48 protein-coding genes and 2 pseudogenes (1 of these 50 only partly in view) are annotated in these 56,812 nt (G+C 72.5%); 26 read left to right on the top strand and 24 right to left on the bottom strand.

What is annotated here, in order from left to right; genetic code table 11:
* The first annotated feature begins 142 nt into the window (after positions 1 to 142).
* Positions 143 to 2,086 carry an acyltransferase family protein gene (locus Aau02nite_RS16580; RefSeq protein WP_212989318.1) on the top strand — a complete coding sequence of 648 codons (1,944 nt, stop codon included), beginning with the start codon at positions 143 to 145 and terminating at the stop codon, positions 2,084 to 2,086.
* A 48-nt stretch (positions 2,087 to 2,134) separates the two neighbouring features.
* On the opposite strand, the gene Aau02nite_RS16575 is transcribed toward Aau02nite_RS16580, so the two are convergent.
* From Aau02nite_RS16575 to Aau02nite_RS16555, 5 genes are all read right to left on the bottom strand, one after another.
* Positions 2,135 to 3,055 (bottom strand): M64 family metallopeptidase, encoded by a 921-nt coding sequence (locus tag Aau02nite_RS16575; RefSeq protein ID WP_212989317.1) that lies wholly within the window; start codon positions 3,053 to 3,055, stop codon positions 2,135 to 2,137.
* 102 nt (positions 3,056 to 3,157) lie between these two features.
* Positions 3,158 to 3,826: a response regulator gene (locus Aau02nite_RS16570; RefSeq protein WP_212989316.1), complete on the bottom strand. Its 669-nt coding sequence runs from the start codon at positions 3,824 to 3,826 to the stop codon at positions 3,158 to 3,160.
* 49 nt (positions 3,827 to 3,875) lie between these two features.
* Entirely contained in the window at positions 3,876 to 5,252 is a 1,377-nt protein-coding gene (locus Aau02nite_RS16565) for a sensor histidine kinase (protein WP_212989315.1), read from the bottom strand.
* 20 nt (positions 5,253 to 5,272) lie between these two features.
* The gene (locus Aau02nite_RS16560; protein WP_212989314.1) at positions 5,273 to 7,732 is read right to left on the bottom strand and encodes an ABC transporter permease; all 2,460 of its coding nucleotides are present in this window, start codon (positions 7,730 to 7,732) and stop codon (positions 5,273 to 5,275) included.
* Between the two features lies 1 nt (position 7,733).
* The gene (locus tag Aau02nite_RS16555; RefSeq protein WP_212989313.1) at positions 7,734 to 8,465 is read right to left on the bottom strand and encodes an ABC transporter ATP-binding protein; all 732 of its coding nucleotides are present in this window, start codon (positions 8,463 to 8,465) and stop codon (positions 7,734 to 7,736) included.
* 271 nt (positions 8,466 to 8,736) lie between these two features.
* Between Aau02nite_RS16555 and Aau02nite_RS16550 the strand changes: the two genes are divergently transcribed.
* From Aau02nite_RS16550 to Aau02nite_RS16515, 7 genes are all read left to right on the top strand, one after another.
* A complete protein-coding gene (locus Aau02nite_RS16550; RefSeq protein WP_246595197.1) occupies positions 8,737 to 9,186 on the top strand; it encodes a chemotaxis protein CheW in 450 nt (149 codons plus the stop codon).
* Positions 9,183 to 10,580 (top strand): CheR family methyltransferase, encoded by a 1,398-nt coding sequence (locus Aau02nite_RS16545; protein WP_212989311.1) that lies wholly within the window; start codon positions 9,183 to 9,185, stop codon positions 10,578 to 10,580. Before Aau02nite_RS16550 ends, Aau02nite_RS16545 begins: the two co-directional genes overlap by 4 nt.
* Positions 10,577 to 11,116, top strand: coding sequence for a chemotaxis protein CheW (locus Aau02nite_RS16540; protein ID WP_212989310.1), 540 nt, complete (start codon positions 10,577 to 10,579; stop codon positions 11,114 to 11,116). Before Aau02nite_RS16545 ends, Aau02nite_RS16540 begins: the two co-directional genes overlap by 4 nt.
* A gap of 5 nt (positions 11,117 to 11,121) precedes the next feature.
* Positions 11,122 to 12,588: a HAMP domain-containing methyl-accepting chemotaxis protein gene (locus tag Aau02nite_RS16535; RefSeq protein WP_212989309.1), complete on the top strand. Its 1,467-nt coding sequence runs from the start codon at positions 11,122 to 11,124 to the stop codon at positions 12,586 to 12,588.
* Positions 12,588 to 15,113, top strand: coding sequence for a response regulator (locus tag Aau02nite_RS16525; RefSeq protein WP_246595196.1), 2,526 nt, complete (start codon positions 12,588 to 12,590; stop codon positions 15,111 to 15,113). Before Aau02nite_RS16535 ends, Aau02nite_RS16525 begins: the two co-directional genes overlap by 1 nt.
* A 73-nt stretch (positions 15,114 to 15,186) precedes the next feature.
* Positions 15,187 to 16,266, top strand: coding sequence for a chemotaxis-specific protein-glutamate methyltransferase CheB (gene cheB / locus Aau02nite_RS16520; protein ID WP_212989308.1), 1,080 nt, complete (start codon positions 15,187 to 15,189; stop codon positions 16,264 to 16,266).
* The gene (locus tag Aau02nite_RS16515) at positions 16,263 to 18,347 is read left to right on the top strand and encodes a response regulator (protein ID WP_246595195.1); all 2,085 of its coding nucleotides are present in this window, start codon (positions 16,263 to 16,265) and stop codon (positions 18,345 to 18,347) included. Before cheB ends, Aau02nite_RS16515 begins: the two co-directional genes overlap by 4 nt.
* A gap of 2 nt (positions 18,348 to 18,349) precedes the next feature.
* On the opposite strand, the gene Aau02nite_RS16510 is transcribed toward Aau02nite_RS16515, so the two are convergent.
* Complete coding sequence (locus Aau02nite_RS16510; protein WP_212989307.1) at positions 18,350 to 18,988, bottom strand: GNAT family N-acetyltransferase; 639 nt, start codon at positions 18,986 to 18,988, stop codon at positions 18,350 to 18,352.
* A gap of 80 nt (positions 18,989 to 19,068) precedes the next feature.
* Positions 19,069 to 19,560 carry a P-loop nucleotide/nucleoside kinase family protein gene (locus Aau02nite_RS16505; RefSeq protein WP_212989306.1) on the bottom strand — a complete coding sequence of 164 codons (492 nt, stop codon included), beginning with the start codon at positions 19,558 to 19,560 and terminating at the stop codon, positions 19,069 to 19,071.
* A gap of 56 nt (positions 19,561 to 19,616) precedes the next feature.
* Here Aau02nite_RS16505 and Aau02nite_RS16500 point away from each other — a divergent pair, with 56 nt between their 5' ends.
* Positions 19,617 to 20,171 carry a TetR/AcrR family transcriptional regulator gene (locus Aau02nite_RS16500; RefSeq protein WP_212989305.1) on the top strand — a complete coding sequence of 185 codons (555 nt, stop codon included), beginning with the start codon at positions 19,617 to 19,619 and terminating at the stop codon, positions 20,169 to 20,171.
* A gap of 72 nt (positions 20,172 to 20,243) precedes the next feature.
* Positions 20,244 to 20,369 (top strand): hypothetical protein, encoded by a 126-nt coding sequence (locus tag Aau02nite_RS47390; RefSeq protein WP_281420992.1) that lies wholly within the window; start codon positions 20,244 to 20,246, stop codon positions 20,367 to 20,369.
* On the opposite strand, the gene Aau02nite_RS16495 is transcribed toward Aau02nite_RS47390, so the two are convergent.
* From Aau02nite_RS16495 to Aau02nite_RS16485, 3 genes are all read right to left on the bottom strand, one after another.
* Positions 20,366 to 21,355, bottom strand: coding sequence for an alpha/beta hydrolase (locus Aau02nite_RS16495; RefSeq protein WP_246595194.1), 990 nt, complete (start codon positions 21,353 to 21,355; stop codon positions 20,366 to 20,368). The two genes, Aau02nite_RS47390 and Aau02nite_RS16495, sit on opposite strands and share 4 nt — an antisense overlap.
* A 71-nt stretch (positions 21,356 to 21,426) precedes the next feature.
* Positions 21,427 to 23,988, bottom strand: a complete 2,562-nt coding sequence (locus Aau02nite_RS16490; protein ID WP_212989304.1) for an ABC transporter permease — start codon at positions 23,986 to 23,988, stop codon at positions 21,427 to 21,429.
* On the bottom strand, positions 23,985 to 24,773 hold the full coding sequence (locus tag Aau02nite_RS16485; protein ID WP_212989303.1) for an ABC transporter ATP-binding protein: 789 nt from the start codon (positions 24,771 to 24,773) through the stop codon (positions 23,985 to 23,987). Before Aau02nite_RS16485 ends, Aau02nite_RS16490 begins: the two co-directional genes overlap by 4 nt.
* Positions 24,774 to 24,959: 186 nt before the next feature.
* Between Aau02nite_RS16485 and Aau02nite_RS16480 the strand changes: the two genes are divergently transcribed.
* Together Aau02nite_RS16480 and Aau02nite_RS16475 are read left to right on the top strand one after the other, a co-directional pair.
* Positions 24,960 to 26,135 carry a sensor histidine kinase gene (locus tag Aau02nite_RS16480; RefSeq protein WP_212989302.1) on the top strand — a complete coding sequence of 392 codons (1,176 nt, stop codon included), beginning with the start codon at positions 24,960 to 24,962 and terminating at the stop codon, positions 26,133 to 26,135.
* Positions 26,132 to 26,770: a response regulator gene (locus Aau02nite_RS16475; protein ID WP_212989301.1), complete on the top strand. Its 639-nt coding sequence runs from the start codon at positions 26,132 to 26,134 to the stop codon at positions 26,768 to 26,770. Before Aau02nite_RS16480 ends, Aau02nite_RS16475 begins: the two co-directional genes overlap by 4 nt.
* 6 nt (positions 26,771 to 26,776) lie before the next feature.
* On the opposite strand, the gene Aau02nite_RS47670 is transcribed toward Aau02nite_RS16475, so the two are convergent.
* Entirely contained in the window at positions 26,777 to 27,082 is a 306-nt protein-coding gene (locus Aau02nite_RS47670) for a TetR-like C-terminal domain-containing protein (protein WP_307857902.1), read from the bottom strand.
* A 121-nt stretch (positions 27,083 to 27,203) separates the two neighbouring features.
* Positions 27,204 to 27,260: pseudogene (locus Aau02nite_RS47665) on the bottom strand (hypothetical protein); the annotation flags it as partial.
* Between Aau02nite_RS47665 and Aau02nite_RS16465 the strand changes: the two are divergent.
* A complete protein-coding gene (locus Aau02nite_RS16465) occupies positions 27,259 to 27,903 on the top strand; it encodes an O-methyltransferase (RefSeq protein ID WP_212989299.1) in 645 nt (214 codons plus the stop codon). The pseudogene Aau02nite_RS47665 and the gene Aau02nite_RS16465 overlap by 2 nt on opposite strands.
* On the opposite strand, the gene Aau02nite_RS16460 is transcribed toward Aau02nite_RS16465, so the two are convergent.
* The 4 genes from Aau02nite_RS16460 to Aau02nite_RS16445 all read right to left on the bottom strand — a co-directional run bounded on the left by Aau02nite_RS16460 (position 27,884) and on the right by Aau02nite_RS16445 (position 30,333).
* On the bottom strand, positions 27,884 to 28,417 hold the full coding sequence (locus Aau02nite_RS16460; RefSeq protein WP_212989298.1) for a GNAT family N-acetyltransferase: 534 nt from the start codon (positions 28,415 to 28,417) through the stop codon (positions 27,884 to 27,886). The two genes, Aau02nite_RS16465 and Aau02nite_RS16460, sit on opposite strands and share 20 nt — an antisense overlap.
* 25 nt (positions 28,418 to 28,442) lie before the next feature.
* Positions 28,443 to 28,931 carry a MarR family winged helix-turn-helix transcriptional regulator gene (locus Aau02nite_RS16455; RefSeq protein ID WP_212989297.1) on the bottom strand — a complete coding sequence of 163 codons (489 nt, stop codon included), beginning with the start codon at positions 28,929 to 28,931 and terminating at the stop codon, positions 28,443 to 28,445.
* Between the two features lie 47 nt (positions 28,932 to 28,978).
* Entirely contained in the window at positions 28,979 to 29,521 is a 543-nt protein-coding gene (locus Aau02nite_RS16450; protein WP_246595193.1) for a DUF305 domain-containing protein, read from the bottom strand.
* A 71-nt stretch (positions 29,522 to 29,592) separates the two neighbouring features.
* A complete protein-coding gene (locus Aau02nite_RS16445) occupies positions 29,593 to 30,333 on the bottom strand; it encodes a lytic polysaccharide monooxygenase (RefSeq protein ID WP_212989296.1) in 741 nt (246 codons plus the stop codon).
* Positions 30,334 to 30,618: 285 nt separating this feature from the next.
* Between Aau02nite_RS16445 and Aau02nite_RS16440 the strand changes: the two genes are divergently transcribed.
* From Aau02nite_RS16440 to Aau02nite_RS16425, 4 genes are all read left to right on the top strand, one after another.
* A complete protein-coding gene (locus tag Aau02nite_RS16440) occupies positions 30,619 to 31,878 on the top strand; it encodes a sensor domain-containing phosphodiesterase (protein WP_212989295.1) in 1,260 nt (419 codons plus the stop codon).
* 83 nt (positions 31,879 to 31,961) lie between these two features.
* Positions 31,962 to 32,801 (top strand): polysaccharide deacetylase family protein, encoded by an 840-nt coding sequence (locus Aau02nite_RS16435; RefSeq protein ID WP_212989294.1) that lies wholly within the window; start codon positions 31,962 to 31,964, stop codon positions 32,799 to 32,801.
* A 76-nt stretch (positions 32,802 to 32,877) separates the two neighbouring features.
* Positions 32,878 to 33,063 carry a hypothetical protein gene (locus Aau02nite_RS16430; protein WP_212989293.1) on the top strand — a complete coding sequence of 62 codons (186 nt, stop codon included), beginning with the start codon at positions 32,878 to 32,880 and terminating at the stop codon, positions 33,061 to 33,063.
* The gene (locus Aau02nite_RS16425; RefSeq protein ID WP_212989292.1) at positions 33,060 to 33,671 is read left to right on the top strand and encodes a hypothetical protein; all 612 of its coding nucleotides are present in this window, start codon (positions 33,060 to 33,062) and stop codon (positions 33,669 to 33,671) included. The genes Aau02nite_RS16430 and Aau02nite_RS16425 overlap by 4 nt, the downstream gene beginning before the upstream one ends.
* Before the next feature lie 116 nt (positions 33,672 to 33,787).
* Here Aau02nite_RS16425 and Aau02nite_RS16420 read toward each other — a convergent pair.
* Both Aau02nite_RS16420 and Aau02nite_RS16415 read right to left on the bottom strand, forming a co-directional pair.
* Positions 33,788 to 33,955: pseudogene (locus Aau02nite_RS16420) on the bottom strand (hypothetical protein); the annotation flags it as partial.
* Between the two features lie 117 nt (positions 33,956 to 34,072).
* Positions 34,073 to 35,512 (bottom strand): XRE family transcriptional regulator, encoded by a 1,440-nt coding sequence (locus Aau02nite_RS16415; protein WP_212989290.1) that lies wholly within the window; start codon positions 35,510 to 35,512, stop codon positions 34,073 to 34,075.
* A 111-nt stretch (positions 35,513 to 35,623) separates the two neighbouring features.
* Here Aau02nite_RS16415 and aceA point away from each other — a divergent pair, with 111 nt between their 5' ends.
* From aceA to Aau02nite_RS16400, 3 genes are all read left to right on the top strand, one after another.
* The gene (aceA, locus tag Aau02nite_RS16410) at positions 35,624 to 36,913 is read left to right on the top strand and encodes an isocitrate lyase (RefSeq protein ID WP_212989289.1); all 1,290 of its coding nucleotides are present in this window, start codon (positions 35,624 to 35,626) and stop codon (positions 36,911 to 36,913) included.
* Positions 36,913 to 38,514 carry a malate synthase A gene (gene aceB, locus Aau02nite_RS16405; protein WP_212989288.1) on the top strand — a complete coding sequence of 534 codons (1,602 nt, stop codon included), beginning with the start codon at positions 36,913 to 36,915 and terminating at the stop codon, positions 38,512 to 38,514. The genes aceA and aceB overlap by 1 nt, the downstream gene beginning before the upstream one ends.
* A gap of 181 nt (positions 38,515 to 38,695) precedes the next feature.
* Positions 38,696 to 40,174 carry a mannitol dehydrogenase family protein gene (locus Aau02nite_RS16400; RefSeq protein ID WP_212989287.1) on the top strand — a complete coding sequence of 493 codons (1,479 nt, stop codon included), beginning with the start codon at positions 38,696 to 38,698 and terminating at the stop codon, positions 40,172 to 40,174.
* Here the strand turns inward: Aau02nite_RS16400 and Aau02nite_RS16395 are convergent.
* Positions 40,128 to 41,312, bottom strand: a complete 1,185-nt coding sequence (locus tag Aau02nite_RS16395; RefSeq protein ID WP_212989286.1) for an MFS transporter — start codon at positions 41,310 to 41,312, stop codon at positions 40,128 to 40,130. The genes Aau02nite_RS16400 and Aau02nite_RS16395 overlap by 47 nt on opposite strands.
* Positions 41,313 to 41,395: 83 nt before the next feature.
* On the opposite strand from Aau02nite_RS16395, the gene Aau02nite_RS16390 reads away from it, so the two are divergent.
* The gene (locus tag Aau02nite_RS16390; protein WP_212989285.1) at positions 41,396 to 42,211 is read left to right on the top strand and encodes a pectate lyase; all 816 of its coding nucleotides are present in this window, start codon (positions 41,396 to 41,398) and stop codon (positions 42,209 to 42,211) included.
* A 313-nt stretch (positions 42,212 to 42,524) separates the two neighbouring features.
* A complete protein-coding gene (locus Aau02nite_RS16385) occupies positions 42,525 to 44,834 on the top strand; it encodes a non-reducing end alpha-L-arabinofuranosidase family hydrolase (RefSeq protein ID WP_212989284.1) in 2,310 nt (769 codons plus the stop codon).
* Positions 44,835 to 45,075: 241 nt separating this feature from the next.
* On the opposite strand, the gene Aau02nite_RS16380 is transcribed toward Aau02nite_RS16385, so the two are convergent.
* Together Aau02nite_RS16380 and Aau02nite_RS16375 are read right to left on the bottom strand one after the other, a co-directional pair.
* Positions 45,076 to 45,636 (bottom strand): HAD domain-containing protein, encoded by a 561-nt coding sequence (locus tag Aau02nite_RS16380; protein WP_212989283.1) that lies wholly within the window; start codon positions 45,634 to 45,636, stop codon positions 45,076 to 45,078.
* A gap of 20 nt (positions 45,637 to 45,656) precedes the next feature.
* Entirely contained in the window at positions 45,657 to 47,903 is a 2,247-nt protein-coding gene (locus Aau02nite_RS16375; RefSeq protein ID WP_212989282.1) for a glycoside hydrolase family 9 protein, read from the bottom strand.
* A 106-nt stretch (positions 47,904 to 48,009) separates the two neighbouring features.
* Between Aau02nite_RS16375 and Aau02nite_RS16370 the strand changes: the two genes are divergently transcribed.
* Both Aau02nite_RS16370 and Aau02nite_RS16365 read left to right on the top strand, forming a co-directional pair.
* Positions 48,010 to 48,462: a GNAT family N-acetyltransferase gene (locus Aau02nite_RS16370; protein WP_438841140.1), complete on the top strand. Its 453-nt coding sequence runs from the start codon at positions 48,010 to 48,012 to the stop codon at positions 48,460 to 48,462.
* Between the two features lie 106 nt (positions 48,463 to 48,568).
* Positions 48,569 to 51,379, top strand: a complete 2,811-nt coding sequence (locus Aau02nite_RS16365; protein WP_212989280.1) for an Hsp70 family protein — start codon at positions 48,569 to 48,571, stop codon at positions 51,377 to 51,379.
* Here Aau02nite_RS16365 and Aau02nite_RS16360 read toward each other — a convergent pair.
* Positions 51,361 to 51,933, bottom strand: a complete 573-nt coding sequence (locus tag Aau02nite_RS16360) for a GNAT family N-acetyltransferase (RefSeq protein ID WP_212989279.1) — start codon at positions 51,931 to 51,933, stop codon at positions 51,361 to 51,363. The two genes, Aau02nite_RS16365 and Aau02nite_RS16360, sit on opposite strands and share 19 nt — an antisense overlap.
* A gap of 349 nt (positions 51,934 to 52,282) precedes the next feature.
* Between Aau02nite_RS16360 and Aau02nite_RS16355 the strand changes: the two genes are divergently transcribed.
* Positions 52,283 to 52,564: a hypothetical protein gene (locus tag Aau02nite_RS16355; protein WP_212989278.1), complete on the top strand. Its 282-nt coding sequence runs from the start codon at positions 52,283 to 52,285 to the stop codon at positions 52,562 to 52,564.
* Positions 52,565 to 52,573: 9 nt separating this feature from the next.
* Here the strand turns inward: Aau02nite_RS16355 and Aau02nite_RS16350 are convergent, their stop codons facing one another.
* The gene (locus tag Aau02nite_RS16350; protein WP_246595192.1) at positions 52,574 to 52,966 is read right to left on the bottom strand and encodes a YccF domain-containing protein; all 393 of its coding nucleotides are present in this window, start codon (positions 52,964 to 52,966) and stop codon (positions 52,574 to 52,576) included.
* A 211-nt stretch (positions 52,967 to 53,177) separates the two neighbouring features.
* On the opposite strand from Aau02nite_RS16350, the gene Aau02nite_RS16345 reads away from it, so the two are divergent.
* Positions 53,178 to 55,937, top strand: a complete 2,760-nt coding sequence (locus Aau02nite_RS16345; protein WP_212989276.1) for an AfsR/SARP family transcriptional regulator — start codon at positions 53,178 to 53,180, stop codon at positions 55,935 to 55,937.
* 10 nt (positions 55,938 to 55,947) lie between these two features.
* Here the strand turns inward: Aau02nite_RS16345 and Aau02nite_RS16340 are convergent, their stop codons facing one another.
* Positions 55,948 to 56,812: the 3' portion of a dynamin family protein gene (locus Aau02nite_RS16340; protein ID WP_212989275.1), read on the bottom strand. Its footprint extends 560 nt past the window's final position; only the last 865 of its 1,425 coding nucleotides appear in the window; the start codon falls outside the window, past its right edge — the gene reads right to left on this strand; its stop codon occupies positions 55,948 to 55,950.

The raw sequence follows: 56,812 nt of genomic DNA, 5'->3' as shown, positions 1-56,812 counted from the left end.
TCCGGCTCGGGAGGGATCACCGACAACACACAATCGCACTGACAATCCGGACACTTCATCCCTTAGGGGTAACCCGCCCGGGCGTACTTGTGGACCGCTCCGGAGGTGCTGGCCGGGGTCCGGACGCCGCTAGCGTGCTCCGGTGCGCAACCGCTATCTGGACCTGCTCCGCGCCGCCGCCATCGTCCGGGTGATCGTCTACCACCTGTTCGGCTGGCCGTGGCTGTCGATCCTGCTGCCCGCGATGGGCATCATGTTCGCTCTGGCCGGTTCGCTGACCGCGGCCTCGCTGGACCGCCGGCCGGCCGGCTCGGTGATCACGTCCCGGCTGCGCCGACTGCTGCCCCCGCTGTGGCTGCTGGGGGCGATCGCGGTACCCGCGATGCTGTACCTGGGCTGGACCGAGCAGGACGGCGGCGACGAACCGCTGAGCTGGAAACTGGGCCTGTGGCTGCTGCCGATCGGGGACCCGCCGGGCAGCGAACGGGGTATCGAGGTCTGGGAGCCGCTCTGGTACGTCCGGGCGTACCTGTGGTTCGTGGTGCTGTCGCCACTGCTGTACCTGGCGTACAAGAAGATCGGGTGGGCCGCGGTGGCCGCGCCGATCGTGCTGATCGCGGTCCTCGACAAGACCGGCCTCGCGTTGCCGTTCGGCCGGGCGGACGCGGCGATGTGGGACTTCGCCACGTACGGCGCGTGCTGGATCGCGGGCTTCGCGCACCACGACGGCCGCCTGGCCCGAATCCGCCCCGGCCTGGTGGTGGCAGTCTCGGCGGTCCTGGGCCTGGCCGCGCTGTACTGGCTGAAGGGGCACGCGGCGGAGTCGGGCTGGGACCTCAACGAGGTCCCGGAGTCACAGGCGCTGTGGTCGCTGGCGTTCGTGCTGCTGGCGCTGCGCTGGCAGCCGGACATGGCGTGGCTGGAACGCAAGCCCCGCCTGGACGGCGCGGTGAACCTGCTGAACGCGCGCGCGGTGACGATCTATCTGTGGCACAACATCGCGATCGCGGCGATCTGGCCGGTGCTGACCGTGCTGGCGCTGGACGATCTGGGTTTTCTGGACGGGCCGATCGATCTGGTGGCCTCGCTGGCGCTGACCATGGCGGCGGTCGTGGCGTTCGGATGGGTGGAGGACCTGGCGGCACGGCGGAAGCCGCGGTTCTGGCCTACGGAGGGTGGGCGGCGGGCCGCTACTGAGCCGATGGCCGGGGACCCGGGGGCCTCCTCGCGGCCTGGTGGTGACGCGTTGTCGTTGCGGCCCGCTGACGACCTGGTCTCGGCGCGGTCCGCTGGTGATCTGTCGGCGTCGCGGCCCACTGATGACCTGCTCTCATCGCGGTCCACTGGTGATCTGATGGCGTCGCGGCCCACTGATGACCTCATCTCGGCGCGGCCTGCTGGTGACTCTTCGCCTTCCGGCGGGCCGGATGGGTGGGGCGCTGCGGAGCCGTCGTCCGGATTTGTTCCGGCAGGGTCGGTGGTTGCCGGTTCGGGGGCTGGTGGTGGTGTGACGCGGCAGGGGCCGTGGGCTTCGGGTGCGGCTGCACCGGTTGTGCTGGGTGGCGGAAGGTCCGGGCCGCTGCGGCGCGATGCTGTGGCGCCGTTTCCTGAGGCTGCGGTGTCGTTCGGGTTGCCGGAGGTGGGTTCGGGGTTCCGCGATCCGGAGGAGAGTGTGGACGGGGCGCGGCCTGCTGCTGGGCCGTCGGCCGCGGCTGCCGCGGCGCCCATGCGCAGGTCTCCCGCGCCCGGATCGCCCGCGCCATCCCAGCCCGGACCTCCCGCCGCCGGGTCGTCCCCACCTAGATCTCCAGGAGCGGGATCACCCCTGCCCGGATCTCTTGGGGCCGGACCGCCCCTACCCGGACCCCTTGAGGTCGGACCGCCCCTACCCGGACCGCCGGCAGCGAGGCCGACCCTGCCGCAATCGCCCGCAGCGGGGTCATCGCTGCCGGGATCGCCCGCAGCGGGGCCTCACGTCCCGGGTCCGCACCCTGCGGGGCCGTCCGCGCCGTCGCCGGGGCATGGCGGCGAAGATCGGGCGGTGGCCGGCTCGTGGTTCGGCGAGGAGCACGACGAACCGAAGTGAGGCAGTGCGTGCGGGCGGGCCCGCTCTCCCCGGTCCGCCCGCGCCCGGTCAGCCGGTTCGGGCCTGGATCGCCGCGGTCAGCTGGTCGATGCCGATGAGGTTGAACTCGTTGCCCAGTGATCGCATCATCGAGTCCTCGCTCGGCCGGTACACGCCGAGGTCGTAGTAGGAGCCGCCCTCGAAGGTGCCGATCACACCGCCGTCCGGGGTGGGTCGGCCCAGGTAGCTGAACCATTTGAGCCGCTGCGCGCGCATGGTTGCCTCGTTCGCCATCGAGGTGTTGGGTTCGGCCGGTTCGCCGCCGGGGTAGGTGCCCGGGTCGCCGCCGTACTCGTCGGCCAGGCCGCCGATCGAGTGGCCCAGTTCGTGCACGACGATGTCGCCGGAGAGCGCGTTGCCGCCGCTGGACACGGACACGCGGCCGCCCGAGCCGCCGTAGGTGGCGCTGTTGACCAGGACGAGAGCCTGGTCGGCGCCCGGCGCCAGCGCGGCGTACTGCAGGGCCACCGTGTCGTCGACGCAGACCAGCCGGTCCAGGCCCCCGCAGAAGAACTCACCGTCGAGGGCGGTGTCCTTCTCGATACCGAGGGTGGGGTCGTTGTCCGATCCGGACTGCGCCGAGATCGCATTGACCTGCCAGACGTTGAAGCTGCTCTTGAGCGTCCGGAACGGCTCGATCGCACTGAGCTGGGCCCAGCGGGTGAGGACCTGGCTGTGGAACAAGGCCTGCTCCGCGGCGGTGTAGCCGTCACCGACGAAGACGAGGTCGTAGCGGCTGCCCGGCGCCCCGGTCTGCTGGATCGTCACTACCTCGGCCGCGACGTCGACGGACTTGGTGGTCCGCGGCAGGTCGGCCACCCGTACGGTCTCCTTCCGCACCGAGCCGTCCGGTGAGAACACCTCCCGCACCTGGGTCCGGGTGTCCGCGGACGCCGGCAGCTGGACGAGCCCGTAGACCACGGCGGTCATCGCGACAGCCGCCGCCGTCAAAGCCACCCTTCGGCTTCGCACTCGTATCACGGGCGCCTCCTGGATCTCGCAATGGAGGACCCAGGCTACATCTGCGCCTGTCTATGCATTGGGCCGGACCAGACCGGTCTCGTAGGCGAGCACCACAGCCTGCACCCGGTCCCGCAGCTCCAGCTTGGCCAGGATCCGGCCGACGTGGGTCTTCACGGTGGTCTCGGCGACATGCAGCCGCTCGCCGATCTCGGCGTTCGACCGGCCCTGCGCGACCAGCAGTAAGACCTCGCGCTCCCGGTCGGTCAGCGTCGTCAGCCGCTCCGCGGCGCTGTGCACCACCGGGACGGCGGGCTCCAGCTGAGCGGCGAACCGGTCGAGCAGCCGCCGGGTGACGCGGGGCGCCACGATGGCGTCGCCGCCCGCGACGGCCCGGATCGCCGCGAGCAGGTCGTCGGGCGGGGCGTTCTTGAGCAGGAAACCGCCGGCCCCGGCCTGCAACGCCGCGAACGCGTCCTTATCGGTGTCGTACGTGGTCACCGCGAGCACCCGGGCCGGATTCCCCGTCGCGACCAGTTCCTTGGTGGCGTCGATGCCGTCCATGACCGGCATGCGGATGTCCATCACGACGACGTCGGCCACAACGTCACGCAGCAGCCGCAGGGCCGCGGCCCCGTCGGCGGCCTCCCCGACGAGCACCATGTCCTTCTGCACGGAGATGATCGACCGGAACCCTCGCAGTACGAGCTCCTGGTCGTCCACGACGACGACCCTGATCACCCGCCACCGCCCCGGGCATCTGCTTCGCCGTCCACCGTGCCGCCCCCGCTCATGCTGTCTTCGTCGACGCTGTACTCGGCGACGCTGTGTCCATCGGTGCCGTGCTGGATGGTGCCGTGCTGGATGGTGCGGTGCTCGTCGGGGTCATCGTGCTCCTCGACGTCCGGGGGATGGTCGCCACCACCCGCCAGCCACCCTCGGCTCGCGGGCCGGCCACCAGGTCGCCGCCGTGTATGGTCACGCGTTCCCGCATCCCGGCCAGGCCGTGACCGGGCCGGGCCGGTACCGCGTTCGCGACCCGCCGGACCCCGCCACCGTCGTCGCTCACCTCGACCCGCACCGACTGCGGCGTGAAGGCGAGGCGCACCGTCACCGCGGCGTCCGTCCCCGCGTGCCGCAGCGTGTTGGTCAGGGACTCCTGAATGATCCGGTACGCCGTGACCTCCTGCGCCGCGGTGAGGCGGTCCGGCGTGCCGACGGTCTCCCGGACCACCCGTAGCCGGGACCGCGCCACGAGACCGTCGATCTCCTTGAGCCCGATCGCCCTGCGCCCCGTTTCGTCGCCGTCCAGGAGATCGTCCTCAGCCACCGCTCCGCCTGCGGCACCGACGTCCCCGGAGTCACGGCCGATCCCCCAGCTGCGGCCTGGTTCGGCCCCGGACCGGTCGCCCGGGCCTTCTGTGTCGCCGGGAGCCCGCGACGGGGTGCCCCGCAGCAGCTGGATCACCCGGCCCATGTCGTCGAGCGCTTCGCGGCCGGTCTCGGCGATCGCCGCCAGAGCCTCGCGGGCGGGCGTGTCGGGTCCTTCGAGCGTGTAACCGGCGGCGTCAGCCTGGACGATCATCACGCTGAGGCTGTGCGCCACGACGTCGTGGATCTCCCGGGCGATGGCCGCCCGTTCCTCGGCGACGGCGAGCAGGGCCAGGTGGTCACGCTCGCGTTCGAGGGTGGCGGCACGTTCCTCGAGGGTCTGCACGTACAACCGCCGGGTGCGTACCCCGTAGGCGGTGACCCAGGTCGCCACCGTCACCGCGCCCACGACCCAGAACACCACCCAGAAGTTGCCGGAACGGTGATGCTCCACGAACGCCGCGACCAGCACCGCGACGCCGGCACCGGCGCCCGCGACCACTCCCCAGCGCAGCTGGGGCCGGTACAGCACCACGGAATACATGGCGATCAGCACGGCGACGTCGAACATCCGCACGTAGCTGTTCATCAGCAGGTGCAGCGGGGCCAGCAGATAGACGGCGGCCAGCACGGTCAACGGCAGGTGCCGCCGCCAGATCAGCACGAGCGCCATGGCCAGGCCGCAGATCTTGACCGACCACGGCAGGCGATACTCGAACAGGGTCAGGGCAGCGACGAACGCCGCCACAGCTCCGTCGAACAGCCAGGGCCGGATCCACGCGCCGATGCGCCGCACGTCCCCCACGATAGAAGGCTTCACGCGTCCGCCATCGCGCCGACGACAGAAGCCCGTGCCGCCCGCCGGGACGGCAGCACCGCCGCGCCCGCCCCGGCCACCGCCGCGATGACCACGAAGCTCGCGAGTTGCCCGCCCGGAACGACCAGCAGCGCATCGGTGGGGCCGAACGCCGCCTCCGCCGTCAGCCACCCGTAGAGCACGCCGAACGCCACCCCGGCCACAGCACCCGCCGCGGCCATCAGCAGCGCCTCGATGAGCAGGGTCGCGCGCAGCTGACCCCGGGTCAGGCCGAGCGCCCGGATCAATGCCGATTCCCTGGTGCGCTCCAGGACGGACAGCGACAGCGTGTTGGTGATGCCGACCAGAGCGATGACCAGGGCGAAGCCGAGCAGCACCGCGATGATCCCGACGATCTGGCGGACCGCGGCGCCTCGCTCGGCGCGCACCGAGGCGAGGTCGTCGACCTGTACGAGGGGATGCGCGGCCAGGGCGGCGTCGATCCGTTGCCGCGCTGCCGGGGCATCCGTCCCGGGCGCCGCGCGGAGCAGGATCAGGCTGTCGTCGCGCTGCCCGGGATAGAGGGCCGCGAAGTCGCCCGGCCCCAGGATCACCTCGCCGACCAGGTCGGAATTCTGCACCAGCGCGGCGACTCGCACGGTGTGCTTCCGGCTTCCGGCCGTCACCACCAACTGGTCGCCGACCTCGCCCTCACCCGTCGCCACCAGCGCCGTCCCCGGGCCGAACTCGGCCAGCCGTCCGGCAGTCACTTCCGGCCGGTATGCCGTGCCGATCGCCGCGCCGCTGATGCCGGCAACCGTGACCGTGCCACCGGGCACCCGCCCATCGGCCCGCTTGACTCCGGCGATGAGGTCGAAGGCGCGGTCACCGCTCAGGCCCGCACCGACCGCCGGTGCGATCCCCCGCTGCCCAGCAGCCGGGGTGATCAGATAATCGACCGGGTACGCCTGGTCGAGCTGAACCTCGGCCGTGCGGTCCACCGTCGCGGCGATCGTGCTGCCACCGGCCATCAGCCCGACACCGACCAGCAGGGCGGCTGTCGTCGCGGCCGTCCGGCCCGGATTGCGCCGCGCGTTGGCGATCGCCAGTCGTGCGGGGACCCCGAACAACCGGCCCGGCAGCCACCCCAGCACGGCGACGAGCCGGCCGATGACCAGCGGCGAGATCAGCAGCAGGGCGAGGAAGTTGCCGATCCCGCCAGCCACGACCAGGATCATCGCCGGTTCGGGCTGCGCGAGCCGCAACCCTGCCACCGTCGTCAGCGTGCCGGCCACCGCCACCAGGGCCGCTGCGACAACCAGGCTCCGCCGCGACCGACCGGTGGCCGGCACCGCCATCCGCAGGGCGGCGACGGGCGGGATGCGCGTCGCCCGTACGGCGGGAACCACGGCGGAGACCATGGTCACGAGCGGCCCGACGATGAGTGACACCAGCAGAGGGTAGGGCGTGAGGACGAGGCCGCCCGACGGCAGTTGGAGCCCCAGCGCGACCGAACCGGCCAGCAGCCCCCAGGCCACCGCATAGCCGAGCACGAGGCCCAGCACGGCACCGGCGGCGCCCACCAGCGCAGAGTCGGCGAGCAGAGAGCGCAGGATCTGACCCCGCCGTGCGCCGACGCAGCGCAACAGCGCTGTCTCCCGCTGCCGCTGGGCGACCAGAATGCCGAAGGTGTTGGCGATGACGAATCCGGCCACCAGCACGGCCACCGCGGCGAACAGCAACAGGCCGATCGTGAGCCCGCTGATCTGAGCGAACGCCTGCTTCGCCAGGTCGCGCCGGAGCTGGTCACCGGTGCGGGCCACCGCCTCCGCCGGCACGGGCAGCCGATCGCGAACTGCCTCCGCCTCGGCGCCGGACCCGATGGTCGCCACCACCTCGCGGTAGCCCGTGGCATCGGTCAGCCGGGTGAGAGCGGCCCGGGTGAGCACGGTGGTGGAGACGCCTCCGGTGATCGCCACGATGCCGACGATGCGTAACGAGCGGCGCTGATCGGAGGCGTCGACCACGGTGGCGGAGTCACCGATCCGGTAGCCCGTCGTCTCCGCTGTCTTGCTGTCGATCGCCGCCTCACCGTCGGAGGCGGGCGGCGAACCCGAGGTGAGGTCGTACGGCCGCAGGGCAGAGTCGTCGCCGACGTCGATGCCGTAGCCGGGCGTGCCGAACGAGGCGACCAGCCGGCCGTTGCGGTCGAGCAGCGGCAGCCGCTCCCGCATGCGGCCCGCGACCGACGCGACGCCGTCCGTGCGACGCACGGCCTCCAGGTCAGCCGGCGCGAGCCGGCCGCCCGGCGCGGCGGTGAGTGCCACGTCGACGTTGCGGGCCGCCCGAGCGTACTGGTCGACGAGGGCACCCTTCGCGCTGTCACTGAAGATCATGGTGCCGGCCACGAAGGCGACGGCGAGCACGATCGCCAGCCCGGTCGGCACCAGGCGGCGCGGACGCAGTCCGGTCCTCCGCATGTCAGGCCCCCAGCCGCTGGAGCCGGTCGGCGACCCCGTCCGGGGTGGGCGCCCGCAGGTCGTCGACGATGCGCCCGTCCGCCAGCACGACGACACGGTCCGCGTAGCCGGCGGCCACCGGGTCGTGGGTCACCATCACCACTGTCTGGCCCCACTCCCGGACACTGCGGCGCAGCAGCTCGAGCACACCGGCACCGGTCCGGGTGTCCAGGCTGCCGGTCGGCTCGTCGGCGAACACGACGTCCGGGCGGCTCATCAGGGCCCGCGCGCAGGCGACGCGCTGCTGCTGGCCACCGGAGAGCTGAGCCGGGTAGTGGTGCAGCCGGTCGGCGAGACCCAGATCGGCGGCGACCTGGGCGAGGCGGGGCCGGTCCGGGCGACGGCCGGCGAGCTCGCCGGGCAGCAGGATGTTCTGCTCGGCGGTCAGGGTGGGCAGCAGGTTGAACGCCTGGAACACGAAACCGATGCGGTCGCGCCGCAGCACCGTCAGGTCGCGGTCGGCCAGGCCGGTCACTTCGACGCCGCCGATCCGGATCGAGCCGGACGTCGCGGTGTCCAGGCCGGCCAGCAGGTGCATCAGGGTGGACTTGCCGGAGCCGGACGGGCCGACGATCGCGGTGAACTGCCCCGCGGGGAACGTGACGCTCACCCGGTCGACGGCTGTCACCGCCGTCTCGCCCTCGCCGTACACCTTCACGAGCTCGTCCGCCCGCACGGCGTGCGTGGTGGTCATCTCGGCCTCCTGTTCCTGTGGTCGGAGGCGAATCTATGGAGGAACGGGACCAGCCCGCGTCGTCGCGAGGAACGGTCTCGGCGTACTCCTCAAGGAGGACACGAGCGGCGGGCATCCTCCTGAAGTCCACGACTCGTCCGGCTACCCGACGTGACATTTGTGCCCCGTAGGACCCGGCAGACTGAAACATTCTCGCTAATGCTGCCGAAATCACCGCTAGCCTGAGCGAATGGTGCAGCCCGGACAAATGGCGCCACCTGCAGAGAGTCCTGTGGGGGACAGCTCGCTCGTCTTCCGAGCCGGGCCGCTGCTCTGTGCCCTCCGCCTGGACGAGGTCATCGAGACCATGCGGCCGCTGGCCACCCATCCCCTCGCCGGCACTCCCGCGTTCGTGACGGGCATCTGCATCATGCGCGGCATCCCCACACTGGTGGTCGCCGTGGCCCGGCTGCTCGGCGGGGCCGGCGCCGACGTGTCGCGCTTCATCGCGGTACGGACCGAACGCGGCCCGGTGGCGTTCGCGACCGGCGACATCCACGGGGTGCGGACAGTCAGCACCAGCAGCGCCGGACGCCATGAAGCTCTGCTCGGCGACGCTCCCGCCCGCCTCATCGCCGCCGTCGGCACGATCGACGCGGCGCCGGTGCTGTTGTTGCAGAGCATGCGGCTGGTGCCGGATGAGGTCTGGGCCGCCGCAGCGAGCCTGGCGGTGCCGTCATGACCCCCTCCGCCGAGGTCACGCGGTTCCGGAGTGTGCTCGCCGCGAAGCTCGGCTGGACCTTCGACGACAACGACATGCGCCAGCTGGCCGAGGTGCTCGCCAAGCGGTCGGCGGAGCACGGGCTCAGCCACGCCCGCTATCTGGTCCGGCTCGCCCGGGAGAACTGGGACGACGAGCTGACGACGCTGGCCGAGGACCTGACGATCAACGAGACCTACTTCTACCGCCACGGCGAGCAGTTCCGCGTCCTCGCCGACGTCGCGCTGCCCGAACGGATCGCGGCCCGCTCGTCCCAGCGGGTGCTGCGCATGCTGTCGGTGGGCTGCTCATCGGGCGAAGAGGCGTACACATTGGCGATCGTGGCGCGGGAGGTGCAGCCCGGGGCGGACTGGATCATCTCCGTGCAGGGACTGGACGCGAACCCCGCGGTGCTGCAGCGGGCCCGGACCGGGCGGTACTCGACCTGGTCGTTGCGCGAGACCCCGGACGCGATCCGGCAACGCTACTTCCACGCCGACGGCGGCGAGTTCGAGCTCGACGCCACCATCCGGTCGACGGTGCGTTTCCAGCAGTACAACGTGGCGAACGACGACGAGGTGCTGTGGCGCCCGGACCAGTACGACGTCGTGTTCTGCCGCAACCTGCTGATGTACCTGACACCGCAGGTACGGGAGTCCCTGATCCAGCGGATGACCCGGGCGCTGTCGCCCGGCGGCTATCTGTTCCTCGGGCACACCGACTCGCTCGGCAGCCGTCCCGACGGGCTGGAGCCGCAGCACACGCGCCAGACCTTCTACTACCGGCGGCAGCAGCCGGTGTCGCGCCTCGATGCCTTGCCGCCGGTCGCCGCGCCGGCCCGTAGGCACGTGCCCGAACCGCCCGGGCCGGTGGCGTCCGGCGTCCACGACCGCGCGATGGGGCTGCTGCTCGACGAGCGTTTCGCCGACGCGCTGCGCCTGATCGAGGCCGAGCCGATGGACGGGCGCACTCCGCGTGACGTCCTGCTGCACGCTGTCCTGCTGGCCGGCGCCGGCCGCCTCGACGAGGCCGAGATGCTGTGCCGGCGCCTGCTCGACGCCGACGGGCTGTACGCCGACGCCCATCACCAGCTGGCGGTGTGCCTGGAGGGCGGGGCCGCCGTGGACGTGGCGATCGGCCACTACCGGCTCGCCGCCTACCTCGACCCGGACTTCGCGATGCCGCGGCTACGGCTGGGCCTGCTCGCCCGGCGCCGCGGCGAGAACCGGATCGCCGTGCCGGAACTGGACCGGGCGCTGGGCCTGCTCCGCCGGGAACGCGACGAGCGGATCGCCCTGTTCGGCGGCGGGTTCGGCCGGATCGCCCTGACCACGCTCTGCCGGGCCGAGCTCGACGCCTGCGGGGCGTACCGATGAGTCCCAACGATGTGAAGAACCGCCTCACCGAGCTGCGCGACGACTTCGACCGCTCCTTCGCCGAGCCGGCGCGCCAGCACGACGCCGAGTACGCCGAGCTACTGGCGATCCGGGCCGGCGGCCGCCCGTACGCGTTGCGCCTCGCGCAGGCCTCCGGGGTGCACTCCGACCGGCCCGTCACGCCGCTGCCCGGACCGCAGGCGGCGCTGCTGGGCGTGGCCGGCTTCAGCGGCGCCATCGTGCCCGTCTACGACCTGGCGGCACTGCTGGGACATCCCGCGCCGGAGCGCCCGCGCTGGCTCGTGGTCGCCGCGGGCGCCCCGCCCCTCGCGCTGGCGTTCCACGATCTCGACGGCCACGTGCGGGTGCCGACCTCGACCATCGTCGACGAGGCGAGCGGTAACGCCGGGCGTGACGTGCTGCGCGGCATGGTTCCGCTGCCGGGCGGCATCCGGCCCATCGTCGACCTGCTGTCGGCCCGGGCGGTCGTCCACCAGCTGACCGGACACACCACGTACAACACCGAGGAGCGGTGACGGGCATGGCCAAACGTACCTTCGGCAACAAGCTCGGGCTCGGATTCGGGCTGACCGTGGCCCTGACCCTGATCATGGGCGCGTCCTCGGTGACCGCGCTGTCCATCGTCGTGGACGCGAAGGACGATGCGATCCGGGAAGCCGTCGATGATCTGGGCAGCGCCGAGCACCTGACGACCAAGGCGGAGAGCCGGATCAGCGACTACCGGGCGTACCTGCTCAACGGGAACGAGGAGTTCCTGAACCTCACCGCGCAGGACCGGGAGGAATTCCTGGAGCTGGTGGTGCAGTTGCGGGGCACCCTCACCGACCCGGAGACGAAAGCCCTGCTGGAGGCCGTGGCAACCACCGAGGCCCAGCACGCGGCGGTCCTGCAGCCGGTCATCGAGAAACGCAAGACGATCACCGACCTGCAGAACATCAGCCAGCTCAACGCCACCGAGGTGGGGCCGGCCCGCGAGACACTCCAGAAATCGATCTCCGCTCTGACGACCAAGGTCCGCGCCGACGTGGAGACCGCACGGCGCGACTCCTCGGCCCGGGCCACTCAGGGGATCATCCTGATCATCGTGCTCGGCCTGCTGGCCATGGCCTGCGGCGGCTACATCGCCTGGCGGCTCAATCGCGACCTGCGGCGTGAGGTCGGCGCCGCCGTCGGGCACATCCAGAGTTCCTCGGCCGAGCTCGAGGCCGCCGCCGCCCAGCAGGCGACCGGCGGGCGCGACCAGGCCAGCGCGATGAGCGAGATCACCACGACCATCAGCGAACTGCTGATCACGTCGCGGCAGATCGCCGAGAGCGCCCAGCGGGTGTCGAAGATCGCGGAGGACACGGCGGAGGCGGCGCAGACCGGCGACGCCACGATCGACCAGACCCGGGCCTCGATCTCGGCCATCCGTACCCAGGTCGACCAGATCGTGCAGCACATGCTGGCCCTGGGCGAGAAGTCGCAGCAGATCGGCGGCGTCGTGGATCTGGTGTCCGAACTGGCCGAGCAGACCAACATCCTCGCCATCAACGCGACCATCGAGGCCAGCGGGGCCGGCGAGTGGGGGCGGCGGTTCGCCGTCGTGGCCGAGGAGATCCGCAAGTTGGCCGACCGTACCGCCGGGTCGGCCAAGGAGATCCGCGCGCTCATCGACGACGTCCGCGGTGCGGTGAACACCACGGTCATGGCCACGGAGATCGGCGCCAAGAGCGTCGACGCGGGCTCGCGGCAGTTCGACGACGCCACTAGTTCGTTCCGGCGGATCGCCCAGCTGGTCGCCACGACCAACGATGCGACCCGCGAGATCGAGCTGTCGACGAAGCAACAGACCACGGCGGTCGAACAGGTCAACGTGGCGGCGTCGGACACCGCCCGGGTGACCAGGGAGACGGAGGCGAGTGCGGTGCAGACGAAACAGACCGCGGCGCACCTGTCCACTCTCTCCGGAGACCTGCTCGACCTGGTCGGCACCGGTCGGCGCTGATGAGCCAGGATCCGCTGCGGTACTTCCGGGTCGAGGCGCGCGAACTGGTCGATCAGATCAGCGCGGGCGTGCTCGACCTGGACCAGCAGCCCGGGCCGGACCTGGTCGCGCGGCTGCTGCGCTTCGCGCACACCCTGAAGGGTGCCGCCCGGGTGGTACGCCAGCAGGAGATCGCCGACCGGGCGCACGCCTTCGAGGAAGTGCTGGTGCCGCACCGCAGCGGCGGCGAACCGCTGCCCGCGGACGAGATGCGGGAATTGTTGCGCCTCAACGACGAGATCGAGGAGCGGGTCGCCGCCCTCGAGCCGCAGCGGCCGAAGCCGGACCCGCCGCCGCGATTCCCGCCGGGGATGACTCCGGGTGGGGCGAGCCCGTCGCCCGGTCTGCGCGCGCCCGGCGATCGCGGCCCGGAACCGGGGCGAGCGGCGGAACGAGGGGTGGAAGCCGGGACGGAGGCGGGCGGCGGACCACCGGCCGGCGGAGCGGTGCCGGGAAACGGACGGCACGACAGCGGAACCCGGACCGGCAGCGCACGACAACACCGGGACGAGTCCAGCCGGCCCAGCGGGCAACAGGACGGCGGCGAACTCCGGACAGAGCATCAGCCGGCGGAAGGACCAGCACCGCGGATCGACGGCGGACGAACGGTGGCGGGCCGGCCGGAAGCCGACCGGAGCACGCCGGCGACCGGGCGACCGCGGGACAGCAACGGGCCGGGCAGCGAGCCCGCCGCAACGCCGCCCGTCCCGGTCGACAAGCCGGATCACCGCGACCGCGAAGCCGGGAACGACCCAGGACACGCGAAGAGCGAGGAGGCCGCCAAGACCCCCTCACACCCCGACGCGGCGCCCGCCGCGCGCGGTTCGACGGCCGATGTCGACGAGCTCCTCGATGCTGTCGGTGAGGCCCACGCCCGGTTCGCGCCGCTGCGTACCGGGGGGCATGCTCTTGATCAGTTGACCCGGTCCGCCGAGGCCCTCGCCGATCAGTTGCGCGTCGGGCGCACCGCCGCGCACACGGACGCCGCGCGGGTCGTCGCCGCTCGTCTCGCCGCGGATCTCGGTGCGCTCGGGCGGCGGATCACCGACACCGTCGAGCAGGTCGAGCGGGAGCTGGACGAGGTGCGGGGGCGGGCTGAGCGGCTGCGGCTGGTGTCCGCCTCCAGCATCTTCACCGGGCTGCACCGGGCGGTGCGCGACGCCGCCGACGCCCAGGGCAAACGGGTGCGGTTCGAGGGCCGTGGCGGCGAGCTGCGGCTGGACCCCCAGGTGCTGGCCCTGGCCAACAACGCTCTGCTGCACGTCGTTCGCAACTCTGTCGCGCACGGCATCGAGCCGGATCGGGACCGGCTGGCCGCCGGCAAGCCCGTCGAGGGCAGGGTGATCGTGGAGGTCGAGCGGCGCGGACGGTACGTGGCATTCCGCTGCACGGACGACGGCCGGGGCTTCGATCTCGCCGCGGTCCGGCGTACCGCGGAAGCGCGGGGTCTGCTGATGCGGGGTGGGACGCCGCCCGACGAGCAGACGCTGGTCGAGCTGGTGCTGCGCGGTGGCATCAGCACCTCCCCGACGGTGACCGAGGTGGCCGGCCGGGGCATCGGGCTCGATGTCGCCCGGGACGTCGCCGACCAGCTCGGCGGGGACGTGTCCGTACGGACCGAGGCGGGCCGGGGCGCCGTCGTCGAGCTGGTGCTGCCGCTCGCCCTGATGTCGATGCACGGACTGATCCTCGAGGCGGCCGGGACCGTCGCCACTGTGCCTCTGGACTCCGTGCGTACCTGCGTACGGTTGCTGCCTGAACAGGCCGCGGCCGCGGCCGTCACCGGGAAGATGGCGCACGACGGTGAGGCCGTGCCGTTCCTCCCGCTGGCCCGCGCGCTGTACGCGGGCACGACAGTCCCCGACGGCGGCGGGCCCACGGTGGCCGTCATCGTCGGCACCGAGGAGCGGGCCGTGGCCGTCGGCGTCGACCGGCTCGCCGGCACGTCCACGCTGGTCGTGCGGCCGCTGCCCGACCTAGCCCCCGCGGCCTCCGTCATCGGGGGCGTGTCGATGGATCTCGACGGCAACCCCCGGCTCGTGCTGGACGCCCAGGGGCTCATCGCGGAGACCTACCGGCTCGGCGGGGGCGGCGCCGCGCCCGCCGAGCCCGCCCGCCGGTTGCCGATTCTCGTCGTCGACGACTCGCTGACCACCCGGATGCTCGAGCGCAGCATCCTCGAGTCGGCCGGTTACGAGGTCGACCTGGCCGCGTCCGGTGAGGAGGGCCTGGACATGGCCCGGTCCCGGCAGTACGGGCTCTACCTCACCGACATCGACATGCCGGGGATCGACGGGTTCACCTTCGTCGCCGAGACCCGCGCCGACCCCGAGCTGTCCGGGGTGCCCGCGATCCTGGTGAGCTCGCGGGCCAGCGCCGAGGACCGGCAGCGCGGCGTCGCCGTCGGGGCCAGCGCCTACGTGGTCAAGGGCGAGTTCAACCAGGAGGAGCTGCTCGCCCACATCCGCCGGCTGGTGCCGGCATGAGGGACGACACCCGGCGCGGAGACACCGGGAGCAGGGACATCCGCCGGCGGGCCGTGCGAGAGGGGAACCCCGCATGATCCGCGTTCTGGTGGTCGAGGATTCGGCGACCATGCGTCACGCCCTGCGGGCGGCGCTCGCGACCGATCCGGAGCTGCAGGTGGTGGGCGAGGCGTTCGACGGCGGGCAGGCCGTCGAACTGGTCGGGCGGCTGCGGCCCGACGTGGTCACCATGGACATGATGCTGCCGACGATGAGCGGGCTCGTCGCCACCGAGCACATCATGGCCGAGTTCCCGACCCCGATCCTGGTCGTCTCCTCGGCCGACCGGCAGGAGCTCTTCAGCACCTACAACGCGCTGGCGGCCGGCGCGGTGGACGTCCTGGAGAAGCCGCGCGGGGACGACTCCGACACCGGGTGGGCGCGGCGGCTGTGCTCGACCGTGCGGCTGGTGTCGCGGATCCGGGTCATCACCCACCCGCGGGCGCGGCTCGACGGCCGCCGGCGGGGCACACCCGAACCGGCCGTGCAGGCACCGACCGCTCCCCCGCAGCTCAGCACCGACGAGCGGATCAAGGTGGTCGCTCTCGGCGCCTCGACCGGCGGGCCCGGGGCGCTCACCGAGCTGCTCCGCGCGCTGCCCGCCGGTTTCGCGCCACCGGTGCTGTGCGTGCAGCACATCGCCGCCAGCGAGCCGTTCGCCGTGGCGTTCTCCGACTGGCTCGCCGGGCAGACCGGGCGCAACGTCAGCTATGCCGTGGACGGCCAGTCGATCCGCACGCTCAACGGCCGCATCCTGCTGGCGCCGCCGGACCGCCACCTGCTCGTCCGCGAGGGTCACCTGCGCCTCAGCGAGGGGCCACCCCGGCATTCCTGCCGGCCGTCGGTCGACGTGCTGTTCGAGTCGGTGGCCGCCGAGTACGGGACCGGCGCGGCCGGCTGTCTGCTCACCGGGATGGGCCGGGACGGTGCCCTCGGACTGTTGCAGATGCGGGCCCGCGGTGGGCACACGTTCGCCCAGGACGAGGCGACCTGTGTCGTCTACGGCATGCCGCGGGAGGCGGCGTTGCTGGGCGCGGCCGGCATGATCATGCCGCCGTCCCGGATAGCCGGGCGCCTCGGCGAGTTGTCGTCCCAGGTGGGGGTCCGGCGATGAGCCGTCCGACCCACGAGGCGGTCGGCCGGCTGGCCCCGCCGCCCGGTTCCGCCCCGACCGTCCATCAGGCCGACCGCAGCACCGACGGACGCCACGAGACGGGGATGGGCCCCCCGGTGGACAAGCACACGGTGCTCATCGTCGATGACAGCCTCACCGTACGGATGGATCTGCACGAGGCTTTCGAGGCCGACGGCTTCCGGTCGATCCTCTGTGCCAACGGCGCTGAGGCGCGGGCGGCCTTCGCCGGCGCGCACTTCGACGTCGCGGTGCTGGACGTGCTGCTGCCCGACGCCGACGGGGTCGAGCTGCTGCGCGAGCTGCGCGCCCATCCCGGCCGGGAGGGCACGGTCACCGTGCTGCTCTCCAGCGAGGCCGAGGTGGCCGACCGGCTGCACGGGCTGCGGACCGGGGCGGACGAGTACGTCGGCAAGCCCTACGACGCCGGTCACGTCGTGGCGCGGGCGCGGCAGCTGCTCGGCGAGGACCCGTTCCGGATCGACGACCGCACCACGGTGCTGGTCATCGACGACAGCATCACCTTCCGGGAGAAGTTGCGGGAGCTGCTCGAGCCCGAGGGGTACGCCGTCATCACCGCCAACTCCGGCGAGGAGGGCCTGCGCACCGCCGCCGACCGCAGGCCGCAGGCCGTCATCGTCGACGGGGTCATGCCGGGCATCGACGGCGCGACGGTGATCCGGCGGCTGCGGCTCGATCCGGCCCTGCGCGACATCCCGTGCCTGTTGATGACGGCGTCGGACGACTACGCGACCGAGGTGCAGATGCTGGAGGCGGGCGCCGACGCGTTCGTCCGCAAGCAGCAGGACCTCGCCGTCGTGCTGGCCAAGCTCGCCGCCGTGCTGCGGACCAGCGCCGAGCAGCTGCCCATCGAGGTGACCGGCAGCCTGCACGGGCCGGGCAAGGTCCTCACCGTCACGTCGGACCGGCAGCGGCTGACCGCGCTGGGCGACGCCCTGCGCGACGACGGGTACGACGTGGTCCCGGCCGGCACCGGCGACGACGCGCTGGATCTGCTGGCGGCGCAACCGGTCGACTGCATCGTGCTGAGCTTCGACGGTGCCGGCGGTGCTGCCCGGGAGATCTGCCGCCGGATCAAGGAGGTTCCGCAGATCGGTGACACCCCGGTCATCATGACCGGTGACCACGACGACGCCATGCTGGACTGCCTCGCCGCCGGCGCCGACGACTACGTGCGCGCCGCCGACGGTCCGGAGACGCTGCGGGCCCACGTCCGCGGGCAGATCCGCCGCAAGCAGTCCCTCGACGAGAGCCGCCGCATCCGTGAGGAGCTGATGCGCCGGGAGCTCGACGCGGCCGGCGAACGGGCGGCCCGGCAGCTCGCCGAGACCCGGGCGGCCCTGGTCGAGGAGCTGGAGTGGCGCAACCGCGAGTTGGAGGCGTTCAGCGGTTCCGTCTCGCACGACCTGCGCGGGCCGCTGCAGGTGATCAGCAGCTTCGCCGAGACGATCCTCGACGAGGACGACGAGCCGCTCAGTGCCCAGGTCCGGCACCGGGTGGAACGGATCCACGCGGCGGCCGGGCGGATGGCCGATCTGGTGGAGTCGCTGCTGATCCTGGCCCGGGCCAGCCGGGGCGAGCTGCGCCGGCAACGCTTCGACCTCACCGCGATCGCCTGGCAGGTGATCGGCGAGGTGTCGGCGCGGGAGCCGGGCCGCGAGATCCGGTTCACTGTCACCGACGACATGACCGCCGACGCCGACGAGGGACTGGTCCGCGTCATCCTGGAAAACCTGATCAACAACGCGTGCAAGTTCACCGGGCGGGTGGCTGAGCCCCTGATCGAGGTGGGCTGGAGCGGGCCGGGCGACAACCCCAGCTACTACATCCGGGACAACGGGGCGGGTTTCCCGGCCGGGAAGTCGGTCGAGCTGTTCCGGCCGTTCGCCCGGCTGCACAACGCGGCGGACTTCCCCGGCACCGGGATCGGCCTGACGACCGTGCACCGGGCGGTGGAACGCCACGGCGGCGAGATCCACGCCGAGGGCGAGAACGGGCGCGGGGCGACCTTCTGGTTCACCCTGCCCCCGGCGCACCGATGAGATCAGTGCAGTCCGAACCACGGCAGGCAGGGTGCCAGCCCGTCGACCGTCACCGCCCGGCCTTGTCCCGAGGCCCGCCACGCCTCCGCGGTGAGCCGGAGATTCCGCAGCTCAGCCACCTCACCACCGGGTACGACGATGAGCCCGGCCCCGTTCTCGGCGTACCCGATGCGGCGCGAGACCCCCAGCGACGCCGCGTTGCCGGCGACGGCCGACGACACCGCCGCGACCGCTCCCAGCCGGTCGAAGGCCAGGCCCAGCACCGCTGTCCGCATGGCGGTCCCGAGCCCCCGCCCGCGCACCCCCGGCACCAGCCAGGACGCCGAATCCACGGTCCGCAGCGCGGGAAAGTTCTCGGCCTCCAGCGTCTGGACCCCGACCAGCTCATGGCGGTACGCGACCGCGAAGTGCAGCACCCACGCCGACGGCGACCACACGCCCAGCGACTTCCAGTAGCCCTGGTAGAAGAGCCGGCGCCGGTCGGCCTCGGCGCTCAGGCCGGGGAAGGGCTCGAGGCGGGGGTCCTGCTCGAAGTCGGCGGGGAGGACCGCCGCCAGTGCCGGCAGGTCCGCTTCCCGGACGGGTCGCAGCGAGACCTCACGGCAGGTCAGCCGCAGCCCGGCGAGCGGCCAGTCGCTCACCCCGGCCCAGCCCGGCGCACCGGACGACCCGCCGCCCGAACCCGGCCCCTCCGGACCCGGCCCGCCCAACGGCCGGTCGCTCACGCCGCGAATCCCGCATGCCGGGCCACGTCGGCCTGGCACTCGGTCAGCGGCCGCGTCGTGTCCACGATCAGCCGGTCGTCGGTCCGCGGCTCGTAGTCCTCCGGCGTCAGCGGCACGAGCAGATCCGGCTCCCGCGCGGCGATCCGGTCCAGCCGGGCCGCGTCCGGGCAGGACGTCTCGATGACGACGTGCCGGGCGTGCACCGAGCGGGCCAGGTCGCGCCAGCCCAGGCGCGCCGCGTCCACCGGGTTCACCGCGTCCGCGATCACCGTCAGCCCGCGCCGCAGGTGGCTCGCCGCCACGTCGTGGGCGACCGAGTACGCCGCCACCCCGGTCTGCCCCGCCGTCAGCCCGTTACGCCGCATCGCGCCCTCGATCTCGTCGATGCGCAGCCACACCGCGCCGCTGCGGTCGGCGAGATGACCGGCCAGGGTGGACTTGCCCGTGCCCGGCAGCCCGCCGAACTCGATCAGCGTTCCATTCGTCATACACCGTGTATAGTGACTCGCTATACATGACGTCAAGCGATTTGGGGGTTCCGGCGATGCGGCGAGCCGCCGCCACCGCAGCGACCCGGCAGGCCGTCGTCGCCGCCGCGCGGGAGCTGCTCGCCACCGTGCCGTGGCGGGAGTTCACCCTCGAAGCCGTCGCCACCCGGGCCGGGGTCACCCGGGTCACCGTCTACAACCAGGTCCGCAACAAGGCCGGGCTGCTCGACGCGGTGCTCACCGAGCTGACCGGCCGGGCCGGCATGGATCAGGTGCTGACGGCGGCGCGGGAGCTCGGCCGGGACGAGGCGCTGGCCTTCGTGGTGGAGCAGACCTGCCGGTTCTGGCACGGCGAGCGCCCGGTGCTGCGGCCGCTGTTCGGGCTGGCCGCGGTGGACGCCGGCATCGCCGCGCATCTCGCCGGCCGGGAGGACCGGCGGCGGGAGCAGTTCCGGCGGCTGCTGCCCGGGCAGAGTGAGCCGGTGCTGGCCGCGGTGGTGGCGGCGACGTCGTTCCCGGCTTACGACGCGCTCGGTGTCGTGGGTGACGATCCGGGGCAGGCCGCGGGGCTGGTCCTGCGGATGGTGCACGGCCTAGTGTCGGGCGGATGATCGCACGCATGTGGCGGGGCTGGGTCGCCACCGACCGGCCGACGGCCGCACCGAGGTCGTCACGCTGAGCTGGTGGGAGTCGATCGAGGTGATCCAGGCTTCGCGGGTGCGGACATCACCCGGGCCGTCTTCCATCCCGAGGACGACGACTCCCTGATCGGCCGCGAGGACACGGTCACCCACTACACGGTGGCCTAGGAAGCGGGCGCCAGGATCCGCTGCAGCCAGCCGACCCGGGAGGCCCGGGCCTCCCGGGAGATCTGCGCGTCCATGACCAGGTGGTCGAAGGCGTGGTATCCGCCCGCCCACACGTGCAGGTCGGCGCGGCCTCCCGCGGCCCAGATCCGCTGGGCGAATGCCACGTCCTCGTCCAGGAAGATGTCGGCCGTGCCCACGTCGATGAAGGTCGGCGGCAGCCCGGACAGGTCGGTGGCCCGCGCCGGGGCGGCATAGGGCGAGACGTCCGGGCCGCCGCGGGCGGCACCCAGCACGGCGGTCCAGCCGGTCAGGTTCGAGACCGAGCTCCACGTGTCGTACGGCCGCACCGGCGCGTCCACGTTCCGGTCGTCGAGCATCGGGCACCTCAGCAGCAGCCCGGCCAGCTCCGCCCCGCCGCGGTCGCGGTGCAGCAACGCTGTGCCGGCCGCGAGCCCGCCGCCGGCGCTGGTGCCGGCCAGCACCACCCGGCCGTCGATCCCCAGCTCCTCCGCGTGGGCCACCGTCCAGGCCAGCGCGGCGTGACAATCCTCGACCGCCGCCGGATACGGGTGCTCGGGAGCGAGCCGGTAGTCGACCGAGACGAGCACGACGCCGGCCTGCTCGACCCAGTCCAGGACCCCGGGCAGGTCGCTGCGCTCGTCCCCGGCGATCATCCCGCCGCCGTGCAGATAGACGACGCCGGGCAGCGGCCCCCGCACCCCGGCCGGCCGCGCGATCAGCACGCCGGTCTCCCCCGCCTGCCGGCTCTCCAGCGTGATCCGGCCGTCCCGCGACAGCAGCTCGTCGGCCGGCCGCAGCTCGGCGCCGAGCGCGCGCCGCGCCGGCAGCACGTCGAGGGTCAACGGCCGGGGAGTCGCCGCCATGATCGCCGGTAACGGCTCCCGCAGCTCGGGATCCACCGCGGCGAGATCCGCGCCGTCGAACGTCACGCCGTCGGAGGGGAGCTGTGCGGGCTGATCGGTCACTCCGGAAACCTATCCGCCGCATGCGACAAGAACGAGGCCCCCGGCGTCCATGAACGCCGGGGGCCGCCGGATCAGCCGTCGGTCGCCAGCGCGGCGACCGGGCTGACCCGCGATGCGCGCCGGGCGGGCAGCACCCCGGCCAGCGCCGTGAACGCCACCAGCACCAGGAACACCGCCGCCAGCTGCCACACCGGTAGCGCCAGGGGTGCGTTCACCCCGAGGGCCTTGATCGACAGCCAGGCGTAGGGCACCCCCAGGGCCAGGCCGATGGTCGCGCCGATCACGCCGTACAGGCTCGATTCCGCCGTCAGCATCGCGCGCAGGCCGCCGCGGGACAGGCCGACCGCCCGCAGCAGGCCCGATTCGCGGACCCGTTCCACCACCGACAGCGCCGTCGTCGTGCCCACGCCGACCACCGCGATCAGCACCGTCAGGCCGACCAGACCGATCGCCACCGCCAGGATGCCGTTGAGGATCAGGTTGAACTGGTCCCGCTGGTCGGCCAGCACCGTGATGCCGAGGCCCGCGTTGCCCTGGACGAGCTGCTGCATGGCCTTCTGGCCGGCGGTGCGCCCGTCCTCGCCCGCCTTCGCCGCGTCGGCGAGCAACCCGGAGAACGTCGCCGGCGCCCCGAGCTTGCTCAGGTCACCCGGGTCCAGCAGCAGGGACGACTGCAGCGGCCCGGTGTCCGGCAGCACGGCCGCGATCGTGACCTTGATTTTCTTCTTGCCGCTGGCCAGTGTGGTGGTGTCGCCGACCGTCAGGCCGGACATGTCGGTGGCGAAGCCCGAGATCGCCACGGCACCGGGCTTGATGCCGGCCAGCGTGCCGGCCGACACGTCGATGTCCTTCAGCGTGGGCAGCGCGTCCATGTCGAGGTCGGTGGCCTGCAGCTGCGACTCCGTGCCGCCGATGGTCACGGTGCTCAGGCGCCGGTACGGGGTCACGTGGGCCAGGTCGGGGCTGGACTTGGCCTGGTCGACCAGGGCGGCCGGGACCTGTTCCTCGGCGTTGGCGGCGAGCTCGAAGTCGGCGGGTACGGCCGAGGCCATCTCGCGGTCGGCCAGGACCCGGACCGAGGCGCCGGTCACCACGACGCCGGCGATCAGGGTGACGCCGAGCGCCACCACGACCGACACGGCCGCGGCCCGGCGGGGCGCCCCGCCGACTCCGCCGACCGCGAGCCGGCCGACCGGGCCGAGCCGGCGCAGCGGCCAGCCCACCGTGGCCAGCACCGGCCGGACCAGGACCGGGCCCAGCGCCATCAGGGCGAAGAACGCGAGCGCCCCGGAGATCACGACCATCAGCAGCATCGGGGCGGGGTCGTAGTTCTTCGGGTCGCGGCCCGGCAGGTTGGTGATCACGTACGCGGCCGCGCCGGCCGCCATCAGCGTGAGCAGCAGCCCGAACGCCCAGCGCAGCTTGCCGATGTCCCGCCGCCCGCCGGTGGTGCTGGCCGAGCGCAGCGCCTCCAGCGGGGCGACCTTCGCGGCCGAGAACGCCGGGGCCAGCACGGCCAGCACGGTGATCAGCACCGACAGCACGATGACCCCGGCCGCGGGCAGCACCGGGACACCGGGCGAGGACACCGCGACGTCGAAGCCACGCAGCACCGGCGGCAGGATGTGCCCGACGGCCATGGCCGCCAGCACGCCGACCAGTCCGGCGACGAATCCGGTGAGCGCACCCTCGGCGGCCAGCGCCCGGCTGATCGAGCCCCGCCCGGCGCCGACGGCCCGCAAGAGTGCGAGCTGGCGCATCCGCTGGGCGAACACGATGCGGAAGGTGGAGGTGGCGACCAGCCCGGCGGCGACCACGGCGATGGCCACGAACATCCCGACCACCGCGAACAGCTGGTTCAGGTCGGAGGCCGCCCGGTTCGCCTCGTCGGTGCGCACGTCGATGCCGGTGCGGACCAGCGCGCGTTCGAAGCCCTCCGGCGGGGCCGGCGTGCTCTGCACGATCTGGTCCACCGCGGTACGGGCGGCGGCGGCATCCGCACCGGGCGCCAGACGCAGGTCCACCTTGTACATGACGACCTCGGGGGCCAGCGCCAGGACGTTGGCCGTCGGGGCGTACGCGGTGAAGCCGTAGTCGTCCCGGGCGTCGGCCAGACCGGTGACCTTGAGCCGCACAGTCTTGCTGGGCTTGCCGTCGTCGTCCCAGGCGGTGGTGAGCGAGACGGTGGTGCCCACGGGCAGGCCAATCCGGTCCGCGGTACGCGGGGTCACCGCGATCTCGCCCGGCGCGGACGGGTACCGGCCCTGGGTCACGTGGGAGACGGCCAGCGGGCCACTGCCCGGGTCGGCCATGATGTTCAGGTAGTCGTTGCCGGTCTGGCCGCCGAACTCCGCCCGACCGACCACCTCGGCGACGCCGGGCGCGGCCTGCAGCCGGGCCAGCTCGGCGGGTTTGATGCTCGGCAGGTTGCCGGTCTCCGACTCCCCGCCGACGACGAGGTCGGCGGCGGCCGGAGTGCCGCTGAGGCCTTCGAGCATGGTGCGCTCGGTGATCTGCTGGGCCAGCACGGTGGCGTAGACCACGAAGGACGCCACCAGCATGGCCAGCCCGGTGAGCAGCAGCCGGGCCGGGCGGCGGGAGACGCCGGCCAGCTGGGTACGGAGCACGTTCATCGGTAGGTCCCCAGGTGCTGCAGGGCGTCGGCGATCGACGCGCGGTCGGGCCGGTCCAGCTCGCCGGCCACCTTGCCGTCGGCGAGCAGCACGACGCGGTCGGCGTACGCGGCGGCGCCCGGGTCGTGGGTGACCATGACGATGGTCTGGCCCAGCTCGCGTACGGAGTTGCGCAGGAACGACAGCACCTCGGCGCCGGAACGGGAGTCCAGGTTGCCGGTCGGCTCGTCGGCGAAGACGACCTCGGGGCGCGAGACCAGCGCCCGGGCCAGCGCCACCCGCTGCTGCTGGCCGCCGGAGAGCTCACTGGGCCGGTGGGTGAGCCGTCCGTTGAGACCGAGCACGTCGGCGAGGTGGGCGAACAGCCCGGACTCGGCCCGCCGGCCGGCCAGGTCCAGCGGCAGGGTGATGTTCTGCTCGGCGGTGAGCTGCGGGAGCAGGTTGAAGGACTGGAAGACGAAGCCGATCCGCTCGCGGCGGACCCGGGTGAGCACCTTGTCGCTGAGCACGGTCAGGTCGGTGCCGCCCAGCAGCGCCCGGCCGGAGGTGGCCGTGTCCAGGCCGGCCAGGCAGTGCATGAGGGTGGACTTGCCGGAGCCGGACGGTCCCATGATGGCGGTGAACTGGGCGCGGGCGAAGCCCACCGTCACGCCGTCGAGGGCACGGACGGCGGTCGGCCCGCTGCCGTACACCTTGACCAGGTCCACGGCGGCGACGGCGGTCATACCGTCGTCCGGGCCGGCCATCGATGTCGTCGGCGCGGCGGCCGGGGACTGCGTTCTCATCGGGATCCTCCACAGGAGCGAAGTTGCTCGGGTTTTCCGCCGCGGGTGGGCTCGGCGGTGAAGCTGGGAGCAGCCTGATGGTCGGCGGGCACCCCGCGCATCAGCCCGCAGCGGGGATCGGCGGTCGCGGGGGATCTGTCTTTCGGCCGATGGAGGCGCGTTGAGCAGCGGTTACGCTGGGTCACGATGTTGACGCGACCGAACCTCATCCGCCGGGGCGCTCAGCTGGCCACCCTGCTGGTGATGGCCATGCTGGGGCTGATCGACCTGGCCACCGGCGTGTCCGCGGGCGGGGTGCCGCTGGCCTTCGCGCTGCTGATCGGCGCCTTGTCGACGGCCGCCGTCTGGCTGCCCCCGCACCGGCAGGGCTCGGCCCGGCTCCCCCGGGCCGCGATGCTGCTGGCCGCGTTCTCCCTGCTGCTGACCATCGGGATCGGGGGCGCGTCCGGCGGCGTCGGGAGCAGCTTCGGCCTGGCCGAGTCGGTCGGCCTGCTCGCGGTCATGTTCGTGGTGTGCCGCCGGGGCGACAGCCGGTGGGCCGTCGGCGCCGTGCTGCTGCTCGGCATGGCGATCGGGTTCATGCCGCTGCGGTCCGGCACCGGCGCCGACTACGTCATCGCCGGCCTGGCCCTGGGCCTGGTCGCGACCGCGGTCATCGCCCTGGCGGTCTACCTGCGCATCATCGAGTCGACCCGGGTACGCGCGATGGACTCGGTCCGCGCCGAGCAGCGCGCCGAGTTCGCCCGGGACCTGCACGACTTCATCGCCCACCACGTCACCGGCATCGTCGTGCAGGCGCAGGGCGCGCGGTTCATCGCCGAGCAGGACCCCAAGCGGGTGCTGCTGGCGCTGGAGCAGATCGAGGCGGCCGGCGCGGAGACGATGGCCTCGATGCGCCGCATGGTCGGGGTGCTGCGCGATCCGAACGCCCGGCCGGACGCGCCGCTCGCGCCGCTGGCCGGGGTGGACGAGCTGGGCCCGCTGCTGGAGCAGTTCAGCAACGCGGGTGAGGTGCTCGCCCGGTTGCACGTGGACGGCAGCACGGCGGGGCTCCCGGTGGAGGTGTCCACGTCGGCGTACCGGGTGGTGATGGAGGCGCTGACCAACATCCGCCGGCACGCCAAGGACGCCCGGGTCGCGGACGTGTGGGTGCGCCGTACCGCCGACTGGTTGCTCGTCCGGGTGGCGAACGACGGCGCGGCGCCGCGCGCCGCGATGCCGCGCGAGGCGCCGGGGTACGGTCTCGTGGGCCTGACCGAACGGGTCCGCGCGGTCGGCGGGCGCATCACCGCCGGGCCGGGCATCGATGGCGGCTGGGTCGTCGACGCCGCCCTGCCGCTCGACCAGGAGGTGACGCGGTGATCCGCGTGATGATCGCCGACGACCAGGCGATGGTACGGACCGGCTTCGGCATGATCATCGGCGCGCAGCCCGACATGGAGCTGATCGGCGAGGCCGCGGACGGCGTCGAGGCGGTGGCGATGGCCCGCAAGCTCAAGCCGGACGTGGCGCTCTTCGACATCCGGATGCCCCGGATGGACGGCCTGGAGGCCCTGCGGCTGCTGGCCGGCCCGGGCGTCGCGGATCCGATCAAGGTGGTCGTCGTGACGACCTTCGACCTCGACGAGTACGTGCACCAGGCGCTGCGCAACGGCGCGGCCGGCTTCCTGCTGAAGGACTCGGGGCCGGCGCTGCTGGTCGAGGCGGTGCGCGCGGCGGTCTCCGGGGACGCGCTGATCAGCCCGTCGATCACCGTACGGCTGCTGGAGCACCTGTCCCCACCGGCTCCGACCGGCGACGACGGCGGCCTGTCCCCGCGTGAGCTGGACGTGGTCAAGCTGGCCGCCCGCGGGCTGACCAACGCGGAGATCGCGACGCAGCTGTTCATCTCCGTGGGCACCGTGAAGACGCACCTGGGCAGCGTGCAGACCAAGCTCGGGGCACGCAACCGGGTGGAGATCGCCGCCTGGGCCTGGGAACGCCGCCTGGTCGGCTGAGCGACCCTACGGCACCACCGACCGGACCAGGGTCTCGACGAAGTCCGGAGTGACCGGCTGCCCGGTGACCAGCACGCGGTAGTAGACCGGGCCGACCAGCCGGTCGACGGCCGCGTCGAGGTCCGTGTCGGCGGGCAGCTCACCACGGGCCACCGCGCGTTCCAGCGGGCGGCGGTCGCGCGCCCGCTGGTGGGTGAGGTGCTCGGCCCGCAGCCGGGCCGCCAGCTCGGGGTCGTGCATCGCCTGCCCGGTGAGCGCGCGGAAGACCGCGCCGGCATCCGAGTGGGTCAGGTACTGCGCGAGGTTCTCCAGATGCCCGCGCAGGTCTCCGGCCAGCTCGCCGGTGTCCGGCGGTTCCAGGTCCTGCGGCGTCGCCGGCGAACGCGTCGAACAGCACGTCGGTCTTCGAGGGCCACCAGCGGTAGATGGTCTGTTTGGCGACTCCCGCGCGCGCCGCGATGCCCTCGATCGTGAGCTGGGCGAAGCCCATGCCGAACTCCCTGACCCACGCACCCGTTCCCGCGCTCCTCGAGCGCCTCTTCGACGCGGCAGCGCGCTACCCGGACCTGTGGCCCGCCGACCGCCCCTTCACCACCGCGCCGCCGCAGGAGCGGGCGGACACGCTGGATCAGGTCTCCATGCCGATCTCGGCCCGCGGCGGCGACCTGCTCTACACCCTGGTCCGCGCCACCCGCCCCGCCACGGTCGTCGAGTTCGGCACCTCCTACGGCGTGTCGACGATCTACCTGGCGGCGGGGGTGACCGACAACGGCAGTGGGCACGTCTTCAGCACCGAGCTCAGCAGCACCAAGGTGGCGGCGGCCCGGGCCAATCTGGCCGAGGCCGGGCTCGACCGGGCCGTGACGATCCTGCGCGGCGATGCCCGGCAGACGCTGGCCGCGGTGCCCGGCCAGGTGGACTTCCTGCTGCTGGACGGCTGGAAGGACCTCTGCCTGCCGGTGCTGCGGCAGCTGGAGCCGCGGCTCGCTCCGGGCGCCCTGGTGATCGCCGACGACACCGGCCTGGTGAGCATGGCGCCCTATCTGGCCTACGTCCGCGACCCGGCCCACGGTTACGCCACGGTGGACTTCCCGGTCGAGGACGGGATGGAACTCAGCTGCCGGACGTGGTGATCCAGTACCGGCGCAGCCGGCCGATCTCGGTGTCGCGGATGTCCTCCAGCTCGCCGCCGTTGCGCTCGATCGTGCGGCGCGAGCCCTCGTTGGTCACGTCGCAGGTGACCAGGACCCGGGTCAGGCCGAGCCCGGCCGCGTACGGCAGGACCCCGCCCAGCGCGAACGACGCCAGCCCGCGGCGGCGCGCCGACGGCCGTACGCCGTAACCGATGTGCCCGCCGGCCCGCAGCAGGAAGTCGTTGAGCTGGTGGCGCAGCGCAATCGCGCCGAGCACCTCGTCGTCCTCGACGATCCACCAGTACGTGCAGTGGACCCGGTCCTCCGGCAGCGGCTCGGCCGGATCCGCCTCACGCAACAACCGGCGCACCCACGCGGCGAAGCCGTCCGGGCTGTCCACGTCGTCCTCCGGCCGCAGGCCCGCACCGTCCTGGTGCACGCCGGCGCCCCAGTCGTCGCGGGAGCGCAGCCACGATGCGTGCAGCCGGGCGGTGGGGGCGATGAGGTCGGCCATGCCGCGACACTATCGGCCCGGTTGATCAGCCCGGGAAGGCATTCCGGGCGTCGCCCGGTTCCAGCCGCTCCAGCAACCGCCGGGCCATGGCGCCGAGCTGGTCCAGCTCGGCCGGGGACAACGCGTCCAGCACCAGCGTGCGGACGGCTTCCACGTGGCCGGGCGCGCTGGCCAGGACCTTCTCCCAGCCGGCGTCGGTGAGCACCGCGTTGGTGTAGCGGCCGTCCGACGGGCAGGCCCGGCGCTCGATCCAGCCGCGGGCCTCCAGGCGCTTGACCACGTGCGAGAGGCGGGACAGCGAGCCGTTGGCCAGCGCGGCCAGCGCGCTCATCCGGCGGGTGCGCTCGGGGGCTTCGGAGAGGTTGGCCAGCACGAGGTATTCGAAGTGGCTCAGACCCGAGTCGCGTTGCATCTGGGCGTCCAGGGCGGCGGGCAGCTTCAGCAGCAGGCCGCCCACGGGCAGCCAGGCCCGCAGCTCGTCGGGGCTGAGCCAGCGCGGCGGTTCGGCGGTCACCGGCCCATCGTACTGCTGATTTGAAGCTTCAATCAGGGCCACACGGCCTAGGCCGCCAGGGCCAGCATGGCCTGGATCTGCGACTGCCGCTGAGCGGTCATGGTCTCGGCGAGGGCCTTGGCGGGTGGGTACTGCCCGCCGGTCACCTCCATCCGGGTCACCTCGACACAGTTGTGCAGGTGGCCCAGGAGCAGGCTGACCGCCGTACGGTCGAAGTCGGCCCCGCGGGCGGCCTCGAGCTCGGCGATGTCGGCGGGCCGCAGCGAGTGCAGGTCGCCGTGCCCGGCGTGGGCGCCGGCGGCCGGGTCGGCCGACGGCGGCTGCTGCCAGCCGGTCAGCCAGCGGCCCATGGTGGCCGCCTCGCTCTGCCACTGAGCGCCCAGCTCGTTGATCAGCGCGCGCACCCGGGGGTCGGTGGCCCGCGGCCCGGCGAGCGCGACGACCTGCTCGCCCTGGCGGATGTGGTCGAGGCTCATCTGCAGGAACATCACGTCGGTGCTGTTGTACGCCGGCGGTGGCGGCTGCGCCGGATCGGCGGCGCAGCCGGCCAACGCGATCAGCATCAGCAGGGCGGTGGCCAGGCGACGCACGGTGACACCTCCTCCGGTGCCGGACGGACGGGTCCACGCCGGTGGCCGTGGACCCGTCCGCGGGGCGTGGATCAGATGCGGGACCAGAGAGCCGGTACGTTCGGCGGCTCCCAGCCGGCCAGCGCGGTGTGCGCCTGCCGGCAGCTGTACGAGGCACCGCCGTAGGTGACGACGTTGCCGGGCGAGTACGCCGCGCCGGCCCGCCACGTGCCACCGGCGGGCGGCTGGGTCGGCGGCGTCGTCGGGGGCTGGGTGGGCGGCGTGGTCGGCGGCGGCGTGGTGGGCGGAGTGCCGCCACCGCCGCCGATGTTGACGTCCACGCAGGAGTAGAAGGCGTTGATGGTGTCGGCGATGTTCCACCGGGCCAGCACGGTCTGCCGGCCGGTGAAGCCGCCCATGCTGACGGTGTGCGACTTGGTGGCGCCCGGCTGCGCGCCACCGTCGTTGAAGGAGGCCAGCCGGGTCCCGCCGATGAAGTACTCCCACGTGCTGGTGGAGTGCCGGGCGGTGAGCACCCAGTTGAAGGTCACCGACGAGCCGACCGAGGCGGCCGGCCAGTTGCGGCCGTTGTCGTTGAGGACGGCGAAGCGGGTGCCGCCGCCGTTGCACTGCGTCGAGCCCTTGGGGGCCTCGACACTCTGCGGCTCGTAGACGATGTCACCGCAGTTGGCCACCGCACCGCGGGCGCAGTTGGCCTGCCGGCTGGGTGGTGAGGAGATGTAGCCGTGCGCCGAGGCCGGCGCGACGGCGACGAACAGTGAGGCGCCGACCGTGGCGACGGTCAGCAGCGGCAGAGTGGTTCTTCTTCTCATGAAGCGCTCCTCTTCATGGGGGCGGCAGGCCGGAGTTTGGGGGAACCCGGCCTGCCGCGGGCACGCCGGGACCGCACCGGAGAACCGGTTTGGTATCGACATTGCCCGATGGATGGAAGCTCCGTCGGCGATACGCCCAACGTAATTTAAAGCTTGTTAACAGTAAAGAGAGACAACGAACTTTTTCGATACCTCGGGTAAGGGAGCGCTCTCTCGGCGTCAGCCGGCGCAGCACCGACGATCGGAGATCCTCAGACATCCGCCGCGGCCGCCGATGTCGAAGACGTGCGGAACATCCATGACGTCATCGACGGCCGCGCCGTGACCCCGGTCTTCCAGCCTCTGGTCGATCTCGCCTCCCGGCAGGTGCTCGGCTACGAGGCCCTCAGCCGCGGCCCGGCCGGCAGTCCCTGGGAATCACCCGTGACGCTGTTCGCCGCGGCCCGCGCGGCCGGACGCGACAACGAGCTCGACTGGGTGTGTCGGGCGGCCGCGTACCGGGCCGCACTGGACGCCGGCCTGGAGCAGACGCTGTTCGTCAACATGGAGCCGACGGCGTGGCACACGCCCTGCCCCGACGACCTGGCCCCGGTGGTGGCCCGGGCGCAGAGCCGGCTGCGGGTGGTCACCGAGATGACCGAGCGGGCGATCGCGGCGGACCCGGCCGGGCTGCTGTCCGCGACCGCGAGCTGCCGGGCGGCGGGCTGGGGCGTGGCGCTGGACGACGTGGGCGCCGACCCGATGTCACTGGCGCTGATGCCGTTCGTGCACCCGGACGTGGTCAAGCTCGACATGAGCCTGTTGCACGCCCCGGAGGATCCGCACACGTCACACGTGGTGGCGGCGGTCGCGGCATACGCCGAGGCGAGCGGGGCGACCATCCTCGCCGAGGGGGTGGAGACGGCGGCGCACGAGGCGATCGCCCGCACGATGGGCGCGACCGTCGTCCAGGGCTGGCTGTACGGGCGCCCCGGTCCCCTGCCGGCCGTCCCCGCCCCGGTGGGTGCCCAGTTGCCACTGCTGCGGCCGGCGATGAGCGGCCCGGCCGGCGGGACACCCTTCGAGATCGTCGCGGCGCAGCGCCCCACCGTGGTGACGACCAAGGCGACGCTGATGCCGATCAGCAAGCACATGGAGGCGCTGGCCCGCGACAGCCACCAGCCGCCGGTGCTGCTGGCCTGCTTCCAGGAGGCCCGGCACTTCACCCGGGCGACCGCCCGCCGGTACGCCACGATCGCCGAGCGCAGCCCGATGGTCGCGGCGCTGGGCACCGGCCTGAGCGAGGAGCCGGTGCCCGGAGTCCGCGGCGCCCACTTCTCCGCCGGTGACGCGCTGCGCGGCGAGTGGAACGTGCTCGTGGTGGGGCCGCACCAGGCGGCGGCTCTGGTCGCCCGCGACCTCGGTGACACCGGGCCCGAGGCGGAACGGCGCTTCGTGTTCGCCACGACGTACGACCGGGCCCTGGTGATCGCGGCGGCCCGCTCGCTGCTGCACCTGCTGGCCCCGACCGACCCCGGGCGGATCCCGCACCTGCTGACCGTCTGACCAGCTTCGATGCGGGGTCCGCGACGCTGCGGTGACCGTGTGCGGTTGCGGGCGCTCTCTAGCTTGCCCATGTGATCTTGACGATGTCCCGCCGAGCGCTCGCCACCGCTGTCGTCTGCCTGTCGGGGGTACCGCTGGCCGCCTGCGCGGCTGCCTCCGGCCCGACGGGCGTGCTGCCCTCGTCCGGTGCACCGGTCAGTGCGCCGGCCAGTGCCTCAGCAGCGCCATCGGCCGGTCAGCCGGCGACGGCACCGGCGGCGCCGACCGGGGGCACGGGCTGGACCTCCGCCGACATTCCCGTGTTCGCACCGGCGCCGCCGCCCGAGCCGATCACCCTGCCGGAGTCGGGCAGCGTGCCGTACCTGTCGCGCATCCCGACGCAGCAGCGGGTCGCCTTCCTCACCATCGACGACGGCTACCTGAAATCGCCGGAGGCGCCCGGCCTGCTGGCGGCGGCCGGCGTCCCGGTCACGCTGTTCCTGACCACCGACGCCATCCGGGACGACGAGCCGTACTTCGCGCGCCTGCAGGAGCACGGCGCGGTCATCGAGGCGCACACGATCACCCACAGCGAGCTGCGCGGCAAGTCGTACGCGTTCCAGCGCCGGGAGATCTGCGGCTCGGCGGATCGCCTGGGTCACCGCTACCACCGCCGGCCCGTGCTGTTCCGGCCGCCGTTCGGCACCAAGGACGCGACCACGCTGCGGGCGGTGCACGACTGCGGGATCAAGGCCGCTTTCATGTGGAAGGAGACGGTCCACAAGGGCAAGGTGCGCTACCAGGAGGGGCACCGTGTGCAGCCGGGCGACATCATCCTGATGCATTTCCGGCCGGATTTCGTGCGGGACTTCCTGGCCGCCCTGCGCGCGATCCGCAAGGCCGGGCTGACGCCGGCCCTCCTGGAGGATTACATCCCCGGCTGACCACGAGCGGATCAACGACTCAACGCGCGGGAAACCCCCGCGGCATGCGCATAGTGATCACGAGGAGATGGTCGCTATGAGGTCTGGTGTGTTCAGCCTGCCCAGGGGCCGGCGGTGGCTGCGGCGGCACGTCAGGGTGGTCGCCGGTCCGGGCACCCGGACGGCGGCGGTGACCGCACGGACGACAGCTCCCCAGATCGCCATCTCCGTGCGCCGGCACTCCGCCGCGGGCCGGGCGACGATCGAGGAGGCCGGATCGTGACCGGCCACCTGCGCGACTTCCTGGGCGCCGACGACGCGACGCTGACCCGGCGGCTCGCCGAGGGCGGTCCGGTCGGGGCGGTGCTCGACGCGATCCCCGGTCACCTCTCCGGCCCGGCCCGCGAAGCGCTCGGCGCGGAGCTCTCCGCCGCGGCCGGCGGCCTGCTCGAGGAAGACCTCGGCTCGATCCTGCTCTCCGGGCTGATGGGCTACGACTGCCTGATCGCGGCCGCGCGGGAGACCGCCGCCGACGCCGACGTGACCCGGCTGGTCGCGCTGGACGACCATCTGGTCCGGGTGACCTACGACCCGCACATCGACGTGCTGGTCGACCGGGAACGCGTGTACGAGCTGCGGTTGTCCCTGTCGGTGACGTTCACCGTGCAGGGCCTGGCGGCCACCGTACGGGCCGGTCGCCTGGCCCACGTGCGGGTGGCGCACTGCGCGGCCGACGTCCGGTTGTCGTGGGGGGAGCACACCCTGCTGCAGCGCAGTGACCTCGTCGACGCACCCCTGCTGATCCGGCTCGGCGCCGGGATACCGGTGCCCCGGGCCACCGTCGCGGACCAGGCGCGCGGGACGGCCCGCGTCACCCGGCGCCGCGCCTGATCACCGACCACCACGACGTGCTGCTCACCCCGACGGCACGCCGGCCATGTCCGTACCGGCCGGCGGGCGGCACCGTGGTCGGACCGGACCCCCGGGGTCCGGGCGGGAAACCTGCCCTAACTGCGCCGGGCCGTCCGCACGCCGAGGAAGACCGCACCGATGACGATCAAGGCACCCAGCAGCTGCAGGCCCGGGGAGTCGTCGGCTCCGCCGTACACGAACGCGGCGACGCCGAGCACAGCAGCGAGGACGGCCAGGACGTACTTCATGGGGGTCTCCTTCCGGGGCGGCGACTGCCGACGAGGCGAATCCCATCACGGGTGACGCCCGTCAGGGATCGCCCCGGCCGACTCCGCACAGAATCTCCACACAATGCTCACGAATGCCGGGCCGGGCCGCCGTCACCCGGCGCGGCGCTGGAGGAACTCGTAGACGTCCTGGGCGTCGACGCCCGGGAAGGTGCCCGGCGGCAGGGCGGCCAGCAGGTGCGAGTGCACCCGGGCGCTGGGCCAGGCCTGCCCGGCCCAGCGGTCCACCAGCTCCGCGGGCGGCCGGCGGCAGCAGGTCGGGTCGGGGCAGGCCGACACCGTACGGCGGGTGGTGTCGCCGCCGCGGAACCAGCGGGCGTGCTGGTACGGCGTCCCGACCGTGACCGAGAACTCGCCCGAGCGGGTGGACTCCACGTGCACCGTGCACCAGTACGTGCCCTTGCCGGTGTCGGTGAACTGGGAGAACGACGAGTACGGGTCCTCGGCCGCGAACACCGTGCGGGACGCCCACTTGCGGCACACCGGCTGCCCCTCGATCGCGCCGGTCACGTCGGTCGGGAAGCGCACGTCGTCGTTCTCGTACGCCTTGTAGACCGTGCCGCTCTCGTGCACCCGGGCGAAGTGCACGGGGATGCCGAAGTGGTGGGTGGCCAGGTTGGTGAAGCGGTGCGCCGCCGTCTCGTAGGAGACCCCGAACGCGTCGCGGAAGTCGTCGATGGCCAGGGCCCGGTCGGCTTTGGCCTCGCGCAGGAAGTCGGTGGCGAACTTCTCCGGCATCAGCAGCGCCGCGGCGAAGTAGTTGACCTCGACCCGCTGGCGCAGGAAGTCGCCGTAGTCGGCCGGATCGTGGTGGCCGAGCACGAAGTGCCCGAGCGTCTGCAGCACCACCGCGCGCGGGTCGTGGCCCTTGCCGCTGGCCACCTGGGGCAGGTAGATCTTGCGGTTCTTCAGGTCGGTCACCGAGCGCGCCGAGCCCGGCAGGTCGTTGACGTAGTGCAGCGAGAAGCCGAGCTGGGCGGCGATGTCGAGGATGCCGCGCTGCGACAGCGGCCCGGTGGTGTGCCGCACCGACTCCAGCACCTTGGCCGCGGCCTGCTCGATGTAGTCGAAGTAGTTGTCGCGCTCGCGCATCTCGACGCGCAGCTGCTGGTTGGCGCGGCGGGCCACCTCCGGGGTGGCGCTCTGCTCGGTGAGCAGCCGGGTCAGCTCGCGGTGCAGGCCGATCAGCGATTCCAGGGCGTCGGCGGGCAGCCGCCGGCCGCCGCGGACGACCGGCAGGCCCAGGGCCGCGTAGGCGGGCTCCCGCTGGAAATGGGCCAGCTCGATCTCCAGCCCGGCGCGCCGGCTCGGCGCTTCCGGCCGGAGCAGATCCTGCATCGGTACGCCCAGAGCGCCCGCGATGGCCTGCAGCACGCTGAGCTTGGGCTCCCGTTTGCCGTTCTCGATCAGGGAGAGCTGTGAGGGCGCCCGGCCGACGGCGGCACTGAGCTGGTCGAGGGTCATGCCCTTGGCCCGGCGCTGGTGGCGCAGGCGCTGCCCGAGGGTCACCAGGTCGACATCGGAAGCCGTCATGGGATTTGACGCTAGCAGAAGATTCGCACTTCTTCTGCTCACAAATGCCTTCAGGAGGGGTTGCAGGCTCGGCGACAGTGAAGTTCTGCCGTAACGGAAGGGCTAAACACCATGACTGATCAGCTGACCGAAGTCAGGGGCGGTACCGCCGCGGACCTCACTCGGGCGTGGGCCGGCGATCCCCGTTGGCTGGGCGTGACCCGCAGCTACACGGCGCACGACGTCGTCAAGCTGCGCGGCAGCGTCCAGGAGCAGCACACCCTGGCCGAGCGGGGCGCCCGCAGGCTGTGGGACCTGCTGCACGACGAGGAGTACATCAACGCGCTCGGGGCCATGACCGGTGGCCAGGCCGTGCAGCAGGTGCGGGCCGGGCTCAAGGCGATCTACCTGTCCGGCTGGCAGGTCGCCGCCGACGCCAACCTGTCCGGGCACACGTACCCGGACCAGAGCCTCTACCCGGCGAACTCGGTGCCGGCGGTGGTGCGCCGGATCAACAACGCGCTGCTGCGGGCCGACCAGATCGACACTGCGGTGGGCAAGCACGACCGCGACTGGCTGGCCCCCATCGTCGCCGACGCCGAGGCCGGTTTCGGCGGGCCGCTGAACGCATTCGAGCTGATGAAGGCCATGATCGCGGCGGGTGCGGCCGGCGTGCACTGGGAGGACCAGCTCGCCTCGGAGAAGAAGTGCGGCCACCTCGGCGGCAAAGTGCTCATCCCGACCGCCCAGCACATCCGCACGCTCAACGCCGCCCGGCTCGCCGCCGACGTGGCCGGGGTGCCCAGCCTGATCATCGCCCGCACCGACGCGCTGGCCGCGGACCTGCTCACCACCGATGTGGACGAGCGCGACAAGCCGTTCCTCACCGGCGAGCGGACCGCCGAGGGCTTCTTCCGGGTGCGCAGCGGCCCGGAGGCGGCGATCGCCCGCGGAGTCGCGTACGCCGACTACGCCGACCTGATCTGGTGCGAGACCGGCAAGCCCGACCTGGAGTTCGCCCGCTCGTTCGCCGAGGCCGTGCACAAGGTGCACCCGGACAAGATGCTGGCGTACAACTGCTCGCCGTCGTTCAACTGGAAGCGCAACCTGGACGACGCCACCATCGCCCGGTTCCAGAAGGAGCTCGGCGCGATGGGCTACAAGTTCCAGTTCGTCACGCTGGCCGGCTTCCACGCGCTGAACCACTCGATGTTCGAGCTCTCCCAGGGCTACGCCGCCGAGGGCATGAGCGCGTACGTGCGGCTGCAGGAGGCCGAGTTCGCGGCCGAGGCCAACGGTTACACGGCGACCAAGCACCAGGCCGAGGTCGGCACCGGCTACTTCGACGCCGTCTCCACGGCGCTGAACCCCGACAGCTCCACCACCGCGCTGTCCGGCTCGACCGAAGCGGAGCAGTTCTGATGGAAGAAGTCACCGTCACCCCGTCCGAGTACCCGGAAGTCCTGACGCCTGAAGCGATCGAGTTCGTGGTGGCGCTGGACCGCGAGTTCGGCGCGCGCCGCGTCCAGCTGCTCGACCGGCGCCGGCGCCGGCGGGCCGCCCGGACCACCGAGCTGGACTTCCTGTCCTCGACGCGACAGATCCGGATCGACGGCACCTGGACCGTGGCGCCCCCGGCCGAGGACCTGATGGACCGGCGGGTGGAGATCACCGGGCCGCCGGAACGCAAGATGACGATCAACGCGCTCAACTCCGGCGCCAAGGTCTGGATGGCCGACTTCGAGGACGCCACCGCGCCGACCTGGGACAACGTCGTCTCGGGCCAGCGCAACCTGCGCGCCGCGCTGGACGGCACGCTGGACTTCACCGCGCCGGACGGCCGGGAGTACAGGATCGGCACCGAGCTGCCCACGATCATGGTCCGGCCGCGGGGCTGGCACCTGCCGGAGTGCCACGTGCGCATCGGCGGGCGGGCGGTCTCGGCGTCGCTGTTCGACTTCGGCCTCTACCTGTTCCACTGTGGGCGCAAACAGATCGAACGCGGCAGCGGCCCGTACTTCTACCTGCCCAAGCTGGAGAGCCACCTCGAGGCCCGGCTGTGGAACGACGTCTTCGTCTTCGCGCAGAACCTGCTGGGCATCCCCCGCGGCACCATCCGCGCGACGGTGCTGATCGAGACGATCACGGCGGCCTTCGAGATGGAGGAGATCCTGTACGAGCTGCGCGAGCACTCGGCGGGACTCAACGCCGGCCGCTGGGACTACCTGTTCAGCATGATCAAGAACCGGCCGGACGTGGTGCTGCCGGAGCGCTCGCAGGTGACGATGACGGCGCCGTTCATGCGGGCGTACACGGAACTGCTGGTCAAGACCTGTCACCGGCGCGGCGCCCACGCGATCGGCGGCATGGCCGCCGTCGTGCCCAGCCGGGACCCGGTGGCCGCCAAGCGGGCGCTCAGCCAGGTGCGCCAGGACAAGCGACGCGAGGTCGGCGACGGCTTCGACGGCTCCTGGGTGGCCCACCCGGGCCTGGTCGAGACCTGCCGGGAGGTCTTCGACCAGTGGCTCGGTTTCGAGCCGCACCAGATCGTGCGCAAGCGCGAGGACGTGCGGGTCACCGCCAAGGAGCTGCTGGACGTCAAGTCGAGCACTGTCACGGTCAGCGAGGTCGCGCTGCGCACCAACGTCAGCGTGGCTCTGCGGTACGTCGCGGCGTGGCTGGGCGGTCGCGGCGCGGTGGCGCTGGGCGGGCTCATGGAGGACGCGGCGACCGCGGAGATCTGCCGGACCCAGCTGTGGCAGTGGATCTCGACGGGCACCCCGACCGACTACGGCGTGCCGGTCACCGCGGGCCTGGTGACCCGGATGCTGCGCGAGGAGCTGGACGTGCTGGCCGAGACCGGGGCGCTGGACGAGGAGTCGGCCCGGTGCTTCGGTCAGGCCCGGACCCTGCTGACCGTGCTGCTCTCCGAGCGGACCTGCCCGGAATTCTTCACTCTGCCCGCGTACCTGCGGCACATGACCGGTGGCAACCTGCGGCCGGCGGCGGCTCTGCCGGTCTGACCGGGAGCAACGGGACGGCCCGGTGGCGATCCGCCGCCGGGCCGTGCCCGTTTGCGCGGCCCGTGTGCCCGTGTTGACGGACGGTGAGAAAGCTGCTGCCGCGCCGGGCCCGGCGACGGGCCTCCCGGGATGCCATGCTGGGGCTCCGAGCCCGTCAGAGCAGCGCTGGGAGGACATGCCGATGCTGCCCCTCAATGCCCAGAACCTGTCGTCCCTGCCCGCCGGGCTGCCGGTCCCGTCCTACGATCGCGGCGCGCTGCGGACCGGGATCGTGCACTTCGGCGTCGGTGGCTTCCACCGGGCGCACGAGGCGATGTACCTGGACCGGCTGATGAGCGCGGGCCGGGCGCTGGACTGGGCGATCTGCGGGGTGGGCGTGATGCCGGCCGACCGGCGCATGGCCGAGGTGATGCACGCCCAGGACGGCCTCTACACGCTGGTCGTCAAGGCGCCGGACGGCACCCTGGAGGCCCGGGTCGTCGGCTCGATCAAGGAGTACCTGTTCGCGCCGGACGACCCCGGGGCCGTCATCGAGAAGATGGCCGCGCCCGAGGTGCGCATCGTCTCGCTGACCATCACCGAGGGCGGCTACAACTTCAACGCCGTCACCGGTGACTTCGTCGCGGACAACCCGGACGTGCAGCACGACCTGACCCCCGGTAACCCGCCGCGGACCACCTTCGGGCTGATCACCGCGGCGCTGGCTCTCCGGCGCGAGCGCGACGTGCCGCCGTTCACGATCATGAGCTGCGACAACATCCAGGGCAACGGGCACGCCGCCCGGCGCAGCTTCGTCGCCTTCGCCACCCTGCGGGACCCGGAGCTCGGCGCGTGGGTGGAGCAGCACGTCGCCTTCCCGAACAGCATGGTCGACCGGATCACCCCGGTCACCACGGACGACGACCGCGCGGAGGTCCGCAAGCGGTTCGGGGTGGACGACGCCTGGCCGGTGGTCTGCGAGCCGTTCACCCAGTGGGCGCTGGAGGACGCGTTCCCGCTCGGCCGGCCCCCGTTCGAGGAGGCCGGGGTGCAGGTCGTGGCCGACGTCGAGCCGTACGAGCTGATGAAGCTGCGCCTGCTCAACGCCAGCCACCAGGCGCTGTGTTATTTCGGCTACCTGGCCGGCTACCGGCTGGTGCACGACGTCGCCCAGGACCCGCTGTTCGCCGACTTCCTGCTGGCGTACATGGACCGCGAGGCCACACCGACCCTGGAGCCCGTGCCCGGTATCGACCTCGACGAGTACAAGCACCAGCTCATCGACCGCTTCTCCAACGCCCAGGTGCGCGACACCGTGGCCCGGCTCTGCGCGGAGAGCTCCGACCGCATCCCCAAGTGGCTGCTGCCGGTGATCCGGCACAACCTCGCGACCGGCGGCGAGATCCTGCGGTCCACCGCCGTGGTGGCCAGCTGGGCCCGCTACGCCGAGGGCGTCGACGAGCAGGGCAGTCCGATCGAGGTGGTGGACCGGCTCAAGGACACCCTGACCGCCGCGGCCCAGCGCCAGAATGAGGACCCGCTGGCGTTCATCGCGAACCGGGACCTGTTCGGCGACCTCATCGACAACGAGCGGTTCGTCTCGGCGTACCGCTCGGTGCTGTCCTCGCTGCACCTCAAGGGAGCGCGGGCGACACTCGAGGAGCTGGCCGGCGCCTCCTGAGCAGCGCGGCGCCGAGACCGCCGGCCACCAGCTGGCTGGCCGCGACAGCCAGCAGCAGGACAGCCGTGCCGTGGCCGGTGGCCAGGCCCGCGACGGAGACCCCGGCCGCGGCGGCGGTCACCTTGAGCCCGGCCCCGATGGTGAAGACCTGGGTCCGGGTCTCCGGTGGCGCCTCCCGGTCCCGCACGACCAGCAACGACGCGAAGGCCGGCCCGTTGATCACGCCGGCCAGCAGGAACAGTGCCAGGGTGCTCCAGCGACCGTCCACGATCGGCAGCATCGCGAACGGCACGGTCATGATGAGCAGACCGGCCGGCACCACGGTCTCCGGACGGATCCGGCGCAGGGGCAGGCGGGCATAGGCGAGGGAACTGATCAGGTTGCCGACAGCGAACGCCGACAGCGTGAGACCGGCCAGGGCCGGGTCGTGCAGGCCGGCCGCGAGCAGCGCGGCGACGATCGGCAGCGCGCCGAGGCCGAGTTGGCTGACGGTGCTGGCGATGGTGACCGCGGCCAGCGGGGGCCGGCGCCAGATGGCCGGCAGCGCTCCCCCGGGCCGGTTGCCCCAGACCGTCGCGGCCCGGTCCGGCACCGGCAACGTCACGACGATCACCGCGGCGATCGCGCAGCAGAACGCGAGGGCGGCCACGGCCCAGAGGCCACCCGCCCAGCCGGCGAGCACCGCGGCCAGGGCCGGGCCCACGATGCCGGCCAGGCTGTACGAGGTCGCATCCAGGCCGAACGCCCGCGGCAGCCGGTCGCCGGCGAGCTCGCCGAGCAGACTGGACAGACCCCCGATCAGCAACGGCGCACAGCAGCCGGCCAGCACAGCCGCCACGAACGCCGCGGCCGGGACGGGGTCCGCCAGCAGCGCCGCTCCGGTGACGCCGGCCGCGAAACCGAGCAGCCCGCCGACGTAGAGCAGCCGGCGCCGGCGTACCGCGTCGGCCAGGGCGCCCACCAGCGGCGCGGCCAGTACATGGGGCACCATGAGAGCGCCGATCAGCAGGCCGCCGAACGCCGCTCCGCGCCCGACCGCGAGCACATGCAACAGCAGGGCCACCCGGCTGCCCTCGTCGGCGAGCCGGGCCAGTGCGGCAGCGGTCGTGTATCGGGTCAGGACACCGGGCCCAGCCATGTCCACGGCCCTACCCGCGGATCCGGTGAAGAAATCTCGGCGGCCGCGGCAACCTCCCGGGGGCCGCCGGCCACTGGACGGGTATGGAAACGTCCTCCCCCACCTCTCCAGAGAACTCCCCGGGCCGGTTCCGGCGCTGGCGCGCCGGCGCCATCGCGACCGTCGTGGCCTGCGGTCTCGGCGTCGCGGCGGTCGCCTTCACGCAGAACGCCTCGGCCGCCACGGCCTGGCCGTCCGCGAAGGGCCTGGTGAAGGTCAGCGCCACGACCACCGTCTCCGGCACTTTCGACGGCGGCCTCAAGCGCTATTTCGGCATCGGCGACGGCGGCCAGAGCGAGAGCCAGGACCCGATGTTCAAGCTGGCCGACGGGGCCACGCTCCGGAACGTCATCATCGGCGCCCCGGCCGGTGACGGCGTGCACTGCAGCGGCTCCTGCACCCTGGTCAACGTCTGGTGGGAGGACGTCGGCGAGGACGCCGCCACGTTCAAGGGCGGCGCCTCGGCCCGGTACACCGTCGACGGCGGCGGCGCCCGTTCGGCCTCGGACAAGGTGTTCCAGCACAACGGCGGCGGCACGCTGACCGTCCGCAACTTCCAGGTCAGCGACTTCGGCAAGCTCTACCGCTCGTGCGGCAACTGCAAGACGCAGCACAAGCGGACCGTGGTGCTGCAGAACATCACCGCCACCTCGCCGGGCAAGTCCCTGGCCGGCATCAACACCAACTTCGGCGACACCGCGACGTTCTCCGGCATCACCATCGTCGGTGACAGCAAGAAGAAGATCGCGATCTGCGACCGCTTCACCGGCAACAACACCGGCGCCGAGCCGCCCAAGACCGGTTCCGGCGCGGACGGCAAGAACTGTTTCTTCAGCGCCTCGGACATCACCTACAAGTAACCGCCCCCGCACCGGATCAGCCGGGTCGGCGCCTCCCCGCGCCGGCCCGGCCCTGGCTTTTTTCAGCCGCCTGCCGCATTATCCGGCAGACGGCTTTTTTCGTGCCGTCGCTACGGCGCTCACCTGCGGTTATGACCTTTACTTTTCCTTAAATGCGTATCGTCGAAGGGCCTCGCGGAGTCGACATTCGACCATTCTTTTCGCCTATTCAATGGCTTTAATGTTGAGATCCATGGATTGGCATGGCAGCATTCTGGACGCGCAATGGGAAGGCTTCCCGTCTGCGCGGAATCCCTTTCCCGAGAGGCACGTTATGACAGCGTCTGTGCATCCACCCGCCCATCGTCGAGCCCCGCGACGGCGGATCGTGCTGGTCGCGGCAGGCATCGCCGGTCTGGTCGCCGCCGGACTGAGCGTCGTCTACACCCAGTCCGCCGATGCCGCCACCACCCTGGGCGCCTCGGCCGCCCAGACCGGCCGGTACTTCGGTGCGGCGATCGCCGGCGGCCGGCTGAGCGACTCGACCTACACCCGGATCGTGAACACGGAGTTCAACTCCGTCACGGCCGAGAACGAGATGAAGTGGGACGCCACCGAGCCGTCGCAGGGCCGGTTCACCTACACCAACGGCGACCGGATCCTCAACCAGGGCATCGCGATGGGGGCGAAGGTCCGCGGCCACGCCCTGCTCTGGCACGCCCAGCAACCCGCCTGGGCCCAGTCACTGTCCGGCACCGCCCTGCGCAATGCCGCGATCAACCACGTCACCCAGGTCGCCACCCACTACAAGGGAAAGATCCACTCCTGGGATGTCGTGAACGAGGCCTTCGCCGACGGTGGTAGTGGCGCCCGGCGTGACTCCAACCTGCAACGCACCGGCAACGACTGGATCGAAGCCGCGTTCCGCGCCGCCCGCGCCGCGGACCCGGCCGCGAAGCTCTGCTACAACGACTACAACACCGATGGCATCAACGCCAAGTCGACCGGTATCTACAACATGGTCCGCGACTTCAAGGCCCGCGGCGTCCCGATCGACTGCGTCGGCCTGCAGTCCCACCTGGGCACCGGCATCGACTCCACGTATCAGGCCAACCTGCAGCGCTTCGCCGACCTCGGCGTGGACGTCCAGATCACCGAGCTGGACATCGCCCAGGGCGGCAACCAGGCGAACATCTACGCCACCGTCACGAAAGCCTGCCTCGCGGTGGCCCGCTGCACCGGCATCACGGTCTGGGGCATCCGCGACACCGACTCGTGGCGCCCGGGTGAGAACCCGCTGCTGTTCGACGGCTCGGGCAACAAGAAGGCCGCGTACACCTCGGTGCTGAACGCCCTCAACGCCGGCGGCACGACCGCACCGACGACCTCGCCGACCACTCCCCCGGCCACCGGATCCGGCAGCTGCACCGCGACGCTGACGCCCGGCACCGCCTGGGGCGACCGGTACAACTCCACGGTCACCGTGAGCGGGGCCAGCAGCTGGAGCGTCGTCGTCACCCTCACGGCGCCGCAGAAGGTCTCCTCGGTCTGGAACGGCACCGCGACCTGGGACACCAGCGGCACCGTCATGACGATCAAGTCCAACGGCTCCGGCAACGCGTTCGGTTTCACCACCATGTTCAACGGCAACACCACTGCCCGCCCCCGGATCACCTCGTGCACCGGCTCCGGCGGGGGCGGCACCACGCCGACCACGCCCACGACGACCCCGGCCGCGTGCGCGCTGCCGTCGTCGTACCGGTGGAACTCGACCGGTCAGCTGGCCAACCCGAAGTCGGGCTGGGTGTCGCTCAAGGACTTCACCACCGCGCCCTACAACGGCAAGCAGCTCGTCTACGCCACCACCCACGACACCGGCACCTCGTGGGGCTCGATGAACTTCGGCCTGGTCGACAACTTCAACGAGCTGGGCTCGGCCGCCCAGAACAAGATGAACGCCGGCACCGTCGCGCCGTCGCTGTTCTACTTCGCCCCGAAGAACATCTGGGTGCTGGCCCACCAGTGGGGACCGACCGCGTTCTCGTACCGCACGTCGACCGACCCGGCCAACGCCAACAGCTGGTCGGCGGCGCAACCGCTGTTCACCGGGTCCATCACCGGCTCCGACACCGGGCCGATCGACCAGACCCTGATCGGTGACGGGCAGAACATGTACCTGTTCTTCGCCGGCGACAACGGCAAGATCTACCGGGCCGGCATGCCGATCGGCAACTTCCCCGGCAACTTCGGCTCGACCTCGACCGTGGTCATGAGCGACACGAAGAACAACCTGTTCGAGGCCCCGCAGGTCTACAAGCTCCAGGGCCGGAACCAGTACCTGATGATCGTCGAAGCCATCGGCGCGAACGGCCGCTACTTCCGCTCGTTCACCGCGACCAGCCTCAACGGCTCGTGGACCCCGCAGGCCGCCACCGAGAGCAACCCGTTCGCGGGCAAGGCCAACAGCGGTGCCACGTGGACCAACGACATCAGCCACGGTGAGCTGATCCGCACGAACGCCGACCAGACGATGACCGTCGACCCGTGCAACCTGCAGCTGCTCTACCAGGGCCGCGCGCCGAACTCCGGCGGCGACTACGGGCTGCTGCCGTACCGCCCGGGTCTGCTCACGCTGCGACGCTGACGAAAGAGACCGTAAGCGGCGGGTCCGGCTTCCTGGCCGGGCCCGCCGTGGCGTTGTGGCGGTGGATGGCCGCGCCGGCCGGGCTGATCCTCGTGCAGGTCGGCCAGGCCGTTCAGCACCGCAGTCCGATCTGGACCGGGCTGGCCCTGGTGGTGATCCTGCTGGCGGTCACGTCCATGATTCTGCTCGGGCGGGATGTGCGCCGCGCCCCCGCTTCCTGGAGCGAAACCCGTCCTGACGGTCAGTCCGGCGACTGGCGGTGGCGGCCCGCCACCCGGTGCGTCGGCAGGCGCCTTCCCTCGGCGAACTTCTCGATCAGGTGCAGGTCGCCCGGCTGCAGGCCGCGGTTGGCCCGCGGGGCGATCAGCAGCGACCGGCCGTCCGCGGTCAGTTCCTCACGTGCCGGGCCCGGCGGGGGCAGAGCCTCGTCGTCGGTCCAGATGAGCCGGCGGCCCTCGGCCAGCACTTCCCGGGCCGCCGCCAGCTTCAGCGGCCGGCACTGGGCACCGCGGGGCATCGGGTCGGCGTCCAGGGCCCGGATCAACGCGGGCAGGCGCCACAGTGTTTCCAGGCGTTCGGCCTCCGGGCACCAGGTCGTGCACCAGCGGACCTCGACCCGGCCGTCGGAGTGCAGCGACCGGATCCGGTCGACCAGCAGCGGCGACCAGCGCAACAGGTACGACGTGTTGTCGGCCCCCGACCACACCAGCGACTTGCGCGGCGCGGCACCCCAGCCGGGTTTGATCGTGTTGACGACGCCGTCGACGTCGAGAAGCCACACGGGCTTCTCGACGTCGATCACGCCATGGATTCTAGTTCCGGCTAGTTCTGGTCCGCGATGTAGGACGCGATCCAGGCCAGCGGGGCGTTCCAGTTGATGGTCAGCTCGTTCGTCGACCAGGACTGAATGTCGTCGATGTAGCAGAACTGGCCCACGCAGCCGGTCAGCTTGCTCTGGGCGTACGGGTCCTGGATCGAGGAGTTGGCGCCGCCGGCCAGGGTGCCCCGGGGCGGGTTGGGCAGGGCCGGGTCGAGCTGGCGGGCGTACCAGCGGCTGTGCTGGTTCTGCGAGCTGACCTCGCCGTAACCGGTCACGTAGGACTGGTTGAGGGCGTTGCGGCCGAGCATGAAGTCCATGCCCTCGTAGACCGCGTGGCGGAACCTGTCCCGGCCGGTGATCTCGTGCGCGGACGCCACCACCACCAGATTGTTCAGGATCTGGCTGTTGGAGCCCCAGTCCCACACGTTGTTCGCCGGGGCGTACGGGATGCCGTACGGGTGCGCGGTCTGGATCTTCAGGTACTTCTCGGCCGCCGCGACGATCGACGCGCGGACCTGGTTGCGCCCGGGCAGCTTGTTCGGCACCAGGGCCAGGTCCAGCCGGCCGGCCACGGCCGTGCTGGCCCAGTCGAAGGCGGCCGTGCCGCTGAAGATGTCGGCGGTGTGCACCGGCGAGGCCAGGATGTCGGCGGCGTACTTCTTCTCGCCCGTGCTCAGGTACAGCTCAGCGGCGGCCCAGTAGAAGTCGTCGTCCACCTTGTCGTCGTTGTACGCGCCACCACCGGTGCCGTCGGCCGCGGAGGCGTAGCGGGCCGGCTCGGCCAGGGCGGCGGTGTAGGCGGTGCGCGCGGCGGCGAGAGCCTTGGCGGCGAACGCCTTGTCGTAGCGGCGGTAGATGCGGGCGGCCTGGGCGGCGGTGGCGGCCAGGTTCAGCGTCGCCGCGGTCGAGACCGGGTGCAGTTCACGCTGCTGGGGGTCGAGGTGCGGCATCAGCGGCAGCCCGGTCCAGTTGGCGTCGTGGATCTTGTGGTGCACCATGCCGGCGAGCGGCTGCCCGGCCGGCACCTGCATCTTGAGCAGGAACTCCAGCTCCCAGCGGACCTCGTCGAGCAGGTCCGGGACCTTGTTGCCGCTCTCCGGGATGGCCAGCGTGCCGTCGCCCAGCTTGCGCGGCTCGGCAGTGCGCTCGTACTGGTTGAGCAGCTGCCAGACGGAGATGCCACCGTTGACGACGTACTTGCCGTGGTCGCCGGCGTCGTACCAGCCGCCGGTGACGTCGAGCTTGTAGTCGCAGACGCCGGCCTGGCACGGCACCGAGCCGTCGCCCAGGTTCGGCGGGACGTCGACGTGGCCGGCCGGGCGGCCGTACCCGGGCCGCAGGTCCTCGCGGATCTCGATGCCGCTTCGCTGGGTGTAGTAGAACTTCAGCGCGTCGGCGCGCAGCTGCTCGTAGATCGCGGCGTCGATGTCGAACGGCCGGCTGGTCTCACCGTCGGCGACGAGCGTGTAGCCGGTGCCGCGCTTGTGGTAGCGGCTGAAGTCGATCGTCTGCACGTTCTGCCCGGACGACACGTCGACCCCGCGCGGCACGGTGGTGCCCCGCGCGACGGTGGCGCCGGCCGCGTTCTTCAGCTGCCAGGGCAGCTTGGTGGTGGCCTCGGTGACCAGCGTGGCCTTCTTCGGCCCGCGCGGCAGGTAGGCGACCTGGTTGACCCGCACCCGCGGCCCGGTGTCGGGCACGTAGACCTCCGGCGGCACGCCGCCGACCAGCGAGACGTCGTCCAGGCAGAGCCGCCAGGGATCGGCGCTGCCGCCGACCTGCAGCGCGACCTGCGCCTGCGCGGTGGTCACGGCCGAGGTGAAGGTGTACGAGTACGTGTCGCCCGAGACGGTCAGCGCCGGCGAGGCCTCGAAGTACGTGTCGTACGGCGAGACGCCCAGGCCCACGATCGCCCGGGCGACATGCCCATCGGGATCGCCGCTGGCTGTGAACGAGTACCGGTAGGTCTCGCCCGCGACGAGATCGATGTCGTTCTGACCGACGGCGACGTCCCACCGGTTACTGGTGCCGCCCGGCACGTCCATACAGGCTTTGCCGTCGCTCAGGGTCAGCGGCCCGGGGTTGCCCCACCACGGGTCCGTGCCGGCGGTGAAGCTGCCGTTGACAACCTGCTCGACCTCGTCGGCGGCAGCGGCCGGACCGGCCGGGACGGCGGTGAGGCCGGCCACGAGCAGGACGGCGGCGCCGAGGGTTCGAATCACGAAGGATCTCCTTGGGAGCGCTTCCATCAGTCAGTTCAGATATGTTGATCCCCTGGGTAACGACCTGTCAACACAGCTGAAACGTTCAGTAATTCAGCTGCGTGATCTGGGCCGCCCCGGCACGATGTCGCGTGTGCTGATCCGCGCGTATGACGACAGTGACTGGCCCGCGCTCTGCCGCATCCACGACGCCGCCCGGCTCGACGAGCTGCGCGACTCCGCCGGCCTCGACGCGTTCCTCACCCTGGAGCAGACCGCCGAGGGCGAGGGCCTGTTCGACGGGCAGCTCTGGGTGGCCGAGACCGACGCCGGGGTGACCGGCTTCGTGGCCCTCGACGGCGACGAGATCACCTGGCTCTACGTCGACCCGGCGCACTACCGCCGCGGCATCGGCCGGGCCCTGCTGCGCCACGCGCTCGCCCACACCGGCGACCACGCGGAGGTGACTGTCCTCGACGGCAACCCGCCCGCGCTGGCTCTGTACCGCAGCGAGGGCTTCGTGGTACAGGAGACCCGGACCGGCCCGCTGGTCGGCAACGAACGCTTCACCGCGACCGGCCACATCATGCGGCGGCAGCCGGGCTGACCGCCGTCCCTCGTACGGATGGCGGCGCCGGGAGAACCACCCCCGACACCGCCCGTCCGGCGGTGCCGGCGCTGGCGCGTTGCCTTTAAGGTCTCTAGCTGTGGCGATGCAGTACGGCTTGGGGATCGATCTCGGCACGACCCAGACAGCAGCGGCGGTCCGCGTCGACGGGCGCACCGAGGTGGTCCGGCTGGGCGGGCGCCGGGCCGAGATCCCGTCGCTGGTGTTCGTACGCCCTGACGGCGGCCTGCTGATCGGTGAGGCAGCCGAGCGCCGCGGTCAGGCCGAACCGGCCCGGCTGGCCCGCGAGTTCAAGCGCCGCATCGGTGACCCGGTGCCGATCCTGGCCGGTGGCGTGCCGTTCTCCGCCCACGCGCTGACCGCCAAGCTGCTGCGGCACGTGCTCGACGTGGTGATCCGGCTGCAGGACGGGCCGCCCGCGGTGCTGACGGTGACGCACCCGGCGAACTGGGGACCGTACAAACGGGAGCAGCTCGACCAGGCGCTGCGGCTGGCCGACACCGGACCGGCGCTGCTGCGTACGGAGCCGGAGGCCGCGGCGCTGCAGCACGCGACCGCCCGCCGGATCGGTCCGGGTGAGACAGTGGCGGTCTACGACCTGGGCGGCGGCACGTTCGACGCGGCGGTGCTGCGCCGCGAGGGCGAGGGCTTCCAGGTGCTCGGCGAGCCCGAGGGCATCGAGCAGCTCGGCGGCGCCGACTTCGACGAAGCGGTGTTCGGCCACGTCCTCGGCGTGCTCGGCAACCGCGTCGAGGGCCTGGACCCGAACGAGCCCGACGTGGTCACCGCCCTGGCCCGGCTGCGCCGCGACTGCGTCGAGGCCAAGGAAGCGCTGTCCTTCGACACCGAGGTGATGATCCCGGTGGCGCTGCCCGGCGTGCACACCCGGGTCCGGCTGAACCGCTCCGAACTGGAAGCGATGATCGCGCCCGCGCTGGCGGACACGGTGGCGGCGCTGCACCGGGCTCTGCGCTCGGCGCGGGTGGCGCCGGCCGACCTGGACGCGGTGCTGCTGGCGGGCGGGTCGTCCCGGATCCCGCTGATCGGCCAGCTGCTGTCGACGGCGTTCGACCGGCCGGTGGTGGCCGATCCGCATCCCGAGCACAGCATTGCGATGGGGGCGGCGGTGGCCACCGCGCTGATCACCGGCGGGGTGTCACCCTTCGACGACGCGGTGGCGCCGCCCCGGCCGGTCGACGGGCCGTCTGATCGGCCCGCGGAAGCGGTCGACGGGCCGCCTGACCGAGCCGTGGGGACCGACACCACTGGCGGCCAGCCCGTCGCGGCGGCGGCATCCGGAGGGTTCGCCCAGGTCGCCCGGTTCGACGGCACTGCGGCCGGGACCGGCGACAGCGGATCCACACCCATCACGGCGGGCAACGGCTCCGGGCCGCAGCTCACCTCCGGGACCGGCTCACAGGCCGGCCCCGGGATCGAGGACGCGACATCCACGCTGCCCTTCACGCCGGAGACCGAGGACGCCGGATCCACGCAACTCTTGGCTGGTGGCGGGCCGCATGCTACGACGGCGGCCGAGGACGCCGGGTCCACGCAACGACTCACGGGTGACGGCCCGCAGGCAGCGACGCGGGCCGAGGACGCGGGAGCCACCCGGATCCTGTCGGACGACAGCGGGCCCCAGGCCGGCAGGCCGATCAGCGGTGGCCCGATGCGCGGCCAGCCGGTGAGCGGCGGCCCGATGAGCAGCCAGCCGGTAAGCGGCAGCCCAGTGAGCGGCCAGCCGGTGAGCGGCGGGTCCGTGGCGTATTCGCGCGGCGCTGCGTCAGTACCGTCGCACGGGTCTGCGGCGCAGGCCGCGGTACCCCGCACGCAGCCTTTCGCGGCCCCGACCCGCACCTTCCCGCAGCCGCCGACCCCGGTTCCGACCACCGCCGGCCCGGACCCCGACCGGCCGCCGGCCAAGCGCAACGGCCGGCTGCTCGTCCTTGTCGGCGCGCTCACCCTCGCGATGATCGCCGGCACCACCGTCCTGGTCGCCCTGGTCAGGCGGGGTGACAAGGACCCCGGGGCAGCCGTGCCGCCGGTCGCGTCCCCGTCGGCGAGTGCGCCGTCCTTCCCCACCGCCGGGATGTTGATCCAGGTCGACGCCGGCGGTGACAAGCGGCCCGAGCTCAAGTCCAGCGCCTACCTGCTCACTCCCGGCACGCCCGGCCGCACGGCCGTCGCGGACACCGGCGGCGACGTGCTGCCGGAATGGTCGCGCGACCGCAAGCGGGTCGCGGTGATCCGGTACGAGCCCGACGGCAGCAATGCCATCTGGGTGATGAAGCCGGACGGCAGCGATCCGGAGAAGGTCGTGGAGAACGCCACCGGGGGCCGGGTGTCCTGGAATCACGACGGCACCAAGCTCGCCTTCCTGCGCAGCGTCGACGGCAGCCCGCAGATCTTCGCCATCGAGATCGGTGAGTCGAAGCCGAAGCAGCTGACCTGGGCGCCCGGCAAGAAGGACGATCCGGCCTGGTCACCCGGCGGCGGGGCGATCGCCTACTGGAAGCTCGTGGGCAAGCAGCCGCAGATCTTCATCCTGAACGCCAACGATCCCGAGGAGCCCGGCCTGCAGGTCACCGACGACGACACCGGCCCGGGCGTCGATCCGAACTGGGAGCCGAACGGGGGGAGGATCGCTTACACCCGCATCACCGGCGACCGCGAGTCGGACATCTGGCTGATCAGATCCGACGGCGAGCAGGCGAGGCAGCTGACCGAGCACGAGGACCGCGAGATGGACCCGTCGTGGTCCCCGGACCGAAAGTGGCTGGCGTTCTCCCGCGGCCCCCTGGAGAAGCCGAAGATCGTGATCGCCGAGGTGGACGGCCCCGCCGAGCACGTCCTCACCGAGGGGGACGCCCGCGAGGGTCATCCCTGCTGGTCCTGACCCCACTCGTCGGCCAGGATCGCCATGACCGTGGCGTCCACCCAGCCCTGCGGCGTGCGCAAAGCGTCCCGCCGAACCTCCTCGACGACGAAACCCACCTTCTCGTACGCCCGGCGGGCGCGCGGATTGAACGAGTACACCTCGAGGGTGATGCGGTGCAGGCCGAGCTGCTCGAAGCCGTACCCGACGAGCAGCCGGACCGCCTCGGTGCCGAGCCCCCGGTCCCGCCCGCCCGGCCCGAACATGGTCCGGAAGTTGCAGCTGCCGTGCTGCGGATCCCACTCGTTGAGGACGACCTCACCGACCCATCCGCCGGTGGCCCGCTCCTCGACGGCCAGGTCGAGCCGGTCACGCTGGTCGGCGCGGGTGCCGTACCACTCGCGCAGCCGCTCCTCGGCGGCCGCGTCCCAGACGATCGGCCGGCTGCCGGTGAGCCGGACGACCTCGGGATCGCGCAGGGCCTCCCGGACGGCCGGGAAATCACCGGGCACGAAGGGACGCAGCACGACGCGGGGGCCGACGATTGTGGGCTTGACGGAGAAATCGGCGGCCATCGGCCGATGATCGACGACCCACCCCCGCCCGGCAAGCACATTCGCCGGATCGGGGACTGTCGCAAGTCGCACCTCGCGACCGATCGATCACCGCCCGTAGCCCGCGACCAGCGGCGGCTGGAAGAGACCACGGCCGAGCTGGCGGGCGAACCGGCGCCGGTTCGCCACTTCGGGGGCTCGCTCCGCAAGGACATAGCCACGGTCAAACGGATCAGGGAGTTGCGACGCAGCCAGGCCCGCACGGTGGTGCGCGCTGTGCTGGGGAAGGCCACCGGGTCAGCCGACCAGTTCCGGGCGGAGTGGGGCCGCCCGCGACTACGACAACCACATCCGCGAGGCGGACGCGGGCTTGCGAGCACTCCCACCCCGGATCGCCCACGCTGAGCGCAGGGTCGCCGAGCTGACGCGGTCCGCTGCGCCGCCCGCACGGATGCCGGACCTCGCGCTGCTGGACGAGGTGCCGCGGACGCTGGCGAACACCGGCGCGCGTCTGGGGCTGGCCGAGGGCCTCGTGCCGCTCGGCAATCTGCAACGACAGCTGCGAGGCACCACGGCCGCGCTGGAGCAACGCCGGGCGCAGGCCGACCAGAAGCGGCGTGCCGCACTACGCGCGGCCTACCACCAGCTGTGAGCGTTCGGCTCAGGCGTGGCCGGCTTCGTCGAGGTCGACGATCTCGCGGCCGAGCGGCCAGAACGCCGCCGGGACCAGTTTGAAGTTCGCGATGCCGAACGGGATGCCGATGATCGTCACGCACTGGGCGATGCCCGCCACCACGTGGCCCAGCGCCAGCCACCAGCCGGCGATCACCACCCACAGCACGTTGGCCACGCCGGAGCCGACGCCCGCGGTGGGGCGGGTCACCAGGGTCCGGCCGAACGGCCACAGCGAGTACGAGGCCAGCCGCAGCGACGCCACCCCGAACGGGATGGTCACGACGAAGATGAAGCAGAGCAGCGCGGCCAGGCCGTAGCCGAGGGCCAGGACGAAGCCGCTGCCGAAGATGAACCACAGGACGTTCAGGATGAAGCGCACCTGTTCAGCATGACGCGCTCGCGCCACCGGCCGGGACCGCCGGGCGTGGACGCGGCCATTCGGCGCCCCCGAATCGGCGGGATGCCGATCGCCGAAGGGCCGGGTCCGACGCTCGGGAGCGGTGGCGGCCGCCTCCGGTGAGGACAGTGCCAGACGGCGCTTGCGGGATTCTTGTGGTTCGATCGACGGCTCGGGCTACGGGAGGTCGGGCATGGGGGATTTCCGGTTGCTGGGTCCGGTCGAGGTGTACCACGGTGGCGCCCGCGTCGACGTCGGCCATCCGCGGCAGCGGACGGTGCTGGCGGCGCTGCTCGCCGACGCCGGGCGGGCGGTGCCGGTCGGCACGCTCATCGACCGGGTCTGGGGGCAGGAACCGCCCCGGTCCGCGCGGCAGTCATTGCACGCGCACCTCACCCGGGTCCGGCAGGTCGTGCAGCGAGCGGGCGCTCCGGGCGCTCTTGTGCACACCTCGGACTCGTACCGGCTGGACGTCGATCCGGCCACCGTGGACGTGCACCGGCTGGCCGAGCTGACCGGGCGGTCCGAGCAGCCCGGGCAGACCGCCGAGCAGCGGGTGGCGTTGCTGCGGCAGGGCCTGGCGCTGTGGCGCGGCGAGCCCCTGGCGGGGCTCGGCGGTGAGTGGGTCACGCAGACCCGGCAGATCTGGCGCCGGCGGTACGCGGACACCGCCGTGGCCTGGGCCCGGGCCGAGCTCGCGGTGGCCAACCCGGGCGACGTCATCCGGGTCGTGGGTGACCTGGCCGCCCAGTTCCCGCTGCACGAGGCGCTGGCCGCGGTGCTGATGCAGGCCCTGGTGGCGGCGGGACGCCCGGCCGAGGCGCTCGCCCACTACGCGGCCGTCCGCCGGTACCTGATCGACGAGCTCGGCACCGAACCCGGGGCGGACCTGCAAGCGGTGCACCGGGTGGTGCTGCGCGGCGAGGCACCCGGTGGCGTGCGCTCCGGTCCGGCGCAACTGCCCGCGGACATCGCCGGTTTCTGCGGCCGTACGGCCCACCTGGCGCAGCTGGACGCCCTGCACGACCGGGAGTCCGCCCGGGCCGTGGTGGTCTCCGGGATGGCCGGCGTCGGCAAAACCGCGCTCGCGGTGCACTGGGCCCACACCGTGGCCGGCCGGTTCCCCGACGGCCAGCTGTACGTGAACCTGCGCGGCTTCGACGCCGAGGAGGCGGTCCTGGGTCCGGCCGACGCGGTCCGCGGCTTCCTCGACGCCCTCGGGGTGCCCGCCGACCAGCTGCCACCCGGCCGCGACGCCCAGCTGGGCCGCTACCGCACGCTGCTCGCCGACCGGCGGGTGCTGGTGGTGCTGGACAACGCCCGCGACGCCGAGCAGGTCCGGCCACTGCTGCCGGCCGCGCCGGGCTCGCTGGCCCTGGTGACCAGCCGGCACCAGCTCACCGGCCTGCTCGCCACCGCCGACGCCCAGGCGCTACCGCTGGACATCCTCACCGACGGCGAGGCGCGTGAGCTGCTGGTGCGCCGGCTCGGCCGGGAACGGGTGGACGCGGAGCCCGCCGCGGTGGAGGAGATCATCGCGGCGTGTGCGGGTCTGCCGCTGGCGCTCGCGATCACCGCCGCCCGGGCCCGGCAGTCGCGTTTCCCGCTGGCCGCGCTCGCCGCCGAGCTGGCCGAGGAGGGCCATCGCCTGGACGCCCTGGACACCGGTGACGTGGCCGGGCGGGTCCGGTCGGTGTTCTCCTGGTCCTACGACGCCCTGAGCGGGGCGGCGCAGCGGGTGTTCCGGCTGTTCTCGTTGCATCCGGGGCCGAGTGCGTCGGCCGCCGCGGTGGCGAGCCTGACCGGGCTGCGGCCGGCCGGCACCCGGCGGTTGCTGGGCGAGCTGACCCGGGCCAGCCTGCTGACCGAGCAGCTTCCCGGCCGGTACGTCAGCCACGACCTGCTGCGGGCGTACGCCGCCGACCTCACCACCGGTACCGACTCCGCAGCCGAACGGGACGCCGCTGTGCGCCGGCTGCTGGACCACTATCTGCACACCGCGTACGCCGCCGACCGGCTGCTGGATCCGGCCCGGGGCGCCATCGAGCTGCCGCTGGCTCCCGTGGCGGCCGACGCCCGCCCGGAGCAGCTCGCGGACCGGCAGGCGGCGACGCGGTGGCTGACCGCCGAGCATCCGGTGCTGCTGGCCACGGTGAAGTACACCGCGGAGACCGGGCATGACGCGTACACCTGGCAGTTGACCTGGTCGTTGAGCACCTATCTGGACCGCCGGGGCGACGGGGCCGCCCGGGCCGCCGCCTGGCAGACCGCGCTGCGGGCGGCCGAGCGGCTCGGCGACCGCACCGCGCAGGCCCGGGCCCACACGAGCATCGCCCACACCCACACCCTGCGCGGCCAGTACGCCGACAGCATCGCCGCCCTGCAGCAGGCGCTCGACCTGTACACCGCGATCGGCCACCGGACCGGCCAGGCGCACACCCACCGCAACTTCGCCCACCTCTGGGGCCACCAGCGCCGCTACGACGCCGCCGTGGACCACGCCCGGCAGGCGCTGGCGCTGTACCGTGCGGCGGCCGACGAGCGGGGCCAGGCCGACGCGCTCAACCAGGTCGGCTGGTACCTGGCGATGCTCGGCCGGTACGACGAGGCGCTGGAGTGCTGCCGGCATTCGCTGGCGCTGCACGAGCGGCTCGGCAACCGGGCCGGGCAGGCGCACGTCTGGGACAGCCTCGGTTACGCCCAGCACCGGCTGGGCCGCCACGACGAGGCCATCGAGTGTTACGACCACGCGCTGCGCCTCGCCGGTGATCTCGGCGACCGGTACAACCAGACCCAGTCGCTGACCCACCTGGGGGACGCGCAGCTGGCCGCCGGGCGCGTCGCGCGGGCGGAGCGGGCCTGGTCCGAGGCCCTGGACATCCTGACCGAGCTGGGCCACGCCGACGCCGAGGAGGTACGCCGCAAGCTCGCCGCCCTGCCGTCCGCCCGCTGACGACCCGGGATCAGGAGATGGCGGCCAGCAGACCTTCGCAGCTGCGGGTCACCGCGCGCGCCGCGGTGCGCAGCTCCTTGGCCGAGAACGGATGCTCGGCCAGCGTCTGCCAGCGCATGAGGGCCTCCCGCGCGGCCGCAGTGATCTGTTCCGGCGAGGCGTCGGCCGGCAGGCCCAGCCGCAGGTACGCGGCCCCGCCGGCCCCGCCGAGCAGCGAGTCCATCTCGGCCAGCTGCGCCTGCGTGCCCGGCAGCCGGCCGGACCGCAGCAGGTGCAGCAGCCGCAGCTCGACGAACTCGTGGGCGCTGGCCCGGATCCGCTCGGCCTCGGCCGCCGGCGCCGAGTCCGGGTCGAGGAACTCGTCCAGCACGGCGAGCGCGGACCGGGCCTTGAGCACCTCGCTGCGCCCGACGAACTGAGCCGCGAAGACCTCCCGGAGCCGGTCGATGCCGCTGTGCGCGGTCAGCGCGGCGGCCAGGTCGGCGGAATCGTGCACCTTCTGCTCGCGGATGAGCCGCACCGACAGGCGTACCCCGAACAGGCCCAGCCGGCCCAGCGCCGCGCGCCGCTCGGGGGCGGAGCCGGCGAAGCGGTCGGCGGTCAGCAGCAGCTCCACCACGTCGGCCATCGGCAGCGTCGCCACCGCGGCCAGCGTACGGAACTCGTCCTCGCGCAGGGTCGCACCGGCCGCACCGAGCAGCCCGGCGACCGGCACCACCACCGGGCAGAGCCGGCGCAGCCGGTCGTCGGCGGCGTAGCGGGCCGCGACCCGGGCCGCGGCGGCCATCGCGTCGAGCCGGGCCCCGCCGATCTCGTCGGCGCGCGAGAGCACCCCGACCGTGTTGACCGGGGTGCCGCCGGCCAGGTCGTCGCCG

It is taken from the genome of Actinoplanes auranticolor, assembly GCF_018332655.1.
Taxonomy (GTDB): domain Bacteria; phylum Actinomycetota; class Actinomycetes; order Mycobacteriales; family Micromonosporaceae; genus Actinoplanes; species Actinoplanes auranticolor.
Note: the sequence above shows the minus strand (reverse complement) of the source record. Positions and strands in the feature narration are given on the sequence as shown.

What these genes read in the sequence shown, in the direction of transcription:
- Aau02nite_RS16575 (WP_212989317.1), bottom strand. Translation starts at nt 3,055, where the DNA reads ATGACCGCCGTGGTCTACGGGCTCGTCCAGCTGCCGGCGTCCGCGGAC.
- Aau02nite_RS16560 (WP_212989314.1), bottom strand. Translation starts at nt 7,732, where the DNA reads ATGCGGAGGACCGGACTGCGTCCGCGCCGCCTGGTGCCGACCGGGCTG.
- Aau02nite_RS16555 (WP_212989313.1), bottom strand. Translation starts at nt 8,465, where the DNA reads ATGACCACCACGCACGCCGTGCGGGCGGACGAGCTCGTGAAGGTGTAC.
- Aau02nite_RS16545 (WP_212989311.1), top strand. Translation starts at nt 9,183, where the DNA reads ATGACCCCCTCCGCCGAGGTCACGCGGTTCCGGAGTGTGCTCGCCGCG.
- Aau02nite_RS16540 (WP_212989310.1), top strand. Translation starts at nt 10,577, where the DNA reads ATGAGTCCCAACGATGTGAAGAACCGCCTCACCGAGCTGCGCGACGAC.
- Aau02nite_RS16535 (WP_212989309.1), top strand. Translation starts at nt 11,122, where the DNA reads ATGGCCAAACGTACCTTCGGCAACAAGCTCGGGCTCGGATTCGGGCTG.
- Aau02nite_RS16525 (WP_246595196.1), top strand. Translation starts at nt 12,588, where the DNA reads ATGAGCCAGGATCCGCTGCGGTACTTCCGGGTCGAGGCGCGCGAACTG.
- cheB (WP_212989308.1), top strand. Translation starts at nt 15,187, where the DNA reads ATGATCCGCGTTCTGGTGGTCGAGGATTCGGCGACCATGCGTCACGCC.
- Aau02nite_RS16515 (WP_246595195.1), top strand. Translation starts at nt 16,263, where the DNA reads ATGAGCCGTCCGACCCACGAGGCGGTCGGCCGGCTGGCCCCGCCGCCC.
- Aau02nite_RS16505 (WP_212989306.1), bottom strand. Translation starts at nt 19,560, where the DNA reads ATGACGAATGGAACGCTGATCGAGTTCGGCGGGCTGCCGGGCACGGGC.
- Aau02nite_RS16500 (WP_212989305.1), top strand. Translation starts at nt 19,617, where the DNA reads ATGCGGCGAGCCGCCGCCACCGCAGCGACCCGGCAGGCCGTCGTCGCC.
- Aau02nite_RS16490 (WP_212989304.1), bottom strand. Translation starts at nt 23,988, where the DNA reads ATGAACGTGCTCCGTACCCAGCTGGCCGGCGTCTCCCGCCGCCCGGCC.
- Aau02nite_RS16485 (WP_212989303.1), bottom strand. Translation starts at nt 24,773, where the DNA reads ATGAGAACGCAGTCCCCGGCCGCCGCGCCGACGACATCGATGGCCGGC.
- Aau02nite_RS16480 (WP_212989302.1), top strand. Translation starts at nt 24,960, where the DNA reads ATGTTGACGCGACCGAACCTCATCCGCCGGGGCGCTCAGCTGGCCACC.
- Aau02nite_RS16465 (WP_212989299.1), top strand. Translation starts at nt 27,259, where the DNA reads ATGCCGAACTCCCTGACCCACGCACCCGTTCCCGCGCTCCTCGAGCGC.
- Aau02nite_RS16460 (WP_212989298.1), bottom strand. Translation starts at nt 28,417, where the DNA reads ATGGCCGACCTCATCGCCCCCACCGCCCGGCTGCACGCATCGTGGCTG.
- Aau02nite_RS16445 (WP_212989296.1), bottom strand. Translation starts at nt 30,333, where the DNA reads ATGAGAAGAAGAACCACTCTGCCGCTGCTGACCGTCGCCACGGTCGGC.
- Aau02nite_RS16435 (WP_212989294.1), top strand. Translation starts at nt 31,962, where the DNA reads ATGTCCCGCCGAGCGCTCGCCACCGCTGTCGTCTGCCTGTCGGGGGTA.
- Aau02nite_RS16430 (WP_212989293.1), top strand. Translation starts at nt 32,878, where the DNA reads ATGAGGTCTGGTGTGTTCAGCCTGCCCAGGGGCCGGCGGTGGCTGCGG.
- Aau02nite_RS16415 (WP_212989290.1), bottom strand. Translation starts at nt 35,512, where the DNA reads ATGACGGCTTCCGATGTCGACCTGGTGACCCTCGGGCAGCGCCTGCGC.
- aceA (WP_212989289.1), top strand. Translation starts at nt 35,624, where the DNA reads ATGACTGATCAGCTGACCGAAGTCAGGGGCGGTACCGCCGCGGACCTC.
- aceB (WP_212989288.1), top strand. Translation starts at nt 36,913, where the DNA reads ATGGAAGAAGTCACCGTCACCCCGTCCGAGTACCCGGAAGTCCTGACG.
- Aau02nite_RS16400 (WP_212989287.1), top strand. Translation starts at nt 38,696, where the DNA reads ATGCTGCCCCTCAATGCCCAGAACCTGTCGTCCCTGCCCGCCGGGCTG.
- Aau02nite_RS16395 (WP_212989286.1), bottom strand. Translation starts at nt 41,312, where the DNA reads ATGGCTGGGCCCGGTGTCCTGACCCGATACACGACCGCTGCCGCACTG.
- Aau02nite_RS16390 (WP_212989285.1), top strand. Translation starts at nt 41,396, where the DNA reads ATGGAAACGTCCTCCCCCACCTCTCCAGAGAACTCCCCGGGCCGGTTC.
- Aau02nite_RS16385 (WP_212989284.1), top strand. Translation starts at nt 42,525, where the DNA reads ATGACAGCGTCTGTGCATCCACCCGCCCATCGTCGAGCCCCGCGACGG.
- Aau02nite_RS16375 (WP_212989282.1), bottom strand. Translation starts at nt 47,903, where the DNA reads ATGGAAGCGCTCCCAAGGAGATCCTTCGTGATTCGAACCCTCGGCGCC.
- Aau02nite_RS16365 (WP_212989280.1), top strand. Translation starts at nt 48,569, where the DNA reads ATGCAGTACGGCTTGGGGATCGATCTCGGCACGACCCAGACAGCAGCG.
- Aau02nite_RS16360 (WP_212989279.1), bottom strand. Translation starts at nt 51,933, where the DNA reads ATGGCCGCCGATTTCTCCGTCAAGCCCACAATCGTCGGCCCCCGCGTC.
- Aau02nite_RS16345 (WP_212989276.1), top strand. Translation starts at nt 53,178, where the DNA reads ATGGGGGATTTCCGGTTGCTGGGTCCGGTCGAGGTGTACCACGGTGGC.